This window comes from Natrinema sp. CGMCC1.2065, assembly GCF_051225675.1.
GTDB lineage: Archaea > Halobacteriota > Halobacteria > Halobacteriales > Natrialbaceae > Natrinema > Natrinema thermotolerans.
Genome location: NZ_JBPJSJ010000007.1, coordinates 109859 through 163432, shown reverse-complemented (window position 1 = coordinate 163432; position 53574 = coordinate 109859). Strand labels below are relative to the sequence as shown.

The 53574-nt window shown below is 66.8% G+C and carries 60 protein-coding genes (2 of these 60 only partly in view); 37 read left to right on the top strand and 23 right to left on the bottom strand.

Annotation, left to right across the window (positions count from 1 at the left end; all coding sequences use genetic code 11):
* The 4 genes from ACSBP4_RS09840 to ACSBP4_RS09825 form a co-directional block, all read left to right on the top strand.
* Window positions 1-829, top strand: the 3' portion of a protein-coding gene (locus tag ACSBP4_RS09840) for a hypothetical protein (protein WP_435552103.1). The gene continues 5 nt to the left of window position 1, outside the view; 829 of the gene's 834 nt are visible here — the last part of the coding sequence; the start codon falls outside the window, past its left edge; it ends in the stop codon at window positions 827-829.
* A 143-nt stretch (window positions 830-972) separates the two neighbouring features.
* Window positions 973-1983, top strand: coding sequence for a sodium:calcium antiporter (locus tag ACSBP4_RS09835; protein ID WP_435552113.1), 1011 nt, complete (start codon window positions 973-975; stop codon window positions 1981-1983).
* An 89-nt stretch (window positions 1984-2072) separates the two neighbouring features.
* The gene (locus ACSBP4_RS09830; protein WP_435552102.1) at window positions 2073-3365 is read left to right on the top strand and encodes an O-acetylhomoserine aminocarboxypropyltransferase/cysteine synthase family protein; all 1293 of its coding nucleotides are present in this window, start codon (window positions 2073-2075) and stop codon (window positions 3363-3365) included.
* Window positions 3366-3451: 86 nt separating this feature from the next.
* On the top strand, window positions 3452-3841 hold the full coding sequence (locus tag ACSBP4_RS09825; protein WP_006181313.1) for a DUF7522 family protein: 390 nt from the start codon (window positions 3452-3454) through the stop codon (window positions 3839-3841).
* Here the strand turns inward: ACSBP4_RS09825 and ACSBP4_RS09820 are convergent.
* The gene (locus tag ACSBP4_RS09820; protein ID WP_006650225.1) at window positions 3838-4032 is read right to left on the bottom strand and encodes a hypothetical protein; all 195 of its coding nucleotides are present in this window, start codon (window positions 4030-4032) and stop codon (window positions 3838-3840) included. The two genes, ACSBP4_RS09825 and ACSBP4_RS09820, sit on opposite strands and share 4 nt — an antisense overlap.
* A gap of 183 nt (window positions 4033-4215) precedes the next feature.
* On the opposite strand from ACSBP4_RS09820, the gene ACSBP4_RS09815 reads away from it, so the two are divergent.
* Window positions 4216-4740, top strand: coding sequence for a DUF5813 family protein (locus tag ACSBP4_RS09815; RefSeq protein WP_435552101.1), 525 nt, complete (start codon window positions 4216-4218; stop codon window positions 4738-4740).
* Between the two features lie 520 nt (window positions 4741-5260).
* On the opposite strand, the gene ACSBP4_RS09810 is transcribed toward ACSBP4_RS09815, so the two are convergent.
* The 4 genes from ACSBP4_RS09810 to tmk form a co-directional block, all read right to left on the bottom strand.
* Window positions 5261-5491: an Lrp/AsnC family transcriptional regulator gene (locus ACSBP4_RS09810; protein ID WP_006181316.1), complete on the bottom strand. Its 231-nt coding sequence runs from the start codon at window positions 5489-5491 to the stop codon at window positions 5261-5263.
* Window positions 5491-6237, bottom strand: a complete 747-nt coding sequence (locus tag ACSBP4_RS09805; RefSeq protein ID WP_435552100.1) for a potassium channel family protein — start codon at window positions 6235-6237, stop codon at window positions 5491-5493. Before ACSBP4_RS09805 ends, ACSBP4_RS09810 begins: the two co-directional genes overlap by 1 nt.
* A gap of 140 nt (window positions 6238-6377) precedes the next feature.
* Window positions 6378-6608: an Lrp/AsnC family transcriptional regulator gene (locus ACSBP4_RS09800; protein ID WP_006181318.1), complete on the bottom strand. Its 231-nt coding sequence runs from the start codon at window positions 6606-6608 to the stop codon at window positions 6378-6380.
* 70 nt (window positions 6609-6678) lie between these two features.
* The gene (tmk, locus tag ACSBP4_RS09795) at window positions 6679-7284 is read right to left on the bottom strand and encodes a dTMP kinase (protein ID WP_006650221.1); all 606 of its coding nucleotides are present in this window, start codon (window positions 7282-7284) and stop codon (window positions 6679-6681) included.
* A gap of 98 nt (window positions 7285-7382) precedes the next feature.
* On the opposite strand from tmk, the gene ACSBP4_RS09790 reads away from it, so the two are divergent.
* The 4 genes from ACSBP4_RS09790 to cofG all read left to right on the top strand — a co-directional run bounded on the left by ACSBP4_RS09790 (window position 7383) and on the right by cofG (window position 11777).
* The gene (locus ACSBP4_RS09790; protein WP_435552099.1) at window positions 7383-8303 is read left to right on the top strand and encodes a complex I NDUFA9 subunit family protein; all 921 of its coding nucleotides are present in this window, start codon (window positions 7383-7385) and stop codon (window positions 8301-8303) included.
* Window positions 8304-8538: 235 nt separating this feature from the next.
* Window positions 8539-9717, top strand: coding sequence for a tubulin/FtsZ family protein (locus tag ACSBP4_RS09785; RefSeq protein WP_006181321.1), 1179 nt, complete (start codon window positions 8539-8541; stop codon window positions 9715-9717).
* Window positions 9718-9877: 160 nt separating this feature from the next.
* A complete protein-coding gene (gene cofC, locus ACSBP4_RS09780; RefSeq protein ID WP_435552098.1) occupies window positions 9878-10552 on the top strand; it encodes a 2-phospho-L-lactate guanylyltransferase in 675 nt (224 codons plus the stop codon).
* Window positions 10553-10613: 61 nt separating this feature from the next.
* Window positions 10614-11777, top strand: a complete 1164-nt coding sequence (gene cofG / locus ACSBP4_RS09775; RefSeq protein ID WP_049964877.1) for a 7,8-didemethyl-8-hydroxy-5-deazariboflavin synthase subunit CofG — start codon at window positions 10614-10616, stop codon at window positions 11775-11777.
* Window positions 11778-12272: 495 nt separating this feature from the next.
* Here cofG and ACSBP4_RS09770 read toward each other — a convergent pair whose 3' ends face one another.
* From ACSBP4_RS09770 to ACSBP4_RS09760, 3 genes are all read right to left on the bottom strand, one after another.
* A complete protein-coding gene (locus ACSBP4_RS09770; protein WP_162834885.1) occupies window positions 12273-12422 on the bottom strand; it encodes a hypothetical protein in 150 nt (49 codons plus the stop codon).
* A 533-nt stretch (window positions 12423-12955) separates the two neighbouring features.
* On the bottom strand, window positions 12956-13414 hold the full coding sequence (locus ACSBP4_RS09765; RefSeq protein ID WP_435552097.1) for a nucleoside deaminase: 459 nt from the start codon (window positions 13412-13414) through the stop codon (window positions 12956-12958).
* A gap of 42 nt (window positions 13415-13456) precedes the next feature.
* Entirely contained in the window at window positions 13457-14215 is a 759-nt protein-coding gene (locus tag ACSBP4_RS09760; RefSeq protein WP_049964879.1) for an SDR family NAD(P)-dependent oxidoreductase, read from the bottom strand.
* Window positions 14216-14327: 112 nt separating this feature from the next.
* Here ACSBP4_RS09760 and ACSBP4_RS09755 point away from each other — a divergent pair, with 112 nt between their 5' ends.
* The gene (locus tag ACSBP4_RS09755) at window positions 14328-14969 is read left to right on the top strand and encodes a cyclase family protein (RefSeq protein WP_435552096.1); all 642 of its coding nucleotides are present in this window, start codon (window positions 14328-14330) and stop codon (window positions 14967-14969) included.
* A 31-nt stretch (window positions 14970-15000) separates the two neighbouring features.
* On the opposite strand, the gene ACSBP4_RS09750 is transcribed toward ACSBP4_RS09755, so the two are convergent.
* Both ACSBP4_RS09750 and cofH read right to left on the bottom strand, forming a co-directional pair.
* Complete coding sequence (locus ACSBP4_RS09750) at window positions 15001-15423, bottom strand: hypothetical protein (RefSeq protein ID WP_049964881.1); 423 nt, start codon at window positions 15421-15423, stop codon at window positions 15001-15003.
* A 178-nt stretch (window positions 15424-15601) separates the two neighbouring features.
* The gene (gene cofH, locus ACSBP4_RS09745; protein ID WP_435552095.1) at window positions 15602-16981 is read right to left on the bottom strand and encodes a 7,8-didemethyl-8-hydroxy-5-deazariboflavin synthase subunit CofH; all 1380 of its coding nucleotides are present in this window, start codon (window positions 16979-16981) and stop codon (window positions 15602-15604) included.
* Window positions 16982-17321: 340 nt separating this feature from the next.
* On the opposite strand from cofH, the gene ACSBP4_RS09740 reads away from it, so the two are divergent.
* The 4 genes from ACSBP4_RS09740 to ACSBP4_RS09725 all read left to right on the top strand — a co-directional run bounded on the left by ACSBP4_RS09740 (window position 17322) and on the right by ACSBP4_RS09725 (window position 20858).
* Window positions 17322-18341, top strand: coding sequence for a phosphoribosylaminoimidazolesuccinocarboxamide synthase (locus tag ACSBP4_RS09740; RefSeq protein WP_435552094.1), 1020 nt, complete (start codon window positions 17322-17324; stop codon window positions 18339-18341).
* A gap of 130 nt (window positions 18342-18471) precedes the next feature.
* Entirely contained in the window at window positions 18472-18669 is a 198-nt protein-coding gene (locus ACSBP4_RS09735; protein ID WP_435552093.1) for a hypothetical protein, read from the top strand.
* Window positions 18670-19139: 470 nt separating this feature from the next.
* A complete protein-coding gene (locus tag ACSBP4_RS09730) occupies window positions 19140-20435 on the top strand; it encodes an MFS transporter (RefSeq protein WP_435552092.1) in 1296 nt (431 codons plus the stop codon).
* A gap of 150 nt (window positions 20436-20585) precedes the next feature.
* Window positions 20586-20858: a MoaD/ThiS family protein gene (locus ACSBP4_RS09725; protein WP_006650209.1), complete on the top strand. Its 273-nt coding sequence runs from the start codon at window positions 20586-20588 to the stop codon at window positions 20856-20858.
* 276 nt (window positions 20859-21134) lie between these two features.
* Here ACSBP4_RS09725 and ACSBP4_RS09720 read toward each other — a convergent pair whose 3' ends face one another.
* Window positions 21135-22442 (bottom strand): acetamidase/formamidase family protein, encoded by a 1308-nt coding sequence (locus ACSBP4_RS09720; RefSeq protein WP_049964888.1) that lies wholly within the window; start codon window positions 22440-22442, stop codon window positions 21135-21137.
* A 324-nt stretch (window positions 22443-22766) separates the two neighbouring features.
* Between ACSBP4_RS09720 and ACSBP4_RS09715 the strand changes: the two genes are divergently transcribed.
* Window positions 22767-22937, top strand: coding sequence for a DUF7576 family protein (locus tag ACSBP4_RS09715; protein ID WP_162834886.1), 171 nt, complete (start codon window positions 22767-22769; stop codon window positions 22935-22937).
* A 70-nt stretch (window positions 22938-23007) separates the two neighbouring features.
* Here the strand turns inward: ACSBP4_RS09715 and ACSBP4_RS09710 are convergent, their stop codons facing one another.
* The gene (locus tag ACSBP4_RS09710) at window positions 23008-23967 is read right to left on the bottom strand and encodes a formyltetrahydrofolate deformylase (RefSeq protein ID WP_435552091.1); all 960 of its coding nucleotides are present in this window, start codon (window positions 23965-23967) and stop codon (window positions 23008-23010) included.
* 408 nt (window positions 23968-24375) lie between these two features.
* Here ACSBP4_RS09710 and purS point away from each other — a divergent pair, with 408 nt between their 5' ends.
* The 3 genes from purS to ACSBP4_RS09695 all read left to right on the top strand — a co-directional run bounded on the left by purS (window position 24376) and on the right by ACSBP4_RS09695 (window position 28677).
* The gene (purS, locus tag ACSBP4_RS09705) at window positions 24376-24627 is read left to right on the top strand and encodes a phosphoribosylformylglycinamidine synthase subunit PurS (RefSeq protein WP_006181337.1); all 252 of its coding nucleotides are present in this window, start codon (window positions 24376-24378) and stop codon (window positions 24625-24627) included.
* Between the two features lie 59 nt (window positions 24628-24686).
* Entirely contained in the window at window positions 24687-25364 is a 678-nt protein-coding gene (gene purQ, locus ACSBP4_RS09700) for a phosphoribosylformylglycinamidine synthase I (RefSeq protein ID WP_006181338.1), read from the top strand.
* 130 nt (window positions 25365-25494) lie between these two features.
* Complete coding sequence (locus ACSBP4_RS09695) at window positions 25495-28677, top strand: PAS domain S-box protein (RefSeq protein ID WP_435552090.1); 3183 nt, start codon at window positions 25495-25497, stop codon at window positions 28675-28677.
* A 95-nt stretch (window positions 28678-28772) separates the two neighbouring features.
* Here the strand turns inward: ACSBP4_RS09695 and ACSBP4_RS09690 are convergent, their stop codons facing one another.
* Both ACSBP4_RS09690 and ACSBP4_RS09685 read right to left on the bottom strand, forming a co-directional pair.
* A complete protein-coding gene (locus ACSBP4_RS09690; protein ID WP_435552089.1) occupies window positions 28773-28937 on the bottom strand; it encodes a hypothetical protein in 165 nt (54 codons plus the stop codon).
* Between the two features lie 52 nt (window positions 28938-28989).
* Window positions 28990-30090 (bottom strand): archaeosine biosynthesis radical SAM protein RaSEA, encoded by a 1101-nt coding sequence (locus tag ACSBP4_RS09685; protein WP_435552088.1) that lies wholly within the window; start codon window positions 30088-30090, stop codon window positions 28990-28992.
* A gap of 132 nt (window positions 30091-30222) precedes the next feature.
* On the opposite strand from ACSBP4_RS09685, the gene ACSBP4_RS09680 reads away from it, so the two are divergent.
* The 3 genes from ACSBP4_RS09680 (at window position 30223) to tgtA (ending at window position 32257) form a co-directional block, all read left to right on the top strand.
* Window positions 30223-30420, top strand: coding sequence for a hypothetical protein (locus ACSBP4_RS09680; RefSeq protein ID WP_049964891.1), 198 nt, complete (start codon window positions 30223-30225; stop codon window positions 30418-30420).
* Window positions 30410-30706, top strand: a complete 297-nt coding sequence (locus ACSBP4_RS09675) for a type II toxin-antitoxin system RelE family toxin (protein WP_373631319.1) — start codon at window positions 30410-30412, stop codon at window positions 30704-30706. The genes ACSBP4_RS09680 and ACSBP4_RS09675 overlap by 11 nt, the downstream gene beginning before the upstream one ends.
* A gap of 72 nt (window positions 30707-30778) precedes the next feature.
* Window positions 30779-32257: a tRNA guanosine(15) transglycosylase TgtA gene (gene tgtA / locus ACSBP4_RS09670; protein ID WP_435552087.1), complete on the top strand. Its 1479-nt coding sequence runs from the start codon at window positions 30779-30781 to the stop codon at window positions 32255-32257.
* A gap of 65 nt (window positions 32258-32322) precedes the next feature.
* Here the strand turns inward: tgtA and ACSBP4_RS09665 are convergent, their stop codons facing one another.
* Window positions 32323-32631 (bottom strand): HalOD1 output domain-containing protein, encoded by a 309-nt coding sequence (locus ACSBP4_RS09665; protein WP_435552086.1) that lies wholly within the window; start codon window positions 32629-32631, stop codon window positions 32323-32325.
* A 255-nt stretch (window positions 32632-32886) separates the two neighbouring features.
* Here ACSBP4_RS09665 and ACSBP4_RS09660 point away from each other — a divergent pair, with 255 nt between their 5' ends.
* Window positions 32887-33249 (top strand): TRAM domain-containing protein, encoded by a 363-nt coding sequence (locus tag ACSBP4_RS09660; protein ID WP_006181344.1) that lies wholly within the window; start codon window positions 32887-32889, stop codon window positions 33247-33249.
* Between the two features lie 53 nt (window positions 33250-33302).
* Here the strand turns inward: ACSBP4_RS09660 and ACSBP4_RS09655 are convergent, their stop codons facing one another.
* Entirely contained in the window at window positions 33303-35291 is a 1989-nt protein-coding gene (locus ACSBP4_RS09655; protein ID WP_435552085.1) for a hypothetical protein, read from the bottom strand.
* Between the two features lie 151 nt (window positions 35292-35442).
* Here ACSBP4_RS09655 and arcS point away from each other — a divergent pair, with 151 nt between their 5' ends.
* The 3 genes from arcS (at window position 35443) to ACSBP4_RS09640 (ending at window position 38970) form a co-directional block, all read left to right on the top strand.
* Window positions 35443-37194: an archaeosine synthase subunit alpha gene (gene arcS / locus ACSBP4_RS09650; protein ID WP_435552084.1), complete on the top strand. Its 1752-nt coding sequence runs from the start codon at window positions 35443-35445 to the stop codon at window positions 37192-37194.
* A gap of 487 nt (window positions 37195-37681) precedes the next feature.
* Window positions 37682-38284 carry an HdeD family acid-resistance protein gene (locus ACSBP4_RS09645; RefSeq protein ID WP_435552083.1) on the top strand — a complete coding sequence of 201 codons (603 nt, stop codon included), beginning with the start codon at window positions 37682-37684 and terminating at the stop codon, window positions 38282-38284.
* Between the two features lie 299 nt (window positions 38285-38583).
* Window positions 38584-38970 (top strand): metal-dependent transcriptional regulator, encoded by a 387-nt coding sequence (locus ACSBP4_RS09640; protein WP_435552082.1) that lies wholly within the window; start codon window positions 38584-38586, stop codon window positions 38968-38970.
* Window positions 38971-39051: 81 nt separating this feature from the next.
* On the opposite strand, the gene dpsA is transcribed toward ACSBP4_RS09640, so the two are convergent.
* The 4 genes from dpsA to ACSBP4_RS09620 form a co-directional block, all read right to left on the bottom strand.
* Window positions 39052-39597: a DNA starvation/stationary phase protection protein DpsA gene (gene dpsA / locus ACSBP4_RS09635; protein ID WP_435552081.1), complete on the bottom strand. Its 546-nt coding sequence runs from the start codon at window positions 39595-39597 to the stop codon at window positions 39052-39054.
* Window positions 39598-39746: 149 nt separating this feature from the next.
* Complete coding sequence (locus ACSBP4_RS09630) at window positions 39747-41426, bottom strand: bacterio-opsin activator domain-containing protein (protein ID WP_435552080.1); 1680 nt, start codon at window positions 41424-41426, stop codon at window positions 39747-39749.
* A complete protein-coding gene (locus tag ACSBP4_RS09625; RefSeq protein ID WP_006650194.1) occupies window positions 41423-41887 on the bottom strand; it encodes a response regulator in 465 nt (154 codons plus the stop codon). The genes ACSBP4_RS09630 and ACSBP4_RS09625 overlap by 4 nt, the downstream gene beginning before the upstream one ends.
* Window positions 41888-42553: 666 nt before the next feature.
* The gene (locus tag ACSBP4_RS09620; protein ID WP_435552079.1) at window positions 42554-43510 is read right to left on the bottom strand and encodes a VOC family protein; all 957 of its coding nucleotides are present in this window, start codon (window positions 43508-43510) and stop codon (window positions 42554-42556) included.
* A 1113-nt stretch (window positions 43511-44623) separates the two neighbouring features.
* On the opposite strand from ACSBP4_RS09620, the gene ACSBP4_RS09615 reads away from it, so the two are divergent.
* The 11 genes from ACSBP4_RS09615 (at window position 44624) to ACSBP4_RS09565 (ending at window position 50077) form a co-directional block, all read left to right on the top strand.
* Window positions 44624-45481: a GNAT family N-acetyltransferase gene (locus ACSBP4_RS09615; protein ID WP_049964954.1), complete on the top strand. Its 858-nt coding sequence runs from the start codon at window positions 44624-44626 to the stop codon at window positions 45479-45481.
* A 92-nt stretch (window positions 45482-45573) separates the two neighbouring features.
* A complete protein-coding gene (locus ACSBP4_RS09610) occupies window positions 45574-46137 on the top strand; it encodes a PadR family transcriptional regulator (RefSeq protein ID WP_435552078.1) in 564 nt (187 codons plus the stop codon).
* A gap of 94 nt (window positions 46138-46231) precedes the next feature.
* The gene (locus tag ACSBP4_RS09605) at window positions 46232-46618 is read left to right on the top strand and encodes a hypothetical protein (RefSeq protein ID WP_006650190.1); all 387 of its coding nucleotides are present in this window, start codon (window positions 46232-46234) and stop codon (window positions 46616-46618) included.
* Between the two features lie 67 nt (window positions 46619-46685).
* A complete protein-coding gene (locus tag ACSBP4_RS09600; RefSeq protein ID WP_435552077.1) occupies window positions 46686-47036 on the top strand; it encodes a hypothetical protein in 351 nt (116 codons plus the stop codon).
* Between the two features lie 68 nt (window positions 47037-47104).
* Entirely contained in the window at window positions 47105-47383 is a 279-nt protein-coding gene (locus ACSBP4_RS09595; RefSeq protein ID WP_006181359.1) for a ubiquitin-like small modifier protein 1, read from the top strand.
* Window positions 47384-47452: 69 nt separating this feature from the next.
* Window positions 47453-47662, top strand: coding sequence for a hypothetical protein (locus ACSBP4_RS09590; protein WP_006650188.1), 210 nt, complete (start codon window positions 47453-47455; stop codon window positions 47660-47662).
* Between the two features lie 82 nt (window positions 47663-47744).
* Window positions 47745-48527, top strand: coding sequence for an AzlC family ABC transporter permease (locus ACSBP4_RS09585; RefSeq protein ID WP_049964955.1), 783 nt, complete (start codon window positions 47745-47747; stop codon window positions 48525-48527).
* On the top strand, window positions 48517-48837 hold the full coding sequence (locus ACSBP4_RS09580; protein WP_006181362.1) for an AzlD family protein: 321 nt from the start codon (window positions 48517-48519) through the stop codon (window positions 48835-48837). The genes ACSBP4_RS09585 and ACSBP4_RS09580 overlap by 11 nt, the downstream gene beginning before the upstream one ends.
* Before the next feature lie 50 nt (window positions 48838-48887).
* The gene (locus ACSBP4_RS09575; RefSeq protein WP_006650185.1) at window positions 48888-49148 is read left to right on the top strand and encodes a hypothetical protein; all 261 of its coding nucleotides are present in this window, start codon (window positions 48888-48890) and stop codon (window positions 49146-49148) included.
* Window positions 49149-49520 (top strand): hypothetical protein, encoded by a 372-nt coding sequence (locus ACSBP4_RS09570; protein ID WP_373631338.1) that lies wholly within the window; start codon window positions 49149-49151, stop codon window positions 49518-49520.
* A gap of 104 nt (window positions 49521-49624) precedes the next feature.
* Window positions 49625-50077, top strand: coding sequence for a pyridoxamine 5'-phosphate oxidase family protein (locus ACSBP4_RS09565; RefSeq protein ID WP_006181365.1), 453 nt, complete (start codon window positions 49625-49627; stop codon window positions 50075-50077).
* Window positions 50078-50114: 37 nt separating this feature from the next.
* Here ACSBP4_RS09565 and ACSBP4_RS09560 read toward each other — a convergent pair whose 3' ends face one another.
* Window positions 50115-50264: a DUF7560 family zinc ribbon protein gene (locus ACSBP4_RS09560; RefSeq protein ID WP_006181366.1), complete on the bottom strand. Its 150-nt coding sequence runs from the start codon at window positions 50262-50264 to the stop codon at window positions 50115-50117.
* Window positions 50265-50438: 174 nt separating this feature from the next.
* Window positions 50439-51098 carry a helix-turn-helix domain-containing protein gene (locus ACSBP4_RS09555; RefSeq protein WP_006650183.1) on the bottom strand — a complete coding sequence of 220 codons (660 nt, stop codon included), beginning with the start codon at window positions 51096-51098 and terminating at the stop codon, window positions 50439-50441.
* 142 nt (window positions 51099-51240) lie between these two features.
* Here ACSBP4_RS09555 and ACSBP4_RS09550 point away from each other — a divergent pair, with 142 nt between their 5' ends.
* Window positions 51241-51639 (top strand): helix-turn-helix domain-containing protein, encoded by a 399-nt coding sequence (locus ACSBP4_RS09550; protein ID WP_435552076.1) that lies wholly within the window; start codon window positions 51241-51243, stop codon window positions 51637-51639.
* 201 nt (window positions 51640-51840) lie between these two features.
* Here ACSBP4_RS09550 and ACSBP4_RS09545 read toward each other — a convergent pair whose 3' ends face one another.
* A protein-coding gene (locus ACSBP4_RS09545; protein ID WP_373631339.1) for an aldehyde ferredoxin oxidoreductase family protein crosses the window boundary here: on the bottom strand, window positions 51841-53574 show its 3' portion. It continues 192 nt past the right edge of the window; only the last 1734 of its 1926 coding nucleotides appear in the window; its start codon lies beyond the right edge, outside the window — the gene reads right to left on this strand; its stop codon occupies window positions 51841-51843.

Here is a 53574-nt window from a genome sequence, read left to right as displayed (position 1 = left end):
CGCAGACGACACCGTTGCGACGAGTTCGTCCGACCGGGCCGACACCGCGGCGTCGGCTCCCCGACAACGATGGTGGCGACGGCCCGCCGTCGCCCTCGTCGTCGCCCTCGCGATCGGGGCGGCGTTCGCACCATCGTCGGTAGTTGCGGCGGCCGCGAACGGGGGGACGGCCCCCGCGACGGCGACCGGCGGCCCGTCCGCGTCGACCGGGGATGCCCTCGTCATCACTAACGCGACGGTCGAGCCCGGTGGGACCGCCGTCCACCGCATCGTACTCACCGACGCGCCCGACGGGCTCGCCGGCTTCGAACTCACCCTCGAGCTGTCGGGCGACGCGGCGACAGTCGAGAACGCCGGCTATCCCGACGACTACCGGATGACGACCGACCCCGTCGTGAGCGACGACGGGGAATCGGTGACCGTCGAGGCCGTCGATCTCGACGACGCGGTCACCCCCGGCGCGAGCGACGTCACGCTCGCGACGGTCACGGTCAACGGGACGGAGCCCGGCGCGGCGGCGCTCGAGGTGACCGACGCCCGGCTCGACGCTGACGGCGGCAGCCGGATCGACCCGACACGGGAGCCGGGAACGCTCACCGTTCAGACGGACGCGACGGCGGCCGAATCGACAGGCACGCCGGACGACGGGAGCGACGCGGGCGACGGAGCGGCCTCGAACAAGGAGCCGGCCGGCGGGACCGACGGGTCGGACGACGACTCGGCGTCGAACTCGGAAGCGGTTCCGGGCTTCGCGGGCGGCACTGCGTTGCTCGCGCTCGCTGTCCTCGCGGGCGGCCTGCTCGCACGACGGCAGGATCGGAGCCGCTGACCCGATTCCCCCGCTGATGCAACCCGACGGCGTCCGGCGTTCGTGTGGTTCAGTGGCTGCGATGGCGACCGCGGTTCCGCCGCAGCGACGCGACCGACGACGCGGTCGATCGTTTTATCAATCGGTCGTTTGAACTGACCGTCATGTTCGCGGTCGCGACGCTGCTGGGACTTGCCGCCCTCGGAACGGCGATCGTCTGGAAAGGCAGCAGCTGGCTCGAGGATTCGGCGAACAAACTCGCGATCGCGTACGGACTGCCGGCGGTCGTCCAGGGTGCCGTCATCGCCGCGGTCGGCTCGAGTACGCCGGAACTGGCGAGCGTATTGCTCGCGACGCTGGTACACGGGGAGTTCGAACTCGGAGTCGGATCGATCGTCGGCTCGGCGGTGTTTAACCTCCTCGTGATTCCGGGGCTCGCGGTCGTCGTCGCCGGCGGCGTGGTCGACACGACGCGGGAACTGGTCTACAAGGAGTCGCTGTTTTACATGCTCGCGGTCGCGGCCCTGCTGTTGACGTTCTCGCTGGCGGTCATCTACAACCCCGTCGACGAGGCCGGCGTCCGAATCGGGGGTTCCGTCTCGAGACCGCTCGCCCTGTTCCCGCTCGCGCTGTACGGCCTCTACCTGTTCACGCAGTACTTGGACGCCGCGGAGTCGGAGCAGCAGGCGGACGGCTCGATCGCGCTCGCGCGTACGTGGTTCTGGTTCGTCGTCGGGCTGGCGTTCATCGTCGTCGGCGTGGAAGCGCTCGTTCGGGCGGCGATCGGGCTGGGGGAGGCCTTCGGGACCCCCTCCTTTCTCTGGGGGATGACCGTCGTCGCCGCCGGCTCGAGTCTGCCGGACACGTTCGTCAGCCTGACGGCCGCGCGGGCCGACCGACCGACGGTCACGTTGGCGAACGTCCTGGGCAGCAACACGTTCGACCTGCTCGTGGCCGTGCCCGTCGGCGTCATGGTCGAGGGGGCACTGACGGTCAACTTCGCCAACATCGTCCCGATGATGGGGTTTCTGGTTCTGGCGACGGTCGCGTTCTTCGCGATCTCCCGAACCGGGATGGCCCTGTCCCAGCGCGAGGGGTGGTTGCTCCTGGGGCTGTACGGGGCGTTCGTCTGCTGGCTGCTCATTGAAAGCCTCGGCGTCGTCAGCGTTCTCTGACGCGGCCGGCCGCCCTGCGATCCACAGTGCTTCCCAGCCGAAGCCACACGTCTAGTGGTTTTACTTAGGCCGCCTGCGACGGGGCGGGTATGAGCGACGATTCAGACTCCGAGGGGAACCGATTCGCCACCGACAGCGTCCACGCCGGGCAGGAACCCGATCCGACGACCGGGGCTCGCGCGCCGCCGCTGTATCAGACCACCTCCTACGAGTTCGACGACACCGACCACGCCGCCGCCCTGTTCGGCCTCGAGGAAACCGGAAACATCTACTCGCGGATCATGAACCCGACGAACGCGATGTTAGAGGAACGCATCGCGACGCTCGAGGGGGGCGTCGGTGCGCTCGCGACCGCGTCGGGGATGGCCGCCTTCGATCTGGCGACGTTCATCCTCGCCGACGTCGGCGACAACATCGTCTCCTCGTCGGCGCTGTACGGCGGGACCTACACCTACCTCACCCACACCGTCGCAAAACGCGGCGTCGAGACCAAGTTCGTTGATACCTTAGACTACGAGGCCTACGCCGAGGCCATCGACGACGACACCGCCTTCGTCCACCTCGAGACGATCGGCAATCCCGCGCTTGTGACGCCGGATATCGAACGCATCGCCGATATCGCCCACGATCACGACGTGCCGCTGTTCGTCGACAACACCTTCGCGACGCCGTACCTCTGCCGGCCGCTCGAACACGGCGCGGACCTGGTCTGGAACTCCACCACCAAGTGGATCCACGGCGCGGGCTCGACCGTCGGCGGAATCTTAGTCGACGGCGGCTCCTTCCCCTGGGAGGACGGCGACTACCCCGAGATCACCGAGCCGAACCCGGCCTATCACGGCATCAACTTCCGCGAGGCGTTCGGCGACGCGGCGTTCGCCTTCACCGCTCGCACCCGCGGGCTGCGCGACCTGGGCAACCAGCAGTCGCCGTTCGACGCCTGGGTCACGCTGCAGAAACTCGAGTCGCTGCCGCTGCGCATGGAGAAACACTGCGAGAACGCCATGGCGGTCGCGGAGTACCTCGAGGACCACGAGAAGGTCTCGTGGGTCAACTACCCCGGCCTCGAGAGCCACGAGACTCACGAGAACGCCGAGAAGTACCTCGAGGGCGGCTACGGCGGCATGATCACCTTCGGGCTCGAGGGCGGCTACGACGCCGCCGAAACGGTCTGTAACGAAGTGAACCTCGCGAGCCTGCTGGCAAACGTCGGCGACGCGAAGACGCTGATCATCCACCCCGCGAGTACGACCCATCAGCAGCTCACCGAGGAGGAGAAGCTGGCAAGCGGCGTCACCGACGACCTCGTGCGGCTCTCGGTCGGCATCGAGGACGTCGACGACGTGATCGCGGACCTCGATCGCGCGATCGAACAGGCCTGATCGATCGCCGCCCGCGGCCGGCCGACGTTTTCACTGCGCTGTGACTAGCCCCCGCGGTTAAGGGACCGGCGTTCGACTGGTCGGATATGGCAACCGGGATACTCACGGACGATGCGGCGGAGCAGATCGTCGCGACCTGTCGGACGGCCATCGGCGACAGTCTCCGGTCGGTCACCTACTTCACGCGCGACGACTTCGAGCAGGTCTACCTGCGGGAGGACCTCGAACGCGATGCGGACCTCTCGACGTTCATCGGCCACGAGTGGCGCGGCTTCAAGACGACCCAGACCGCCTACGAGGGGTCGGAACTTGGCGGCTACGACTACACGATCCGGGTCTTCGAAAACGGGTTCCTCATCCGCGTGACGAACGACAGCGAGGGGGTCTTCGCCACCACGGACGGCCTCACGGTCAAGGACTTCGAAGAGGTCGCGACGGCGCTCGATACGTTCCTCAGCGAGCGCGAACTCGACTAATCCGCGCTCGAGTCGTCACTATCGGTATCGTCGGCCTCGGGCGGGTCGTCCGCGTCCGCATCCGCATCGGGGTCGGCATCCGCGCCGTCGCTATCGTCGCCGCCGATCGGCAGGCCGGAACCGCGGTCGCCGTCCGTCCCGAGGAGGCGAGCGAAGCGACGGCGATCGGCGGCGTGTCTATCGAGACTCATGCCGACGACAGATGGGGGAGTCCCTTGTAGTAATAGGGGCCGTTTGCGCTCGAAACGCCGCGCTTCCCGCGTGAAACGATCCCCGCGCTGTCGTGCGGTTTCGTTCGAAACGGTCGCTGACGTGGCGACCGCACCGCATCGAACAACGTAACACCCTTTTCCGCCACGCCCGTTGGTTCCCCAATGACCGACCTGCCCGATCCCGTCGCCACTGCACTCGAGTCCCACGACGCGTTTACGGCCCGCGGGGACACCTACGACCTCGAGACGACCGTCTTCGAGACGACCGTCACGGCCGACGACGCGGAGGGGAAACGCGACGGCCGGTTTTCGATCACCGTCGTCCTGCCGACGCTTGACGCCGCCGTGGCGGGCGAGGTCGTCGCCGACCCAGTCGAGGACGGCTGGTTCGAAACGCTCGAGCGACGGCTCGCGGACGTGTTCACCGTCGCCCACACGAGTACCCACGAGGAGCCGGCCGTCGAACGCGACGCCGACGAAGTTCGAGTCCACCTCGAGTACACTGCCTGGGACGCCGCCGAGGGCGTCGACGACGCCAAGGCCCTCATCGAGTTCGTCGAAGGGACCTTCGCACAGGGGATCATTCCAGGCTACGACTATCGCGGCGAAGCGGCGACGCTGCTCGAGAACGCCCAGAACAGGGGCCAACAGGCGGCTGACGGCGACGGCGGCGGAATGCCGATGTAAACCTAAATTTTGCTCTGCGGGCCGCCGTAGGCGGCCCTCGGCAAAATTTAGTATAAAAGCCTCCTCGCTCCCGGTGGTCGCTCGTCGGCCCGAGCGCACAGCGCTCGGTGAACGGCGTCGCTCGGGTTCTCCGAACCGCTTACTCGCCGATATACTATTCGTGGAACGGTTCAGTGTAGTCTAGGGGCCGGGAGCGGGGCTCGAGCAGACGCGAGAGCCCCGCGACCCTACGGAAGAGCAAGCTCTTCCGAGCGGCGAGGGACCAAAGGTCCCTCGAGCAGTCGGCGCGAAGCGCCGACGACCTCGCGGAAGCGAAGCTTCCGCTCAGCGGGGGAGGGCAGGCCCTTCCCCATACTCACCGCGAGCGACCGAAGGGAGCGAGCGGGCCGACGACTGATGTGAGTGACTGAAAGGAACGAACGGAAGGAGGAGTGCTTTTCATCGAAGCTAAGCGGGAGCTTTGCTTCCGCGAGGTCCGAGAGAGTTCCGCTCTCTCGAACGACAGCGCAAAACTTCGTTTCTAGTCCATCGCGATGTACGTCTGCGTATCCTCGATACCCTCGATGGCCTGGATGTGGGTGGCGGCGATCTCCTTGACCTTCGCGGGCGTCTCGACGCTGGCTTTGGCGATGAGGTCGACGTCGCCGGCGACGATGTGGGCCGACTCCACGCCCGCGACCGATTCGATGCTGTCTCTGAGCCGATCCGCCTCGCCCGTGTTCGCCTTGATCATGACGAATGCTGTAACCATCAGTTGGCACCTCCGTCCGTGTCGCCCTCGAGCAGTTCGGTCGCGGCCGAACTCGTGCCCGTGCCGGCGTTGGCGGTGGCCCGTTCGGCGGTCTCGCCGACCAGCAGTTGACGGACCTCGCTCAACACGTCGAAGTCGGCGAGGACGACGAGCCGGTCGTCGGCCTCGAGCGAGAGGTCCTCGGTGGGGATCTCGAGGGGGCCGTCGCCCTTGCCGAACGCGAGGACGGTCGCGTCGGCGGGCAGGTGCAGTTCGCTGATCGTGTAGCCGTTGACGGGAGCGTCGGCGGTGAGCGTGAGTTCGACCACCTGCAGGTGGGGGGCAACGTCGGCAATGGCGCGGATCGTCCCGCCCAGCAGGGCGTTTTTCGCGCCGATCGCGCCGAGTCGTTCGGGGTAGATCACCTCGTCGACCTGGTCGGCGTACTTCCGGTAGATCCCCTCGCGGTAGGCCTCGTCGATCCGCATCACCGTCCGACAGCCGTGGTGGTTCCCGATCATGCAGGCGGTGAAGTTGACGTTCAGATCGCCGGTCAGCGCGCCGAGGGCGTCGGCGTCGGCGATGCCGGCCGCCTCGAGGACGTCCTCGCGGGAGCCGTCGCCGTCGACGACGGTGAACCCTTGCTCACGGGCGCGTCTGCGCGTCGGCTCGTCGCGCTCGACCATCGTCACCTTGTGGTCCTCGTCGCGCAGGACGCGCGCGGTGCGCAGCCCAACCCGTCCGGCCCCGATAATCACGAACCGCATGCAGGGGGATACGCCGGCCCCGGTCAATAAGCTTGCCCCGGATTACCATGGCATGCGTTCGGCCGGCGGGCGCGAGGACACGATGTGCGGGCGGCGAGAAACGACGACTGGCCCACGAGACGAACGGCGCTCGAGCGACCCTACCCCATCGCGATGTACGTTTTCGTGTCGGTGACGCCGTCGAGGGCCTGCAGGTCCGAGGAGACGGTCTGGAGAACGTCGTAGACCTCCGGCGTATCGACTTCGGCGATGATGTCGTAGTTGCCCGCGACGATGTGGGCATCGGTGATCGACTCGAGATCGCCGATCTCCGCGAGCAGTCGCTCGGACTTCCCGGCGGCGGTCTTCACCATGATGAAGGCGTGGACCATCGGCGGTGTGGTACACTCTGGCACGACTAAAGCCTTTGCCCGAATCCACCGAGACGCGGTCGCGGCCCGGTCAGCGGTCGCTCGACCGCGCGGCCTCGAGCGCGTCGACGACGGTTTCGAGGACCGCAGCGGGCGACTGTGTTGCGTCGACCCGGACGAAGCGTTCGGGGTCGCGCTCGAGCAGGCGCTCGTAGTTCTCCCGGACCGTCTCGAGGTAGGCGGTGCGTTCGAACTTGTTCGTCGTCCCCGCGCGCTCGGCGGCGGTCTCGGGGTCGAGGTCCAGATAGATCGTCAGATCGGGCTCGATCGAGAACGGCCGGTGGAGATCGACGACGTACTCGAGCGGATCCGCAAAGTCGTAGGCCGGAGCGTCCGCGAGGGTCGCGCCCTGATAGGCAAAGCGGGAGTCCGAGTAGCGATCGGAGATCACGAGGTCGCCGGCCTCGAGGGCGGGGCGGATCACTCGCGAGAGGTGGGCCGCGTGGTCGGCGGTGTAGAGAAAGAGTTCCGCCAGGGGGTCGGCGTCGTCGTCCGCGATCGAGCGGTAGACGGCCTCGCCGTACCAGGAGTCGTCAGTGGGTTCACGCGTGACCGTCGCGTCCGGATAGCGCTCGCGTAAGGCCTCCCGGACCGTCGTCTTGCCGCTGCCGTCTAACCCCTCGAGCGTGACGAGCATGCCCGGACCTGGGCGTGACGGCTACTACAATCTGTCGAGACGGACGACCTCACTACGTAGCCGCCTAGCTATTTATCGTTGCGCCGGCACGTTCGTGTATGAAGATCCTCGTCGCCGGCGGCACCGGCTTCATCGGGACGAACCTGTGTGCGGAACTGGCCGAGCGCGGCCACGAGGTGACGGCGCTGTCGCGCTCGCCCGACGGCGGCGGCCTGCCCGACGGCGTCGAGGTCGCGATAGGCGACGTCAGCGCCTACGACTCGATCGTCGACACCGTCGCAGGCCACGACGCGGTCGTCAATCTCGTCGCGCTCTCGCCGCTGTTCAAGCCCCGCGGTGGGAAGAGCCACGAGACGGTCCACCTCGGCGGCACCGAGAACCTCGTGCGAGCCGCCGAGGCCGGTGACATCGACCGGTTCCTCCAGTTGAGCGCGCTCGGAGCGGACCCCGACGGCGCGACCGCTTACATCCGCACGAAAGGCAAGGCCGAAGCGGTCGTCCGGTCGTCCGCCCTCGAGTGGACGATCGTCCGCCCCTCCGTGGTCTTCGGGGACGGCGGCGAGTTCGTCGACTTCACGAAGGCGCTGACCACGCCGTACGTGACCGGACTCCCCGGCGGCGGGAAGACGCGGTTCCAGCCGATCTGGGTCGGCGACCTCGTCCCGATGCTCGCCGACGCGCTCGAGGACGAGGCCCACACCGGCGAGACCTACGACCTCGCGGGGCCGGAGGTCCTGACCCTCGCGGACGTGACCGAGCTGGCCTACGCGGCCGAAGGCAAAGACATCACGATCGTCCCGATCCCGATGGGACTGGCCAAGGTCGGCCTCTCGGCGATCGGCCCGGTCCCGTTCCTGCCCTTCGGCCCGGATCAGGCACGCTCGCTGGCGTTCGACAATACCGTTACCGACAACGACGTGACCGCGTTCGATCGCGACCCGGCCGACCTGACGACGCTCGCCTCGTATCTCGGCCTCGCGGGACCCGGTCGCCGAGGACGGCCGGCGGGAACTGCCTGATCGAGCGCCAGCCGGGGCGGTCACCGTTCCGATCACCGGCGCTCAGGTACGAAACGTAATATAAAAACACTATGGGCGAGGGTAAAAAGATATTTACTACTCGCGATATTGGGCGCTTCATTGTCTCTACGCGGCGCTCTCGAGCAATACTCTATTAATCGAGAAATTCAGATTAGCACAAGACTTATATCCTCTATCCCACTGTTACCAATCCAACGGAGCCCCCTGATAAACAATGAAGCTGGCGATGATCGGATTCGGACAGGCCGGTGGCAAAATCGTCGATCGGTTCCTCGATTACGACGATCGGACGGGAAGCGGAATCGTCCGGGCAGCGATCGCTGTCAACTCCGCGAAAGCGGACCTCATGGGCCTGGAGAATATTCCACAGGAGAATCGCGTACTCATCGGCCAGGCCCGCGTGAAGGGCCACGGCGTGGGTGCTGACAACGAACTCGGCGCGGAAGTCGCCGAGGAAGACATCGACGAGGTGCAAAACGCGATCGACGCGATCCCGACCCACGAGGTCGACGCCTTCCTCATCGTTGCCGGGATGGGCGGTGGCACCGGCTCGGGTGGCGCGCCGGTCCTCGCGAAACACCTCCAGCGGATCTACACGATCCCGGTCTACGGCCTCGGCGTCCTGCCGGGCACCGACGAAGGCGGAATCTACACGCTCAACGCGGCACGATCCTTCCAGACGTTCGTCCGCGAGGTCGACAACCTGCTCGTCTTCGACAACGACTCCTGGCGACAGACCGGCGAGTCCGTCGAGGGCGGCTACGACCAGATCAACGAGGAGATCGTCCGCCGCTTTGGCATCCTCTTTGGTGCCGGCGAGGTCGGCGACGGACAGGAGGTCGCCGAGAGCGTCGTCGACTCCTCGGAGATCATCAACACGCTTTCGGGCGGCGGCGTCTCGACCGTCGGCTTCGCGAGCGAGGAAGTCGAGATGAACACCGGCGGTGGCCTCCTCTCTCGCTTTACCGGCGAAGGCGGCAGCGAGGACGACTTAGACGCCGCAAACACGACCAACCGTATCACGAGCCTCGTCCGCAAGGCCGCGCTCGGCCGACTCACGCTCCCCTGTGAGATCGAGGGTACCGAGCGCGCGCTGCTCGTCCTCTCCGGTCCCTCCGAGTACCTCAATCGGAAAGGCATCGAACGCGGCCGCAAGTGGCTCGAGGAGGAAACGGGCAGCATGGAAGTCCGCGGTGGCGACTTCCCGCGAGAGGAGCCCGAGGTGGCCGCTGCCATCCTGCTTTCCGGCGTGACCAACGTCCCCCGGATCAAGCGACTGCAGCAGGTCGCCATCGAGGCACAGGACAACATCGACGACATCCAGCAGGAAAGCGAAGAGAACCTCGAGGAACTCGTCGAGGACGACGAGGACGAACTCGAGCCGCTGTTCTAGGCCGCCGCTCTTTCGACGATCGACGGGGCGAGCGCCGCGCTCGCCGGGAGGGGGCAGTCGATCGCCAGCGTTCTCGAGCGCCGATGGCCACCGTCGGCCGCCCTCGATCTTCGCTCCGACGTGTTTTTGAGGCCGCCCCGGCTACCGCAACTAGATTCACATGCGCGTCGTGGTTCCGTTCGCCGCCGAGACGCCGAAGACGCGGCTCGAGTCCGTCCTCTCCCCGGCCGAGCGCTCGCAGTTCGCCCGGGCCATGCTCGCGGACGTGCTTCGCGCGATCGTCCGCGCGGGCCACGAGCCCGCCGTCGTCTCGACCGCGCCGCTGGACCTCGCGGCGCTCGAGATGCCGGGCGAGGTCGCCGCGGCGACGTCGCTGACGGTCGACGACCGCCCGCTGACCGAGGCGGTCAACGCGCGGCTGCCGGCCGACGCCGGTGACGATCCCGTCGCCGTCGTCATGGCCGATCTCGCGCTCGCGACGCCCGACGCGCTCGAGGAGCTTCTGACCGCGGGGGCCGACGTCGCGATCGCGCCCGGCCGCGGCGGCGGCACCAACGCCCTCGTCGTCGATCAGCCGGACTTCCGCGTCGACTACCACGGCCTCTCCTATCTCGACCACCGCGGGATCGCCCGCGAGGTCGGCGCGACCCTCGAGACGGTCGACTCCTTCCGGCTGGGGACCGACATCGACGAGCCCGCGGACCTCGTCGAGGTCCTCGTCCACGGCCGCGAGAGCGACCGCGCGCCGGCCATTCTCCGCGAGTTCGGCTTCGAACTCGAGCGTCGCGACGGCCGGGTCGCCGCGGTCCGCGACGGCGGCCCGACGGCCGAGTGACGGCCCCGACGATCGCCACGAAGTGAAGGCCTTATGTGCCGAGCCACGACAATGGGAGGTAATGTTTCCCGGGGCCAGCGAGTACGGCGTCGACGTCGCGGTCGAGGAGGGGGCCGTCGACGACCTCCTCCAAGTCAGCCCGAGCGACGTCGACGCGCCGCCGGCGCTTACGTTCTCGCGGAACGTCTTCGTGCCGCTGACGACCGCGTGTCGCTACACCTGTACCTACTGCACCTACTTCGACCCGCCGGGTCAGGCCGAACTGCTCTCGCTCGAGGAGGTCCGCGAGATCTGTCGGCGCGGGGCCGACGCCGGCTGTACGGAGGCGCTGTTTACCTTCGGCGACGACCCCGACGACCGCTACACCGAGATCCACGCGCAACTCGAGGCGTGGGGCCACGACTCGATTCATACCTATCTGCGCGAGGCCTGTGAAGTGGCGCTCGAGGAAGGACTGCTCCCGCACGCGAACCCGGGCGACCAGACCCGCGAGCAGCTGGCCGAAGTCGCCGACGTCAACGCCAGCATGGGCGTGATGCTCGAGACGACCGCCGAGGTCGGGGCCCACGCCGGCCCGCGGCGCAAGGTGCCCGGCCAGCGCCTGCGCACCCTCGAGAACGCGGGCGAACTCGACGTGGCCTTTACGACCGGAATCCTGGTGGGGATCGGCGAAGACTGGCGCGACCGCGCCGAGAGCCTGCTGGCCATCCGGGAGCTCCACGAACGCTACGACCACATCCAGGAGGTGATCGTCCAGCCCGTCGTCGAGAACGAGCGCTGGTCCGGCGGCTCGCCCGATCTCGCGACGATGCGGCAGGTGACGGCGATGGCCCGCGCCGCCCTGCCCGAGGAGATTTCGGTGCAGGTCCCGCCAAATCTCGCCCCCGCCAAGGACCTGATCGACTGCGGCGTCGACGACCTCGGCGGCGTCTCGCCGGTCACCGACGACCACATCAACCCCGAATACAAGTGGCCCGCGCTCAGGGAACTCGAGGAGATCGCCGCGAGCGCGGGCGTGCCGCTTGGCGAGCGACTACCGGTCTACGAGCGGTTCCTGCCGGCCGAACTGCGGACCGACGGCTTCGACGGTCGGCTGGCCGACGGCGCGGACGGCGACCGGGAGTGGATCTCGGCAGCGATTCGGGCGGCGCTCGAGGCCGACGACGCGGCAGGTGGGCGGTACCGGTCGGTGCTTCGGGACGGAGAGACGGCCGCGTCACACTGAGATTGGCCAGCGGGACGCTACCAACGGTTGCAAGTGTGACTGGACGTGAATTATCCTGCCGCTCTTTCCCTTCTCTAGACGGTGAGCGACTGACTCTGATTATAATTCAGAGAGTGATCCCGAGAGGACCAGGTTATCTCAGAACGGAAAATAGACGCTCCATTACAACAGTACTACAGACGATACTGATCGTGAGGAACAGATAGGCAACAGGGACGCCGACCGCAAACCAGACGATGAAATCTCCGATCGAGGAAACGTTCCTGCTCGTTCCGTGAAATTCGACATAGTTCATTATTGCCGACAGAATCACTACCGATACCGCAATTACCGCCCGTCTAAAGCGAAGCATCTCGCTTGTCTCTATAGTGTCTCGGCTTCAATTATCAATCCTTTGATGATGGTCGGAATCGCGTACAATTCAGCGGTTCGTCAGGCGGGTCGCCGACAGTGTCGACGGCGACAACCGGGACTGAATCTTGAGCCCCGAGCTGGCTACTCCCGCTCGAGGCGGTCCGGCACGACGGAACAGCCACAGGGTGAGGCGGTCCCGTCGCGGGGTCCGCTGACGGTCACCACCCAGACGGGGCGGCCGCAATGGGGACAGTCGGGGAGCGACGACTCGAACGGGTCATTGTCAGGCATCGCGATCACCGGTTCTCGAGGACCGCAGCGGGGCCTCAAGGGCCGTCGCTGATCGTCGGGGTTGATTCCACCGTCGTGCGGGACGTTTATATCCCGATAGTACGAAGCGAAGCATGGCTTCAAGCAGGTCGCTTGGAAGCCAGGTCTCGGGTGTCTCCGCACCCGGGGCGTTTCGATGCAGCCCCCTTGCTCCGTTCGGAGACCGGCTTCCAGTTGAATGTACTCCCATTATAACTTATAACTACTGGATGGTGTAGTGAGAACTAGTCGCTGTGACTCGAGCATCGGTAATTCACGGATTTGTGATCGAAAACAGGAGATTCGGCTACGGCGGTACTGACGGCGACGAGCGTCCTGCTATCGTGGCAACACGGAGTTGCCACGCCCTCCCCAGCCGATTCGCTCACTTCGTTCGCTCATCCCTCGCACGGCGTCGCGCCGCGGTTCACCGGCGGTTCACCGCGGCACAGCGCGCGCCACCGCACGGTGGATGGCGGGTCAGTTTCGGACTGCGAGGAAAGTCCGTCGCGGCGTCACTCGGAAAAATAGTCCTCGTGGAGCGCCAGCCCCTCGTCCTCGAGGACCGGCCCGTCGACGCTGGTGTCGGCATTGGCTCGCTCGACGACTTCGTCACAGGGAATCTCGATCACGCCGTCGTCCCGGATCCCGGCAAGCGAGTCGACGGGAACGCTGTAGACGACTCGGTCCAGCCCCGCATAGACGATCGCGCTCGCACACATCGGGCAGGGCTCGGTGCTGGTGTACATCGTACAGGCCGCGCGCTCGCTCGGCTCGAGTTCGCGCGCGGCCCACCGAGCGAGCTTGAACTCGGGGTGGGCCGACACGTCGTCGTCAGTTAGGGTGGTGTTCTCCGCGGTCCGGACGACCGCGTCGTCGACGACGAGCAGGGAACCGAAGGGGGTGTTACCGTTCTCGACCGCCGATTCCGCGAGGTCGATCGCCTGCCGCACGTACGAGTCGTCAGTGGCCATAGCGGCCGTTCGGTCGCCGGTTCCGAAACGCTTCGCCTCGAGCTACGTACAGGAGAAGCCGCCGTCGACGACCAGCGCCTGCCCGGTAATCCAGTCGGCCTCGTCGCTGGCCAGAAACAGCATGGCGTTGGCGATGTCTTCCGGCTCGCCCAGCCGTTTGAGCGGGTAGTGTCGCGACATCTCCTCCTTGGTCGCTTCCCACTCCTCCTCGGTGCGGTTCTGCCGGGGCATCGCCGTGTCGGTGACGCCCGGACAGACCGCGTTCGCCCGGACGCCGGCCGGGCCGACCTCCGCCGCGACGGTCCGCGTGAAGTTGACGACCGCTCCCTTCGACAGCGAGTAGGCACCCAGTTGGGGCGCGCCGATGACGCCCGCCAGCGACGCCGTGTTGACGATCGCGCCCGACCCCTGCTCCTTGAAGTGGGGGATCACGGCATGGCAGCCGTTCCAGACGCCCTTCACGTTGACGTCCATGACCCGATCGCGCTCGCCTTCGTCGATCTCCTCGATCTTCGAGCGCTCGTGGCTCACGCCCGCGTTGTTCAGCATGATATCGAGGCCGAACTCCGAGACCGCCTCGTCGACGGCCGCGTGGACCGCGTCGGCGTCCCGGACGTCCAACTCGAGCGCGGTGCCGTCCCGCCCCGCGTCTTCGACGCGAGCGACCGTCTCCGCGGCGCTCTCGTGATCGATGTCGGCCGCGACGATCGTCGCGCCCTCCTCGGCGAACAGCTGCGCTGCTTCCCGCCCGAGACCTGAGCCCGCGCCCGTGATAAACGCTGTCTTGCCTTCGAGTCGCATACCCACACGTTATCGGGATACCGTATAATGATTGTCACCGGTTCTGAAAATCGACCATCGATCGGCTCGAGGTCCGGACAGCGTTATGCCCCGTCGCCGACAGCTATCCCGCATGCAGATCGATCTCACCCAGCCGATCGAAACGGGGATGCAGACCTACCCCGGCGACCCCCCGGTCGCCGTCCACCCCCACGCGACCCACGCGGACGACGGCGCTCGCGTCTCGAGCCTCGAGTGTGGCAGCCACACCGGAACCCACGTCGACGCGCCCGCCCACACCGAGCCCGACGGCCGAACGCTCGCTGCCTATCCGCTCGAGCGGTTCGTCTTCGACGCCGTCCGGGTCGACTGTCGCGACCTCGAGGCCCGCGAGCCGATCCCCGCGTCGCGAGTGCCCGACGGCGACGCCGACCTCGCCGCGTTCTGGACCGGCTGGGACGCCCACTGGGGGACCGACCGCTACCTCGAGCATCCCTATCTCTCGCCGGCCGCGGCCGAAACCTGCGCCGATCGGGGACTCGATGTGGCCGTCGACGCGCTCAACCCCGATCCGACGCCGACCGAGGGTGCTGGCGCGGACGAGCCCGACGGCGTCCCGGCCCACCACGCACTGCTCGGCGACGACCGGCTGATCCTCGAGAATCTGACCGGGCTCGAGGCGGTCGGCGAGCGGTTCGAACTCCGGGCGTATCCGCTCGCGCTCGCTGGCGATGGCGCACCGGTGCGGGCCGTCGGCGTCCGCGGTGGGGACTAGGCCTCACGACCGCGAGTAATTACTGCGACCGCTAGTTCCGCTTGATCGTTATCGTGATAGCGTCGACGGTCGCACCGGTGTCCGATCGGACGACGACGAGTCTGTACGTCCGCTCGTCGCCGCGGTCCTGCGGCGGTGCCAGATCGTTCTTGTACGTCGGTTCGTGCCCCGTCAGCGAGGATATCTTGACGATTTCGTCCGTTCCGTTCGTCCGTTCGTACGTCTTGAGGGAGTAATTGGTCTCGTCGTCGAGACGATGGTCGAGTTCGTATCGCGCCCCGTCTAGCTCGTTGACGTCGTAGACGGAGACGTTCCGTATGACCGTCCCATTGGTCGGTTCGCCGACCGAGGTCGAGTAGTCCGCTTGGGTCAGACAGCCGCCGAGCGCTACCGTACTTACGATGAGAACGAGTCCCAGTACCAGTCGCCCGTTCCCGTGAAACGAAGCCGTCATTATCGGGACAAAACACCGATGGCAGGAGTACGTTCAAGAGGTCTGTCACGAGACACGATCGTGAGTGGGACCGGGCCGCAGTTAAGTATTCATCTCACTGAAACAGGGACTGTAGTCACCGGGAGCGGTGGCAGTGTGCCGCCACCGCGGAACGACGGATGGAGACGGCCGGCACCGATCAGTCGTCGGCCGGCACCGCCCGCTCTTCCCGTTCCGCTCGAGTCAGCAGCGGCGTCCCGTCGGCCTTCGGCCCGAGTCGGGGGCCAAAGGGCGGGTCGTCGGGGTCGATGACCCGGCGCTGCTTGTAGTCGGTCGAGCGCTCGACGGGCACGCGGCCGATCGAGGAGATCATCTCGACGTAGTCCTCGAACGAGCGGAACTCGCCGAAGCCGCCGCCGGCGCGTTTGGTGATCTCCTCCGAAAGGATCGTCCCCATGTAGTCGTCGGCCCCACACGAGAGCATCTTCAGCCCCTGCTCGTCGCCGTACTTGACCCACGAGGCCTGGATGTGATCGATGTTATCGAGGAACAGCCGCGAGACGGCGATCAGCAGTTCGTCCTCGTCGATGCTGGCCCCGCCAGAGACCACGTCGTGTTCGTACAGCGGCGTGTTCTGGTGGATGAAAGAGAGGGGGACGAACTCGGTGATGTTGCCGGTCCGATCCTGTAAGTCACGAATCCGTTTTAAGTGCATCGCGCGGTGGGCCTCGTTCTCGACGTGACCGTACATGATCGTCGCCGTCATCCCGAGGCCGACGTTCGCGGCGGCCTCCATGGCCTCGAGCCACCCCTCGGTACTGATCTTGCCGGGGCAGATGACCTCGCGGACCTCCTCGACGAGGATCTCCGCTGCGGTGCCGGGAACGGTATCCAGCCCGGCCTCCTGCAGTCGGCGGTAGACCTCCTCGTAGGACCAGTCGGTGCCCCGCCGGGCGTGGTAGGCCTCTTCGGGCGTCATCGAGTGGACGTGGACGCCGTCGACGCTCATCGCCGAGAGCTGGTCCGTGTAGGTACCGGGACTGGTGTCGTAGACCGCCGGCGGCTTGTAGTTGACTTCCTTGGGGTTGGGATGGGCGTCGAGGATCTCCCGATGCTCGTCGTCGAGCGCGAACGCGGGGTGCAGTCCCGAGACGGACGTGACTTCGTAGATGCCCCGTTCGACGGCGTCGGCGACGATCTCGCGGGACTCGGCGGGCGTCTTCGTGAACCCCGCCGTCTCGATCTCCGTCTCGCTCTCGAAGGTGTGAGCTGCATCTTTGAAATTGCAGAACAGACAGCCCACGTTACAGGCCGTCGTGACGTTGTTGTTCAGGTTCGCGATGAAGGTGACCTCCTCGCCGACCTGCTCGGCGCGCCGGCGGTCGGCCGCCTCGAGGACGCGTTCCTTGCGCCGGCGATCGATGCCGTCGCTGTCGGTCCCAGTCGTGAGTAACTCGATGGCGTCGTCGACATCGAGTCGGTCGCCATCGCGCGCTTTCGCCAGTGCGTTCTCGAACGACTGGTCGGTCTCGGGAACGTGTTCGAACGCCAGGTCGGCCTCGGTCACCGGTCGCTCCATCGACGTAACGATGCTCGCACAGCGAGAAAAGGGTGATGGATCCGGACCCCGCCCAGTCAGAATCGGCCGCGTCGAGAGTTGCCGCTACCGATGACGCGAGGCAAGGCGGATCGCGGCCGCCACCGGCCGTCGAACCGAACCGGTGGTGGCGATCGTCACTCCGCGTCTGGCTCCGGCGCTCCGGCTCCCGACTACCGACCGAATATTGAAACCTTCTTACGCTCCGGCCACGGCAACTGGGATATGAGCGACGGGGGCGAACACGTCCTGAGGTGTCTCGCGTGACTGCACGCACAGCGCAACCGTTCGACCGGTCCAGGATCCACGCGAGGTGGAGCCGATGACCAGCGTCAAGGAGTTCCGCATCGAGGAGGACGCGACCGACGACGATCTCGGCCGCGGCTCGTTCGTCTTTACCGACGACTACTCGGTGTTCGACTGGGGGAAGATGCCCGACCAGATCCCCCAGAAGGGCGCGAGCCTCTGTACCATGGGCGCGTTCAACTTCGAACTGCTCGAGTCCGAGGGCGTCCCCACCCATTACCGCGGCGTTGTCGAAAACGGCGATGTCGTCGACCTCGCGGACGCGTCCCACCCGCCCTGGGAGATGGCCATCGATCTGACGCAGGTGCCCGACCTCCCCCACGAGGGACGGGCGTACGACTACGACAGCTACCACGAGGCGGCCGGCGAGAACTACCTGATCCCGCTGGAGATCGTCTTCCGCAACCGGGTCCCGGTCGGCTCGAGCCTGCGCAGCCGAACCGACCCCGCGGACCACGGGCTCGCGTTCGACGAGTGGCCCGACGAGGCCGTCGACCTCGCGGAGCCGATCGTCGAGTTCTCCACGAAGTACGAGGAAGGCGACCGCTATCTCGAGCGGGCGGAGGCTGACGCCATCGCCGGCAAGGCGTCGATCGACGACCTCGAGTCACTGGCCCGTGAGGTCAACCGGATCGTTACCGAGCAGGCCGACGCCGCCGGGTTGACCCACGAGGACGGCAAGATCGAGTGTCTCTACTATCAGGGCGAGATCCGGGTCGGCGACGTCGTCGGCACCTTCGACGAGAACCGCTTTAGCTACGAGGGGACCCAACTCTCGAAGGAGGTCCTGCGCCAGTACCACAAGCGCACTCAGCCCGACTGGGTCCGGGCCGTCGACGACGCCAAGGCCGAGGCCAAAGCCGAGGACGTCGCCGACTGGAAATCGCTCTGCGAGGAAGCGCCCGAGCCCCTCGAGGAGTCGGTTCTCGAGACCGCGAGCGAACTGTATCGCAGCGGTGCGAACGCCTACACCGACCGCGAATTCTTCGACGCGCCGCCGCTCTCGAGCGCGATCGGCGCAGTCCGGCGGCTCTGACGACGGCGAGTCCGGGCGGGAACGAGCGCCGCTACCGGCTCGATCACGCGTCCATTGCTGTCATTTCGCACTCGGCACCGGACAAAGTAACCCTCATATGGCGGGAGTGGCGACGGTCGAACGAACACGAATGAGTCTCATAGCCAGCACAGCGGGTATCGTCCTGTTCAGCTTCACGTCCGGTATCGCGATGGTCGCGACCGTCATGCTGAGCGTCTTCATGTTGGCCATCCTGTTTCTGACGTTCGCGCCGCTTCGCTCGAGCGATTGGGCGGGCCGGGAGGACGCGACTGCGACGGCCGCGAACGCCGAACTGAGCGACGACTGAACCCCCGTCCGTCGCCCGTTCCGCTCGCAACGTCTCGCTCGCCGCTCGAGCCATCGGTTCGTCTCGAGCGACGACTCCAGCGGATGCGGCTGCCTGCGGTTTCGCCTGCCTGTACTCACCGCCGAACGTGACGGGGTTCCGGACAGTACGGAATCAGTACATTTTTGATGGATCGTGCGTATCTTCCCGGTGATTCGTTCTATGACCCGCCGGATCTCGGTTCGTCCGGTGTTCGACCCCCTCTCGCCCCCCGCCGCGTGACGGGCCCGATAGCCGCAGCACTCGGGTTCGTTTCGCTACCGCCGCGGTAGCCGCACTTTCTCTCGACCGAACACGCACATGCCGACATCCACCGAGCCACCGGTCACCGGCCGGGGCTCGCACGACCGCGTATCGATATTCGAATCACCGCCGCCCCGCTCGCTCGAACCGCCCGGAGCCGTGTCGCCGCTCCGCAGGGGTGGTCCGCGATGATCGCCGCCGGGCGCTTGCTGGGGCGAAACCGGGACTTTCGCCGCTTCGTCGCCGGTCAGTTCGCGACGAACGCCGGGGACAGTCTCTACACGGTCGCCGTACTCTGGCTCGCCTTCGAACTGACCGGGTCGACCCTCGTCACCGGCACATTGAACGCGATACTGCTGCTCCCGTGGCTGCTGCAGGTGTTCGCCGGCCCGCTCGTCGACCGGCTACCGCTCAGATCCGTCCTCGTCGGCTCACAGGTGGTCCAGGGCGTCGTCGTACTCGTCCTGCCGCTCGCAGCGGTGACCGGACGGCTCCGCGTCGGTCTCCTGTTCGTCGTCGCCCCAGTGCTGATGCTCGCGACGCTGGTGATGGGGCCGATGGAGACCGCGCTGCTCCCCCGGATCGTCGACGAGGACCGACTCTCCGAGGCCAACTCCGCGCTGGCGACGGTGACGCTCGGGCTGGACATGGTGTTCGACGCGATCGGAGGCGGGGTCATCGCCGTCTTCGGCGCGACGACGTTGTTCCTCGCCGACTCGCTCACGTTCACCGTCGCAGCGGTACTCTTCGCCGGAATCACGATCGGAACGCCCGCGAATCCGAACGAAAGCGGTGGGGCCGACGAGTCCGCACCGTCCGTCGGATCGGTACTCCGGTCGTACGGTTCGGACCTCCGAGTGGGTATCGAAGTCCTCCGCGGGACCCTCTTCGTCGAACTGATTCTGCTGACTGCGGTGGCGAACTTCGCGACCGGGGTCGCGCTGGCGATTCTGCCGGCGTTCGGCGACGGACTGGGCGGCCCCGCGATCTACGGCCTGCTGCTGGGGGCCCTTGGCATCGGTCGGCTCGTCGGATCGATCCTCGGTCCGTACGTGGCCGGCGTCCCATACGGGACGGTACTGCTCTCGCACGGGCTCGGTGCGGGGTGTTGGGTCGCGGCGGTCGTCGCGCCGTCGCCGGCGCTTACGGTCGCACTGTTCGGCCTCGCGTGGGTGCCGATCGGCGCATCGGGCGTACTCACGGCGACGCTGAACCAGCGACTGTTTCCGGCCGACCTACTGGGCCGGGTCTCGGCAACGAAGGGGACCGCTTCGGGGGCGACGCTCCCGCTTGGCTCGCTCGTCGGCGGGGTCGTCGCCGATACGCTGGGAACGACGACCACCATGGCGCTGGCCGCGGGCGGCTTCGGCTTCACAGCCGCCTACGTCCTCCTGCGGCCGCGGCTCCGCCGCCTCCCCGCGGCCGAGGCCGCGACTCCGGACGACTTCGATCTCCGGTTCGGGACGGAGCGGCCCGAACCGTAACGGGCTCGCTTCGATCCCTACCGCGCGGAGTCGACCCTACAGCCCGTACTGGTCCCCACCAGACGGGCGACGGCGCGACGTCCTCGAAGCCGGCGCCCTCGAGCAACGGGCGGCGGTCGGTATATGTCGCCGGTCGTCCCAGTAGTCGGTATGGAGACCGAAGTCACGGTGTACGGCCCGCTCCGGAGCGCGACCGGCAACAAGACGGTGGTCCTCGAGTGGGCGGGCGGGACCGTCGCCGACGCGCTCGCGGCGCTCGTCGACGCCTATCCGCGCGCGGCGTCGCACCTCTACGACGGCGACGCGGTGCGTGCGAGCGTCAGGGTCTCGCTCGAGGGCGATCGGGCCGGGCTCGACGAGTCAGTACCCGAGGGCGCGGCGCTGGCGGTAGTGCCGGCCGTGCAGGGCGGATCTCGTCACTGAGTGATGGACGGAGTCGAAGGAAACGGGAAAACGAACGAGTTCGCAGCTATCGTGGCTGCAGTGAGGACCACGCCCTCCCCAACCGATTTCTACTCACGGGCACGAAGTGCCCGTTCGTATGGTTCGCGGAACCGTCGGTTCCGCGCTAACGCTCGGTCACTCCGTTCGCTCGCTCATCCCTCGCGCGAGATCGTGCCACGGCTCACCAGTGGTTCGCCGTGTCTCAGCGCGCGCCACCGCAGGGGGAAAGCGGAGGGGGCTACGGCACGGGGCCGGCTACAGTCCGTACTGCTCGCGCACGAGGTGGTCCATCCCGCGGTCCTCGAGGATGTCCATCGGAGCCAGCATGTCCAGTTGGACGACGCCGGGGAGCCGGCCGATCTGGACGCCGCCGGTGAACGTACACCGCGAGCGGACCTCGCCCTCGCTCATGTCGAGCAGTTTCCCGGCGCGGTCGAAGGCGTTCTGCGTGGCGTCGTTGACCGTCGCACCGGAGCCGACGACCTGAATCGGGCCCATGTCCGTCTCGACGTCGACGTCGTGTTCCGCGCCGAGGTCGCGGCCCGCCTCGCGCTCCTCGTCGCTGTAGGGTTTACTGATGAACGGCAGGTCCTCCTCCGGCGGGAGCAAGACGGGGCCGTCGATCTCGAGGTCGTCGATGACCTCGACGTCCATTCGGACGGTGCCGCTGACGTCGGTCGTGTGCAGGGAGAGTTCGCCATCGCCCTGGTTGGCGTGGAGGTCGCCGACGTAGACCCCGCCGCCGTCGACCTTGACGGGACAGATCAGTGTCGCGCCCTCACGGACCTGCGGGATGTCCATGTGGCCGTCAGTGCGGGCCTCGAGGTCGGCCTCGCTGTCGACGCCGTAGTCGTGGTCGGCCCCGATGAGGAACTGGCCGAAGTCGCCGGCGTTGTGCGAGTCGGGCATCGTGACCGGCGGCGTCGTCCCGACGTTGCCGATGAACGGGCGCAGCCGACCCAGCGTTCCGGGCATCTCGCCGGGTTCGTACAGCAGGATCGGGTGCTGTCGGGAGTTGGCGGGGATGTCCATTACTTCCGCGGCGTCCTCGGCGAGTTCGTGGGCCGCGGCCTCGTCGAGGGTGATCCCGACGGTCCCGTCGTCGTCGAAAGCGACGGTGTAGCCGTACTCGAAGCCGAACGAAGAGGCGTTCGCGCCGCACTCGGCGCACTTGATCGCGTCCTCGCCGGTCCCTTCGACGATCGAGTCGGGCCACTTCGTGCCACACTCCGGACAGCGGTGGTCGACGAACGGGTCGTCGCCGAAGGCGTCCTCGCGCTCGGCCATCGAGCCCGTACTCGTCGCCATGCTCGTGACCTCGATATCGCGGATGTGTAAGGCGATCGCGTCGCCGACCTCGGCCCCCGCGACGCGGATCGGCCGGGTCACCTCGTGGCCGCCGTGGAACTCCGGCGTTACCATCGGCCCCCAACAGCCCGGCGGGGTGTAGGTCTCGATCGTCCCGCCGTCCGCGACGGTCCCCGCCCACTCCTGATCGGGGCCGACGAGCCCGAGCGTGTACTGGTCGACGTGCAGCTCCCGGCGGATATCTTGTTGTGCCATACCAATCCATAGTTGGTCGCTGACGTCGATAAGGGTGCCGCTCACGGAACTGACGGTGAGCGCTCGTCCGCCCTCGGATGAACGGACGACGGGGCGAAACTATGTCGAGCGACGCCGATTCGACTCCCCGATCCGGTTTCGGCGGCGACCGGCGCTGGTTGCGGCTGCGTTCCCGACATCCACGACGACCACGCTCCGCTGTTCGAACGGGTCGCGATCGACCGGGAGAACGCCTGCCGGGGTCGGACGAACTCGTTCGGCTGGCCGTGGCCGAATCCGCCGCAATAGGTTCGTTCAAGTGGCTCTCGTGTCTTCTGTCAAGCGATGACTGACTCGACGGATGCGGATTCGCCCGAGTGTCGACAGTGTGGGAGCCCAGTGGGACCGTCTTCCGAACAGCGCGTGGTCACGACCGTCGAGGACGGCACCGCCGTCCACCGGCATTTCTGCAGCGACGACTGCCGCAATCAGTGGGAGTCGTCGGACTCGGCCTGAGTATCGGGCTCGAGACGGGTCGCTACGGTCCTCAAACGGAAGATAGCGGGAGAGACGAACGCCGCCGCGGCTATTGGTCCTTGGCGACCGCGCTGCCGATCCCGTCGACCGGCCGATCAGGCGTGAACTCGTCGATTTCGTCGGGGAGCCCGAGCTGGTATTTGGTGCCGTTTTCCCGGACCGAGGTCCGACCGCGGTGGACCGAAACGTCGCCGTTTAAGTGGAGCTGGACGGCCTCGAGCAAGGCGTCTGCCTCCAGCGGCTGGCCGCGGTGTTTCATGTCGTCTATATCGGCGTCGTCGGGGACGTCGAACGCGCGCTGGGTAATGATCGGCCCCTGATCGAGGTCGGTCGTGACGTAGTGGGCGGTGACGCCCGCGACGCGGACGCCTTCCTCGACGGCCTGCCGGTAGGCCTCCGCGCCGGGGAAGGCCGGCAGCAGGGAGGGGTGGACGTTGATGATGCGGTCCTCGTAGCGAAAGACCACGTTCGGCGAGAGGATTCGCATGTACCGCGCGAGGACGATCAGGTCGACGTCGTACTCCGCGAGGAGTTCGAGCAGTTCGTCCTCGTTTTGCTGGCCGCCCTCGTCGCCGATGTCGTGGAACGGGACGTCGTAGTGTTCGGCCAGCGGCTGTAAGTCGTCGTGATTGCCGATGACGACCCCGATGTCGGCGCCGAGTTCGTCGTTGGCCCAGGCCTCGAACAGCGCCTTGAGGCAGTGGCTCTCCTTGGTGACGAGGACGGCGATCTGCTGGCTCTCGCGATCGGACGGGAACCGGACCTGGACGTCGAGTCCGAGGTCGTCGCCGAGGTCGTGGAGGTCCTCGCGGAGCGTCGACTCGGTACAGACCATCTCCGAGGTGTCGACGGCGAGATACATCCGGAAGACGCCGTCACGAACCGCCTGATCGAGGTCCTCGATGTTGATTCCGCGCTCGAACAGGAGGCTGGTTACGTTCGCGATCAGTCCCGTGTCGTCCTCTCCGATCACCGTGATCTCGGTTACGTCGGTCGTCAACGCTGCCACCTCCGCTCGAGCGATTCGCGATTCATCACGACGGATCCCAGTCCACGAGCGGCTAAAAGTCCTGCTTTCCGGCAGAGTGCGTGAGAATCGCCCGCATTCCGTTTCGGAGCGGTCCGTCGGGGCGAACCATGCCCTTCCGATGGCAGTGGCGTTCCTGCCGTGCCAGCAGCGAGACGGCTCCCTCGAGCGGATTCGCCGGACACGAGACGCTGTTTGCCCCACGGGTGACGGATCGGACCGCCGGACAGGTGCCGTTCCAGTCGGACGCCGATGCGGTGACCGTCCACGCCACCGGCGACTGGGGTGGCGGGACACGGGGCGATCCCCCGACTCGTATCGATATCCACGAACATGTATTACGGAGCCAAGGCGAAAGCGTTTTTGAGCACGGTTGCGGGGTATCAGGTGATGACCGCCTACACCGCGACGGTGACGGTTCGACTCAAACGTGGCGTCTTAGATCCGGAGGCCGAGACGACCGCACAGGCCTTGGAGCGGCTGGGCTTCGAACTCGAGGAGTTGCGCTCGGCCGACCGCTTCGAGGTCGACCTCGAGGCCGAAAGCGCCGAGGCTGCGCGCGAGCGCGCAGACGAGATGGCCGAACGGCTGCTGGCGAACCCGACCATCCACGACTACGACGTGGAGGTCGCCGAACGGTAGATGACGGTTTCTCTCACACCGATCGAAACCGTCGATCGCAACACCGCGGGGTGGCGACTGTGACGGTTTCGATCGTCCGCTTCGGCGGCTCGAACTGCGACCGCGACGCCGAGCGCGCCCTCGAGTACCTCGGCATCGACGCCGAGATCGTCTGGCACGAGGACGGACTTCCCGCGGACACGACGGGGATCGTCCTCCCCGGCGGGTTCTCCTACGGCGACTACCTGCGGGCCGGCGCGATGGCGGCCCGGTCGCCGATCATGGCCGAGGTCCGCGAGGCCGCCGCGGACGGCGTCCCCGTCCTCGGGGTCTGTAACGGCGCGCAGGTCGGCTGCGAAGCCGGACTTACGGAGGGTGCCTTTACCACCAACGAGAGCGCGCGCTTCCAGTGTGAACACGTCCATCTGCGTGTCGAGCGAGCGGACACCCCCTGGACCGCCGCCTACGAGGAAGGCGAGGTCATCGAGGTGCCGATCGCCCACGGCGAGGGCCGCTACGAGATCGCCGACGACCGACTGGCCGACCTCGAGGACGAGGGGCGGGTCCTCTTCCGGTACTGCGATGCGGACGGCGAGACGAGCCCCGAGGCCAACCCCAACGGCTCGAAACACGCCGTCGCGGGCGTCCTCGGCGAACGCGACACCGTCGCGGTGTTGATGCCCCACCCCGAGCGCGCGACCCTCCCCGACATCGGCCCGACCGACGGGCAGGGTGTGTTGTGCGGGTTCGAACAGTAATTCACAGCGTCACTGCCGCTCGGTCCATTTTACCCTCCTTTCGAAACGATAAGAACTACGACGCAGTTCGTGAACTGAGTGAAACAGTAATAGGGGACTGGTTCGTTGAACACGACCGGACTACCGAGGCATGGATAGGATCATCGGTCCGGACACGCGAGCCGTCGTCATCGGTACCGACACCGGCGACGCCGAACGCGCCCTCGAGGAGCGCGGCGTCTCGGTCGCGTCGACTCGGTCGGTCGCCGAGTGTCTCGACCGACTCGGGACGGCCGACTGCATCGTGATCGCCGGCTCGGGTTCGGCCGTGAACCCGGTCGCGTGTTGTCGGCGACTCCGCGACCGGCGGGCCGACGTGCCGATCGTCGTCTTCCCCGATGACGGCAGCGAACGGCTCGCAGGCGATGTCGTCGCGGCGGGGGCAGACGGCTACGTCCCCCGATCACAGGGAACGGAACCGCTCCTCGAGCGGCTTCGGAAACTGCTTGCGGACCGAGCGAACGGAAACGAGGAGCCGTCGGACACCGAACACAAGCGTCCGTTCGAGGCCGTTCCGTCATCGACGGCCGATCCCTCGAGCCGACTCGAACTGCTCGTCGAACAGTCGCCGCTCGCGATCATCGAGTGGAACCTCGAGTTCGGGGTCCGAAACTGGAACCCGGCGGCGACGGAACTGTTCGGCTACACCGCCAACGAGGCGATGGGCCAGGTCGCGCCCGACTTCCTCGTTCCCGAGGGGGACCGCGAAGCGGTCCGGGAGTACTGGGAGCGACTCGTCGACGGCGACCCGGATGAGTTGCCCTCGCGACAGGTCAACCGCAACCGGTGCAAGGACGGGACGACGATAACCTGCGAGTGGTTCAACACGCCGATCGTCGAGGACGGCGAGATCGTCAGCGTCCTCTCGTTCGGGCAGGACATCACCGCGGACGTCAAGCGCGCGACCGCGCTCGAGGCGCTGCAGGAGACGACCCGTGAGCTGCTCCGGGCGGAATCGACCGACGAGATCGCCGACATCGTCATGGCGGCGACCGAGGACGTGATCGACCGGCCGCTGGGCTCGATCAGGTACTACGACGAGGAAACCGACCGCCTCGAACTCGCCGGCATCACGTCCGAACTCGACCGTCGTACCGGCGATATTTCGTCGGTCGGCGGCGAGTATACGAGCCTCTGGAACGCCTACACCGAGGGGGAATCGACCGTCGTCGAGGAGCCATCAACCGACCGGGTCCCCTACGATGTCACGATCGGCATGGGGAACGCGGTCCTCCAGCCGCTCGGCGATCACGGCATACTCTCGGTGGCGTCCCCCGCGACGAGCGAACTCGACGAGGCCGAACGTAATCTCCTCAACGTCCTCGCGACGACGGCCGAGGCGGCGCTCGATCGGGCCGCTCGGGAACGCGAACTCGAGCGAACGAAGACGGTCGTCGAGACGGTCGGCGACTGCGTCTATCAACTCGACCACGAGGGCCGGTTCGTGACCGTCAACGATACGATGGCGACGACGACGGGCTACGATCGCGACGACCTCCTCGGCGAACACGTCTCGACGATACTCACCGACGAAAGCGTCGCGCGCGGGCAACGCTACGTCGAGGAGTTGCTGGCCGACGACGACCGACGCGTCGCGACCTACGAGATCACGCTGACGAATACGGACGGGACGGAAACGCCCGCCGAGGTCAACATGGCGCTGTTGACGACCGACGGGGAACTCGAGGGAACGGTCGGCATCGCCCGCGACATCAGCGACCGCAAGCGCATGGAGCGACAGCTGGTCGATCGAAAGGCGAAGATTCAGGGGCTCCACGGCGTCGCCTCCCGGCTCGACGGCTGTGAGAGCCGCGCGGAGATCTACGACGTGGCCATCGAAGCCGCGGAGGATGTCCTTGACTTCGACGGCTGTGTCATCGACATGGTCAGCGGGGACGAACTCGTCACGGAAGCCGCGTCGTCGGCTCTCACGGCCGACCCCGAAGACAGGACCCCGATCGACGGCTGTCTCGCCGGCCGAACCTATCGCACCGGCCAGTTGTTCCGACTGGACGACGTGACGGGCGCTCGAACGCCACGGATCGAGGGCTGCCGGTCGGTCCTGACGGCTCCGATCGGCGATCGAGCCGTGTTCCAGGCCGTCTCGCAGGACCCGTCGGCGTTTACGCCGACCGACGAGGAGTTGACGGAGCTGTTGCTCTCTCACGTCGCTGACGCACTCGACCGGATCGCGTTCGAAGAGCGGCTACGAACCGAGCGCGACCGGTTCGCCGCCCTGTTCGAGAACGTCCCCGACGGCGTCGTCAGCGTCAGTAACCTCTCGGACGGGCCGATCGTCGAGGCCGTCAACCCGGCGTTCGAGCGGCTCTTCGGCTACGAGGAGTCGACCCTCGTCGGCGAGTCGCTCGACGAGTTCGTCGTGCCGACCGACAGGACGGACGAGGCCGAGACGCTCAACCGACGCGGCAGCAGGGGCAAGGTCGGCGAGGCCGAGGTCAAACGCCGGACCGTGAACGGCCTTCGCGATTTCCGGCTCCGGGTCGTCCCGATCGAGATGGACGGCTCGTCGGACCGCGCCTTCGGCCTGTACACCGACATCACCGAGCGGAAACAGCGCCAGAAACGCCTCGAGATCCTCAACCGCGTGCTGCGACACGACCTGCGAAACGGGATGAACATCATCGAGGGCTGTGCCGAGATGCTCGCCGACGCCGTCGGCGAGGACGAGTACGTCGAAACCATTCGGAACCGGACGAACGAACTCGTCGGGCTCGCGGAGAAGACCCGCGCCGTCGAACGCGTCCTCGACTGCGATCAGGCACCGACCGGCCCGCTCGACATCTCGGCGGCGATCGACCGCGCGATCGACCGCCTCGAGGACGCTGCGCCGGCGGTCGAGGTCACCCGAACGCTGCCGGACGGTGTCCAGGCGCGCGCCGACGAATACCTCGAGACGGCGATCTACCAGGTCCTCGAGAACGCCGTCGAACACAGCGATCGGGACCGGCCGGCCATCGACGTGACCCTTCGGGACTGCCCGGACGACGAACTGCTGACGCTCTCGATCGCCGACGACGGCCCCGGCATCCCCAACGAGGAGCGCGAACTGCTCGAGGGCGAACGGGAGATCACCCAACTGCGCCACGGCAGCGGACTCGGCCTCTGGCTCGTCAACTGGGTCGTCACCCAGACCGGCGGGCAACTCTCCTTCGCCGACAACGACCCCCGCGGGACCGTCGTCACGCTCGAGATCCCGCGCGCGGACGCGGAGCCGATCCGCTCGGCCTCGGACGAGCCGGCTACCGGCGACTGAGACGGGTTGTTGTCACTGTATACCGGTGTCCCCGCAGGACCGTCGCAGGTACACCGGTGGTGACCGACAGTGAACCGTATGAGGCGGCGGCCGCGCTACCGACCCCATTCGTAGAACCACCAGCCAAGCCCCAGCAATAGCAGTCCCGCGCCGAACGCGGAGGTGGCGGGCTCGGGAAAGACGACGAGGAGAATACCGATGAGCATCAGGACGGTCGGCTCGAGTTCGTTGACGTATCGGGATGGGACGGGAAGCGCCATATCCGCCCGACCCGCGCCAGTGCCAAAACGGTTCGTCCTGCGACTGCCGCCGTTATCGGGTCAGCGGCTGGTTGAAGCTCCGCTCGCGCTCGATGACCGTCTCCCAGGTCAGTTCGCACTCACAGGAAACCTGCTCGAAGACCGATGGGTCCTGCCGCAGATCGAAGTCCTTGATCGCCTTCTGAACGCGGTCGTCACACTCCCCGCAGTTGTGCGGGCCGCGGTCGGAGCCGTGGCCGACCGGGTCCGAGACGACGATCGCGTCGGCGTCCGCGGTCTCCTCGAGGACGTGAGCCACCGACCAGAGCCACGGCGGCCGGTAGCCGTCCTCGAAGTAGAGGTCGTCGACCATCGTGTAGCGCTGGACGTTACAGGGGTTCATCGAGACGGTATGGCAGCCGTCGACGTCGGCACAGCGCTCGACGGAGGAGATCATGTCCTCGGCGGCTTCGGACTCGGTGAGGAAAGGCGGCTTCATCAGCAGGTAGGCCTTGATGCCGGCCTCGACGTCGCCGTCCGCCTCAGCGTCAGCAGCGGCGGCCTCGGCGCAGGCGTCCTCGAAGTCCGCGAAGTCGAAGTACTTGTTCACGCAGTCGTGACGGACGCGGTCGGTCGCCGTCTCGAGGCCGATCGCGACGTCCGTATCGAGTCCGTGCTGGGTGAAGTCGCCGATCTTCTCGCGGTCGACGAAGTCGGGCAGCGACTCGACGACGATCCGGTCGCGGTCCGCGAAGGTGTCGGCGATCGCCCGGCGACTCTCCGCGCCGACCTCGCGCTCGTCGAGGAACGAGCCGGAGGTGTAGATCTTGATGAGGTCGGCCTGCTCGTCAGCATTGTCCGCCTCGTGGGCCAGACAGACGTCGATCTGGTCCATCAGAGCGTCGTGGGAGACCGACCCACCGTCGACGCTTTCGGCGACGTAGCCACACATCGTACAGCCACCGGCGCGGGCCCACCGGCAGCCGCCGGTGTTGAGAATGATCGTCAGGCTCGTCTTGACGCCGTCTGGCGTGTTGTCCTCGTCGAGCCAGACGCGGGTCGGCTCGTGGGGATCGTAGCTTGCCTCCTTGCGCGAGCGGATCTCCCGCATCGCCTGATTGTGGGCGTCCATGCCCTTGCCCTGCTCGTAGACCTCGGGGCTCGGTTTGCTCATTAGGAGACGCAAGCGGCCCGGAGCGTAAAGCGCCTTCGTCTATGCCGTTCCGAACGCCATCCCGTCGAGACATCGGTAGCCGGCGAAGGAGTTACGTTGTAAGGACTGTAAATATCACACGTAGCCGAACCCATGTCTAACGCAAGCAAGCGGATTCCGGTGACAGAAGAGCGATGGGAGGAACTGAACGAACTCAAGGGGGCCGGCGAAACGTACGACGATCTCCTCGCGGAGTTGATTCGGGAACACAAGCGGCGGGAACTTGCCGAACGGACGCGGGAGGTCCGGGATACCGATAGCGAGGCGTTGACGGCACTCGATGAGTTATAGGGTTCTGCTCGCGGACCAGCCACGCGAGTACGTCGCCGCTCTCGATGAAAAGAGTACGCGGATCGTCAGGGAAAACCTGCGGAAACTCGAGTCCGACCCGTATCCGCGACCCGATTCCGGGAGCGGTGATAAGGAGAAGCTTATCGTCGACGGCGAAGAACTCTATCGACTGCATATCGGCCGGACCCACACGGCGTTCTACGACGTCCTCGAGGACGAGCGAGAAGTTCGCGTCGTCGAGTTGCTGGATATCGATGACGCGCACAAACGCTATGGGTTCGACTGATCGAGAGAGGTCCCGTCGATCCGTCGCTCGAAAACCGTCACGACTTACGTCCGACGGGCCAACCCGAAGCCAATGCGCGAGTCCTTCGAGATCCGGGACACCGACGCCGGCGGCCGTATCGGGGAGCTAACGGTTCCCCGCGCCGGGACGACCGTCGAGACCCCGGCCCTGTTACCGGTCATCAACCCGAACTTAGACACGATCAGCCCCCGTCGGCTCGCCGACGAGTTCGGCGCCGAGATCCTCATCACGAACTCCTACATTATCCACGGCGACGACACGCTCCACGAGCGGGCCCTCGAGGAGGGGCTCCACGACCTGCTCGATTTTCCGGGCGCGATCATGACCGACTCCGGTTCGTTCCAGCTCTCGGAGTACGGCGAAATCGACGTCACCACCGAGGAGATCCTCGACTTCCAGCGTGAGATCGGCTCCGACATCGCCACGCCGGTCGACATCCCGACCCCGCCGGACGTCTCCCACGACCGGGCCGCGAGCGACCTCGAGACGACACAGGAACGCCTCGAGATCGCCGAGGACGTTGATACGGGCGAGATGCTCGTCAGCGCGCCGGTCCAAGGCTCGACCTACCCCGATCTTCGTGAGCAGGCCGGCCGCCACGCCACGGGCACCGACCTCGACGTCTTTCCGGTCGGCGCGGTCGTCCCGCTGATGAACGACTACCGGTACGACGACATGATCGAGGTCGTCGCCGCCGCCAAGCGGGGACTGGGAGCCGACGCGCCGGTCCACCTCTTCGGGGCCGGCCATCCCATGATGTTCGCGCTGGCCGTCGCCGCGGGCTGTGACCTGTTCGACTCGGCGGCCTACGCGCTGTACGCCCGCGACGACCGCTACCTGACGGTGCGTGGCACCAGACATCTCGCGGATCTGGACTACCTCCCCTGTTCGTGTGCCGTCTGTACCGACCACTCGCCGGCCGAACTGCGCGCGTTGCCCGACGCCGAGCGCGAATCCGAACTGGCCGCCCACAACCTCCACGTCACCTTCGCGGAGATCCGCCGGATCAAGCAGGCGATCCGCTCCGGAAACCTGCTCGAACTCGTCGAGCAACGCGCCCGCTCGCATCCGGCGATGCTCGACGGCTACCGCACGCTGCTCGATCACGCCGCCCAGCTCGAGCGATCCGATCCCGTCTCGAAGGGGTCGTTCTTCTACACCTCCCACGAGAGCGCCCGCCGGCCCGAAGTCGTCCGGCATCACCGACGGCTCGAGCGGCTCTCGGTGCCGGATTCGCTGTTGCTCACCGTCGACCGATCCGCGCCCGACGCGGGGTACGACGACGTCTGGCGGGTCCAACCCCCGTTCGGTCCCTTCCCGCGGGCGCTCTCGAAGACGTATCCGCTCACCGCCGAGACCCCCGAGCGGACCGATCGGGCCGCCCTCGAGGCCGCCGCCGACGGCGTCGCTCGCCTCGTCGAAACGAGCCCGGAGACCAGCGTCACGCTGGCCCATCGGGACTGGCCCGCCGACGTCCTCGAGCGACTCCCCGACGGGGTGGCCCTCGTCGATCTCGCTGACGAGGCGTGAGCCGGGGCGACTCAAGCGAACAAACGAAGAATCGGACCGGCGTCCGGGTTCCGACGGGAGCGAGGTTACGCGTTGGACTGGCGGCCAGAGATCGACGGGGCGGCCGACGCACCGTCGATCGAGATCTCGACGTCGTCGGTACAGTCGACCGCGACCCGCTGCCCGTCGTAGTCGAACTCGAGGCGACCGTGCCGAGGGCCGCCGGTCCGCGTCGGCTCGAAGAGGGCGTCGATCGCGTCCGGATCGATCCACTCGTAGAGGGGTGGGAGATCGACCGGATCGACGTTCCGGTGGGTCGCGATCACGTTGACGACCGCGCTACTGACCGTCTCGTGGACTGCGTCGCCGCCGGTGCCGGTGGAGGAGTTTGTCACGACGTACTCAAGCGGCGTTGCGTATAAAACGATGACGGCGATTGCCTCGGATAGAGCGCTATTTGTACGTCGAAACCAACCGCCTCACGTTCGCTGTGCCGCAATTCGGTTCCCACACTGTTCGGAACGGCTGGCTGCCCTCGCGCGTCGCGGCGACCGGTCACTCGTCCGCACCGACGGAACGTTTCCGACCGACCGCAGCGGTGGGCTATCCGGATCGGAACACCGAAACCCTCGGCGCTTCCCGTTCCCGGTATGTTCGGACCAGCCGTACTCGGCGGCGGGCTGCTCGTTGCGTTCGTGATCGGAACGTGGCTGTTCAGACGGATTCGTGGCCGCGGGCGGTCGGCGGCCGCGCAGCGCTCCCGAAAGCGCCACGAGGAGGCACAGGATCGCGACCCGCCGGTCGATATCGGCGACGTCGAGACCGTCGCAATTCGGGAGTTCACCGATCACCACTCCGGTGAGCGACGGGCCGTCGGCAAGGTCGAAGGGTTCGTCGTCTTCGTCGAGGACGTCCCCGCCGACTGCGAGCCGACCGACGCGATCCGCATCAAGATCCTCTCGTTCAACCGCGGCCACACCTCCGCGACGGCGACGTATCTCGAACGCGCCTGAGCGCCGCGTCGCTACCGGTCGAACGGCCGAAAAAAAAAAAAAAAGCGATCGTCTCAGTTCCGCTGGCGGAGCAGCAGTGCCGTCAGCAGTCCCGCGACCGACGCGAGCGCGATCCCCGGACCGAAGCCGGGGATGCTGTCGTCTTCGTCGTCGCCGTCGTCGGTCTCGTTACTCGTCTCGGCGCTTTCGGTGCTGAGATACTCGCTCATCGTGTCGGTGGGGACCGCGGGGAACTCCTTGTCCCACTCACCGGCCTCGTGGACGGTCGTCTCGTCGCCGACGACCTCGAGGTGATCGATATCGGCCTTCGTGGCCGATGCGGTGTCGACGTCGCCCATGTCCTCGACGTGGACGTACATCGACGCGGTGTCACCGGACGCCGTGCTGGAGACGCCGCTGACGGCCATCGTCCCCGTGACGGTGTCGGTCAGTTCGCTCATGTCCTCGAACTTCGCACCGCCCTCGAGGCGCACCGTCCCGTCGCTCATGTCGGCGTCGACGCGAGCGACCTGCAGGTTGGCGTCGGACAGCGCCTGCATGAACTGGGTTGCCTCGGGCGACGTCGTGCCGGTCGGACCGGTCTGGGCCGACTGGGCCATGGCGTCGATCGCCTGCTGGGACAGCTCCTGGCCCTCGAGTTCGAACATGCCCTCGAGCGAGAGTTGCTCGCCGTCGGTGTCGGCCGACAGTTCGAATTTGACGTCGTTCATGGAGTCGATACCTCGGGACTCGAGTTCGTCGACGTAGTCGGCCCAGTTCGCGGTGTCACTGGAGGCCTGAACGTCGAACTGCAGCTCCTCTCCGGTGGTCTGCTCGAGCGATGCGTCCCACTCCATGTTCGTCTCGAGGTTCGTGGCCTGCTGTGCCTCGATGGCCGTCCGGGCGTCCTCGATGTTCATCTGCTCGAGGTCTTCCTCCGAGGCGGCCGATTCGGCCGCATCGAGCATCGCCATCGTGAGTTCGTCGTAGTTCGAGAGCTTGACGTCCCACTCGGCGTTCATCGAGTCACCGCGGTTTTCGACCCGCACGTCGACGGTTTCGATCTCGAGGTCGGTGACGCCGGTCGCGACCGCCTGGGCCTCTTCCTGGCTCAGCCCGGCGGTGTCGTCGTTCATCAGCATGACCGGGAGCATCTGTTCGATCCCGCTGTCGATGCCGGTGTACTCGATCGTGAACTCGAGTTCGAGCCGGTTGGTTCCCTCGTCGAAGTTGTAGTTCTCGATCGTGACGTCGGCGTCCCCGCCGAGCTGCATGGCGAAGCTGGCGTACTGCTCGGTGAGCGTCTGCTTGGCCTGCTCTCGCGTCTCCCAGTCGGACGCGGCGTAGCTGGAGACGGCCCGTTCATCGGTCACATCGAGAGTGTAGCCGTTCGAGGTCTCCTCGAGGAAGACGTCGAGGGTCTGGCCGTCGCTCGTCGCGCCCATCGAACTCTCGGTCGTGACGGTCGCGGAGCCGCTCGTCTCGAAGCGGTCGGCGCTCATCGTGAGCTGGCCGTTGGACTCGACCGTCGTCGGGGTCGAGTCCTCGCCGGCGAACGCGCCGGTCGCACTCGCCTCGAACGCGTTGGTCTCGTCGGTGACCTCACCGGAGACGTCGAGGTCGAGGCGTTCGAGGTCCTCGGGCTGTTCCATGACGAACGAGCCGTTCCCGGTGAAGCCGTCCTGATCGAGGACTGCCGAGACGGAGCCGCTCTCGAACTCGTCGGTCTCCTCGTAGTCGCCCTCGACCAGCATGTAGGCCAGCCCTTCGCTGACGTCCATGCCGACCTCGAACTCGTCGAGGTCCTCCATGTCGTCCTCGTATGCGAGGACGGCGCTGCCGTTCTCGCCGAGGTAGACCTCGTCGGCCGCGCCGAGTTCGGAGCCGGCTTGGGAGGCGGTCTGATACGATTCCACGGTCGGTTCCGCTGCAACAGCAGTCGTCGTCGACCCGCCGTAGACGACCGGTAGGCCGATGGTCGCGAGTCCGACTGCCGCGACTACGAGCAGGATCAGGAACGCCCTGAACCCGTCCGTAGAGCGGAGGTTCGATTTCGATTCCATACGAGTGACATCCGACCGAGTGATCATAAAGGTTGATTTTCACACGTTTCTACCAATCGACGACCGGGACGGTCCTCGCCGTGGCCGACGACGGGTCGAACCGACCGCTCGCTATCGACACCCTCTTTCGCTCGCCGCGGCCATATCGGGTATGACCGAATACTTCGAAGTTCACGAGCGCGATGGGGCCGCGCGCGTGGGCGAACTCCGCCTCTCCTCGCCCCGAACGACGCCAGCACTCGTCGACGACGTCCTCGAGGACGCGGGGTCGCTCTGGAGCGCGGACCGCGATCTCCCCGACGGCGACGAGTCCCGGCTTACCGTGTTGCCCCACCGGGCGTTCCCCGGCGGCACCCCCGAGGAGGTCCAGGAATCGTTCGCCGTCGACGCCCCCGACGTCGACTACCCAAGCGTCGCGGTCGTCTCGAGCGAGGACGTCGAGTCGCAGGGAACGGACGCCTACGCGCTGTCGGACGTCCAGTCGGTGATGGGCCACGGGGCGGCGCTGGTCGAAGCGGTCGTCGACGTCCGCGAGGCGATCCCGGCCGACACCGCCCTGCTGTTCTCCGGCGTCGCGACGCCCCGGAACGTGGCCCTACTCGCCTACGCCGGCGTCGACCTGTTCGACGCGACCGCGGCGGTCGTGAAAGGCACCGAGGGACGCTATCTGACGACCGACGAAGCCTACTTCCTCGAGGACCTCGATGAACTCCCCTGCTCGTGTCCCGCCTGTCAGGGGCCGCGCGAGGAGTTCACTCGCGAGGATTGTGCCGACCACAACCGACACGCCCTCGAATCCGAACTGGCGATCGTCCGTCGGCGGATCCGCGACGGGCGCCTGCGGGACTACCTCGAGGGGCAGGCCCGCCACGACCAGTGGCTCACCGCGGCCATGCGCGAACTCGACGACCAGTGGGGCTACCTCGAGGAACGGACGCCGATCCTCCGGGACGCACGGATCGACGCCGCGACCGGCGACACCCTCCGCCGGGTCGAGATCCAGCGCTTTGCCGACCGAGTGACCACGCGCTATCGCAACCGGTTCGACAACCCGCTGGTGCTGGTGCCCTGTTCGGCCGCCAAGCCCTACAGCGAGTCACAGAGCCACCGCCAGTTCCACGACGCCATCCAGTGGCGCGGCCACCTGGTCTCGATGACCTCGCCGATCGGCGTCGTACCCCAGGAACTCGAGACGACCTACCCGGCCCAGCACTACGACACCGTCGTGACCGGCCGCTGGACAGAAGACGAGAAGGAGTTCGTCAGCGAGGTGCTACAGCGGTACCTCGAGCGCAACGAGTACCCAAAGATCGTCGCCCACGTCCCCGACGAGGGTTACCGCGACATCGTCGAACGCGTCGAGGAACGGCTCGACCTCGATATTACCTATACGGTCGCCGACCACCCGACCGACGACGAGTCGCTCGCGAACCTCTCGGAGGCGCTGTCGGGCGAGTTGAAGTACTCCAAGCGCGAGCGCGAACACAACACCGTCCGCGCGCTCGCCGACTACCTGCTCGGCGACGGGGCCGGCGACGACCTCTTCGCGGACATCCAAACGACGAGCCGCTACCCCAAAATTCAGGTGCGCGACGACGAGGACACCCAGCTCGCGACGATGGTCCCCCAGTACGGCACCCTCTCCTTTACGCTCGAGGGAGCGAAGCGGTGGCTCGAGAGCGCGGCACCGACCAAACGCGTCGAGATCGACGGCTTCGTCCCCCACGGGAGCGTCCTCGCGCCGGGAGTCGTCGACGCCGACGACGACATTCGCGTCGGCGACGAGGTGATCGTCGAGGGACCCCAGGCCTTCGCCGTCGGCCGTGCCGAGATGTTCGGCCGTGAGATGGCCGAGAGTACGCGCGGGATCGCCTGCGAGATCCGCCACGTCGAAGAGAAGTAATCACGTCGCGTCGGAATCACAGTCACGGCCCTCCGAGCCGTCCACCCGGCAGGACGGGCACTGACGGCCGTTTACGAATCGGTTGACGGATCGACCACACGCCGGACACTCCCAGAGACTCGCGTCGAACGCCCCCATCACTGTGTCTCCCTGATTCCGACGACTCCCATAGGCGTTTCCCTCCCTCTCGCCCCGGGAAAACGACGGACGGTGACGCCGCTACCGGCCCGGACACTCCTTGAGTAGATGTTCGCGATAGACGGCCGCGGGCACCGATTCCCCACAGAGGTCACACTCGCGATCGTCACGGTCGTCGGTCACGCTTCGAGGTGGCACCCGAACGACAATGTCTGTTTCGCCGGACCGATTCCGACAGCGGCTCGAGCGGCCCCGAAACCCGTTCGGACCGGTCCGAAGCCGGGACAGACCGTCAAACCGTGAACTCGTTTTATCTCCAGACGCGACGTAGAAAAATGCGGTGAACGAGATGAACAGTATCACAGCACCCACTGGACACGGCGAGGGCATCGACCTCGAGAACGACTGGCGGCGGCTCGCGATCGCGGGCGGAATCGTCGGGCTACTCGGACTGCTTGCGATGGCCGCGCCGGTCGTGACCGGGATCTCGGTCACGCTCGCGCTGGGACTGCTCCTGATCGCGGGCGGGATCGTCCACGCGGGCCACGCGTTCGCGGTGCGGGGCTGGCGCGGCTCGGCCTGGCAGACTGCGCTGGCAGTCGTTTCGATCGTCGCCGGAGCGGCGGTACTCGCGGCTCCGGCCATCGCGCTCGTTACCCTGACGATCGCGCTCGTAGCGTACCTGGCCGTCGAGGGAATCACGGAACTCGTGGCGGCGATGCGGCTGCCTGCCTCCCGCGGCCGGACCTCGATCGCCGTCAGCGGCGTCGCCGCGCTCGTCCTCGCCGGCCTCCTCTGGGCCGGCTTCCCGGCGACCGCGGCGTGGGCGATCGGCCTGCTCGTCGGCGCGAACCTCCTCGTGACCGGGCTCGCGATGGTGGCCGTCGCCGCGACCGCTCGACGCCCGCTCGAGGACGCGACGCCGTCCGCGACCGGACCGCGCGGGGCGTAATCCCGGTCGGACCCCGGGACGGCCCGGCTCCGGCGGTCGCCGCGAAAGTCGCTGCATACTTGCTCGCCCGACGACAGCCGCGATCGGCGTGGCACTCGTTTCAGTGGCGACGACGGCGACCGACGGAACGTCTGAGCCGCAACTACTTTATTGTTTTAGGCAAGCCTAAATAATATGGACGGCGATCCACGCGGGGATCGCGGGCCGACGCGGCAGTCCGTCGCGTCACCCGAGACCCGCCCCGACGCTGCTCGTGAGGCCCGCCAGCGACTCGGCCGTAATCGGTCCGCACGGCATGGATGACGGACGCATCCCAGTACCTGCTCGTGTGCTATCTGGGCGCACAGGAGACCGGGGAGCCGGTGTCGCCGGGCTACGTCGCGGACGAACTCGAGCGGTCGCCATCGGTCACGACGGAGACGCTCCAGCGTCTCGAGCGGCGGGGCTATCTGCGCTACGAACCGTACGAGGGAGCGACGCTAACCGAACAGGGACGCGAGGCGGCCGCCGACCTCCACGAGCGCTACGTCGTCCTGTCGACGTTCTTCCGAGAAGTCCTCGACCTCGCGGAGCCCGACCGCGAGGCGATGACACTGGCGGGCAGCGTCAGTCCGCTCGTGACCGAACGCGTCGCCGAAACGCTGCTCGAGGCCGAAGACGTCGAAGCGATCGACGTGACGGTCTGAGACGGCGATCGAGAAATAACAAGAGCCGGGTCGAGAGAGCGGTTCGAGCCGCGGCGGGGGATCGCCCCGCACGAGCGGCCGTCAGTTCGTCGCCGACTCGAGGACCAGCGTGTCGTCCTCGAGGTAGTGTTCGATATGGTGGGTGTGTTCCTCGATGGGCACGAGCTGTTCGCGGAGGAGTTCGGCGGTCGCGTGATCGCCGAGGTTCTCGGCGAGTTCGATGTGCTGGCGCGTACTCTCGATGATGTCACCCATCATCTCGAGGTCGTTGGCAAGCGACGTCCGGATGTCGTAGACGTCCTCGTCTTCGGGTTCGACGGTCGCCTTCTCGGCCAGCGTCGTCATGTTCGCGTGTGGAACGCCGCCAAGCGCCTGCAGTCGCTCGGCGATCTCGTCGGCGGCGTCCTCGACGTCCTCGTAGACCTCCTGCAGGAACACGTGAATGTCGAGGAACTCCGCGCCCTCGACGTTCCAGTGGTGCTTGTGGAGCTGGTGATAGAGGACGTACGCGTCCGCCAGATCGCGGTTGAGCGCCTCGACGATCTGCTCGGCCTTCTCGGGCTCGAGCCTGAGCGAATTCTCCTCGACGGTACCGGCTTCCTGTTGGACGGTCTGCTGCGTGTTCATCACAGTAGTCTATAGGGCACCCACACTCATATAACTTATCTTATATTTTTTCGTGTGGCCTAAAAATCGGGCGGCGGGCACACGGTGGTTCAGGGGCCGAGAACGGAACTGCTAGAGACCGGCTGGCACCGAGATAGCATTCGGTCGTGCTACTCGCCGAATACCGACTCGAAGAACTTCCGCTCGGACGTCCGCAGATGCTGGTTGAAGGTCGCGGGCGCGATACCGAGGCGTTCGGCGATCTCCTCGCCCGTACTGCCCCGCGGCCAGTCGAAGTAGCCCGCGAAGTAGGCCGTCTCGAGGGCCGCCCGCTGTTTGTCGGTCAGTTCGTCTTCGAGGACCGACGACGGGCCGGCGTCGCTGCGGTCGCTCCGCTCGGTCGTCCGCTGGGCGAGGTAGGTCGCGTCGGCGCGCTGGTCCTGAATGAGTTCGATCATCCGGCGCGTGTCCCGGCCCCGCGGCAGTTCGACGACGAACCGGAACTCGCCGTCGGCGATCGTTGCCGACGCGACGCGGCCGCCGTGGGTCGCGATCGTCTCGAACAGCGACACCGCCGCCGGAGCGACGAGTTCGAACTCGAGTTCGTCGCGCCTGACCGAGAGGAACCGAACGTTGCCGACCCCGTCGGTGTCGTCGATGCTGTCTTCGAACGCTTCCTGCGAGACGCCGCGTGCCGTGCCGTAGGCCAACAGCGCCTCGTCGCCGCCGACTAGCTGTTCGAACTCGATCGTACACGACTCCGCCGCCGAGAGTTCGACCAGTTCCTCCGCCATGTCCTCGACGCGGAACTCGAGTTCGACGACGGCGTCGCTGACGAGGGCGTCCTTGCGTTCGATCGCCGTGATCGCGTGGGCGATGACGTCGCCGGTCCGGGCGAGGACCTCGGTCTCGGCCCCCATGAACGCCCGCGGCGACGACGAGTAGACGTTCAACACGCCGTAGACGAGATCTTCGTGGACGATCGGGACCGCGGCCGACGACCGGTAACCGCGGGAGCGTGCGGCCTCCCGCCACGGTCCGAACCCTGGATCCGCCTGCGCGTCGTTCATGACCTGCACCTCGCCGGTCCGGACGGCCGTTCCGGCCGGCCCCCGTCCGGTCTCGTCGTCCTCGGTGACGGAGACGTCGATCTCGTCGAGGTAACCGTCCTCGACGCCGGCGGCTGCCTTCGGGACGATGCGGTCGCTGCCCGGGTTGACACCGCCGATCCACGCGAACCGGTAGGCGTCCTCCGCGGCGAGCCGGTCACAGACCTGCTGTTCGAGTTCCGTGCGCGTCTCGGTCGTGATCACCGCGTGACTGATGTCGTGGCCGATCCGGTTGAGGCGGTTCAGCGCCTCGAGTTGCTCGCGTTGCTGGCGGCGCTTTCGTTCCTGATGGGCACGCTCGATCGCGTGGTGGATCGTCCGCACCAGCAGTTCGCTGGTCACCTCGTCCTTGACGAGGAAGTCCTGTGCGCCCCGCTGGATCGCCTTGACCCCGACCTGCTGGTCGCGAACCCCCGTCAGTACGACGATCGGCGTCTCGCCGGTCTCCTCGTGGACCGTCTCGAGGGTCGTGAGCCCCTCGCTGTCGGGGAGGTTCAGATCGAGCAGGACGATGTCGGTCGGTTCGGTTTCGGCGGTCGCGAGCCCGTCCTCGAGGCGGGTTTCGCGGACGATTTCCGGTGCCCCACCGGCCGCATCGCCGGGGCTGACCCGCTGGGCCAGTTCCTCGGTATCCCGGAGCATCTCCTGGATCAGCCTGGCGTCGCCGGGGTTGTCCTCGATCAGGAGGACCCGAAGGGCGTCGGCCGCGTCGCCCGCCGCTCTGGTGTCGGTCTCGCTCATTTGGGATCGACCTCCGGTGGCAGCCGAACGACCGAGAACCAGAACTTCTCGAAGGCCCGAACGGTCTCGATGAACTCGTCCGGATCGACCGGCTTCGTGAGGTAGGCGTTCGCGTGGAGTTCGTAGGACCGGGCGATGTCCTCTTCCGCCCGAGAACTGGTCAGCACGATCACCGGGATCGATTGCAGTTTCGGATCGGCCTTGAGGTCCTCGAGGACGTCCTCGCCGTCCTTGCCGGGGAGGTTGAGATCCAGCAGGATCAGGTCCGGACGGGGGGCATCGGCGTACTCGCCGTGCTTGGAAAGGAACTCCAACGCCTCGGTCCCGTCGGAGACGACGTACAGGTCGTTCTCGATGCGACCCTGTTTGAACGCCTCCTTGGTCAGGCGAACGTCGCCGGGATTGTCCTCGACGAGCAGGATTCGGGCCGGCTCGGGCTGGGTGTGTGCTGTCTCAGTCATCGCTCAAGTCGTGGTTCGGTGTGGTGGGTAACGCGACGGAGACCGCTGCTCCCCCGCCCGTCTCCGAGTCGACGGTGATCGCGCCATCGTGGCGCTCGGCGATGCGCCGACAGGGCGCGAGCCCCCGCCGGTGCCGACGTACTCCTCGCGGCCGTGGAGCCGATCGAACACCCGGAAGAGACGATCCGTCTCCCTCGGATCGATTCCGATCCCCGATCGCAGACTGAAACCTTCCATCTCGGACCATCGTACTCGGCGAATACGGATATACGTGGGGTTCGTTCGCCCGAATAGGTAATCGCGGAATCCGGCAGGTTCTGGAACAGCTTCCGAAGCTGGTCGGGGTCGCCATCGACACGAAGACGTGGGACCGGTCTCGATCCCGGCGTCGGTCTCCTCGGTCCGCACCTCGAGGTCGGCCGACTCGAGCGCCCGCTGGCCGAGTGTCGCGACGGCCACCCGATACCGCAATCGAGCGGCGAGCGCGTCCGACGAGGGATCGACAGCAGCCATACTACCGTTCGAAAGACCCGCGAGAAGGGTAAACCTAGCGCCGGACCCTCTCGAGAGAGACTCTCCGTCCGTATTACCCATCATGGGAGTGACCGAACGGTCGGCGAGGATCGGCCGTCGCTTACGGTGGCACTCGAGTGCCCCACCAGCCAGTTATAATAACAACTGAAACGAGTCACACACCGATCGCACAGCCGTCGTGCGATCGGGTGTGCATTGACTGTCAGTGGCTACTATCGGTCCCGGTCGGAGTCGAACCGCGGTCCCGTCAGGATCGACGACCTCGAACCCGTCCCCACGATCAGTGATCGAAACGTCGGCCTCGAGGAGTCGCTCCCGGACTGCCTCGAGGGCCCCCTCACCGGGGACGAGCAGTTCGAACCACGCCAGTCCCCGCCCGCCGGCCGGCTCCGACCGGCGGTTCCACGTATTCGTCCCGACGTGGTGGTGATAGTCCCCGGCAGCGAAAAACAGCGCGCCGGGCACGCCCGTCATCGTCACGTCGAAACCCAGCCGGTCGGCGTAGAACGACCGCGCCGCCTCGAGCGAGGACACCTCGAGATGGACGTGGCCGATCGTCGTTCCGTCGGGGACCAGTTGCGGCCCCGCGGGAGCCGGCCCGGCATCGCCGGCGGCCGCGAGGGCATCGAGGTCGAGCGGCGCGCCGTCGGCCCGGATGGTGCCGTCGTCGGCCCGCGGCCACGCCGCTCGGGGCCGGTCGCGGTAGATCTCGACTCCGTTGCCCGCGGGATCCGTACAGTACAGCGCCTCGCTGATGCCGTGATCGGAGGCCCCCTCGAGCGTCCAGCCATCCCGGAGTCGCTCGAGGGCGGCGGCAAGCGCTGCCCGCGAGGGGACCCGGAAGGCGGTGTGATAGAGACCGGCCGCCCGCTCGTCGCGCGACGCGACGGTCGAGTCCTCGCCGACGACCAGCAGTGCCGTCCCCTCGGTTCCGAGGGTCGTCGTTCGATCGGCCCGCTCTACCACACGGAGGCCGACGGTGTCGCGGTAGAAGTCGACGGTCGCAGTGCGGTCGGCGACCACCAGTGCGGCCCGGCCGAGCCGGGTGCCGTCCGGAAGCGTCGGGGATGGATCCGAAGACGCAGTCATACGTTTCCTACGGGCTCGAGGCCCCTAAGTGGCTCTTTCGGCCAAATGCCGACGACGGACGTCGATCGGCTCGTTGACACCACCATCGCCCGGGACCGGGCTCCGAACCGCGTTTCTGTATCGCCATATGTGATTTATACCTGGGGAGCAGGGGGGAGTACCGACCGAGCGTGAACGGACCGCGATCGCTCGAGCGAGCCGACCGGCGAACATACCGGACTCGTGCCGATAGCGACGCGTCCCAGCCCGGTCGCGGTCCGCGCGGGCTTCGATACTCAGGGACTGAGCGGACGGCCACCGGGGGACATCGTCGCCGCCCGCAAGTAGCGACGAGCCGAAACGGCCCCGGAAACGGCGTCCGCAGTCGACGGGGAAGGTTCGAACCGACGGCCGATCACCGTAGTCGACCACCCCGGGCACGACCCTGACGACGGCCGGCAACTCACCCGTTCGGCCGATCGCGGGCGACTCATCGACAGCGATCGGCGACGACCGGACTTCCCGTGGCCACCCGGCTCGCTCGAGTCCGATCGGAATCCGCTCTCGTCCGACGGTCGGGAACCGTCGTCACCGGCCTCAAACCCCTGGGTCACGACCCGAAAACCGGCCGCTCCGAACGGGCCGACACCGACTCGAGCCACCCGGTGGTATCGTGGAACTCGATCGCCGACGGACGACGAATTCGACTGCGGCGTTGCAGCAGACCGTCGCGGCACGGGATCCCCAGTCGTGACTGACGCCGTGCCGTCGGCCGGTATAATCGTGTGAGATGGAAACAAGGGCCGGGCGCTGGGGGAGGCGAACCGATCGTCGGCCCAGTTGCCGGTCGGAACGATCGGTCGAATCGAGTCGGGCATGTCGCTTGCTCCGGGGTCGGAACGGGAACGTCCGTTCGAACAGTATCTTATAAACCATATGCTGCTATAGCAATTCCAGTACTGGGCTGGACGGACATCGACTGCGTCGGAGCGGCCCTAATCGGAGATTGGCCGGACGGAACGGGGTGATCGACGGGCCGAAACGGAATCGAACTCGCGGTGTCGCCGCGAGCGGTCCCACGGGGCGGACGATACGGATCGCATACTAATGGCGGCGGTCGGCGCGGGCGTAGATATGATACCGGACCCGACGGGATCGTTCACGACCGACCTCCAGCGGCGCGTCTACGAGTACGTCGAGCGTAACGGAGCCGTCACTCGCGACGAGCTGGCCCGCACGATCACGGTCGACGACGGCCGGGCCACCTCCAAACCCGCGCGGTCGGGGACCTACACCGAGTCGGTGCCGCCGACGCCGGACGAACTCCGGACGTGTCTCGAGGCACTGCAGGCGGAGGGACATCTGACCGAGACCGACGGCAAGCTTCGGGTCGCGCTCGCGGCGACGACGACGGACCTCGACTGCGAGGACGGGCGCGTCACCATCCGGCCGGCACGCGGGCGGGACCGGGCGGGGATCATCGAGACGATGCGGACGGTCGCCGCCGACGGGCCGTACGTCGTCGCCGACCACGTCGCGACCGACCTCGAGCGCGATCGGGCGCTCGTACGGGCCAACGAGGACCGGGCGCGGGTCGTCTTCACCGCGATCCTCGAGCCGGCGTCCGATGACGAAGGCGAGTCGGAAGCGGATTCCGGCGGAAACGCGGACGCGTCGACGGACGGCGACGTCGTCGGCTGGCTCCACGTCGATGCACCCGAACGCCGGGCGCTCCGTCATACCGCCGAGGTGACCGTCGGCGTCGATCCCAACCACCGCCGGGAGGGGATCGGCACAGAACTGCTCGAATACGGCCTCGAGTGGGCGATCGACGCGGGCTACGAGAAGTGCTACCAGCACGTCCCCGCGACCAACGACGGGGCGATCGCCTTCCTCGAGGAGAACGGCTGGGAGCGGGAGGGAACCCACGAAGGGCAGTACTGTCTCGACGGCGAGTACGTCGACGAAGTCATGCTGGCGGTCTGGCCGTAGCACACCGGAGAGCGAGTCGATCGGACGCATCGGCCTCGACGAATACGCTGTTTGGCGGTAGCACTATACATAGCCACAGTGGACTCGGACGCATGGAACCGAATCAGTTCGCCGAACTCGGCGTATTGGGAGTACTCGCGGAGGTGCCCGCCGACACGGAAACCGTCCGCGAGCGGCTCCGGCACAACTTCAGTCGATACTGGACAGCAGGGTACGGGGCGCTCGAGCCGACCGTCGAGCGGCTCCGGGAGGCGGGTCACGTCACGGCGGTCACGTCGGTCACGGCGGCGGGCCACCGGGAAACCGAGTACGCGATCACGGACGACGGTCGCGAGCGACTTCGGACGCTGTTGAACGAGCCGATTCCCGACGACGAGATTCCGATGGGCGGCCCGCGACTCGTTCTGACAATCGGCTTTCTCCATCACCTCCCGACCGACGAACGGCGCGACCGGCTCGCTGCGTTGATCGATCGGTTCGAACGGGCCCGCAGCCGATGGCACGACGTCAAAGCGACTCACGAAGAGACGCTGGCGGAGCCGACCGGGTACCGGCGGGATCTGCAGGATCTCGCGATCCGGCTCATCGACACGTACCGTCTGTGGCTGACCGACCTGCGGGACGAATTGGAGGCCGAGCCACAGCGTCGGTCGTGACCCCATCCCGTCGGTACTCGCGGAGCGCCGGACGCCGACACCACCGCGAGGACGGAGGACCATCTTCTTGCCAGTCGATCCCATATCACGCCGCATGGAGGAAATTTCCCTTGGCGTACCGGAGCCGATCCTCGAGCGACTGCCGGACGACGACGAGAGCGCGGCGGCGGACATGCACAAGGCCGTCGCGGGCTGGGAGGACCAACTCAACCGCGTCCGCGAGGAGGCCGCGGACGACCGCGAGGCCGCCGGACGGATACTCGAGGCCATCGAACGGTTCGAGGAGCGCTACGAGACCTACGACGCGTTCGTCCCCGAACTCCGAGCGTGGGGCCAGTCGCCGATCTACGCGATCGCGTGGCGGACGCTGTACGCCGACGTGATCGCCCAGCTGTACGATCACGACGACCTCGCCGACCACCTCGACCGGGAACGAAACGCGCGACTTGTCGAGGACGGCATTCGGCTGCAGGACCTGTAGCGACAGCGATCCGTTTCGAACCGTCTTCCCCCAAGCGTTGAAACTTCAGGACGGCGTAGGAAACGGTATGGCATTCGCCGTCTCCCGCGCCGGAACGACGCATCTCACCCTCCATGGGGGATCCGATACCACCGCCTGCAACGAGGCCGAGGCCGACCTCGCCGAGACCCTCGAGGCGCTCGTTGCGGAGGGCCAGCTGACCGATTGGGAGATCGCCGACGCCGAGGTGTACGAACACCCGACCGCGCCGTTCGATCCCTACACGATCGCGCTCGCGGTCGAGGTGACGGTGACCGTCGACGCCGACGATGCCGACGCGGCGGCCGAGGCAGGAATGGCCGCGATCGAGGCGGCGCTCGCCGGGACCGACGCCGAGCCCAACGACGACGCGTCGTCGCCGACGGTCGAGCCGATCTGAGGACGGCCGCCGCGTCCCGGTACCGCGTTACCGGACGGACTTATGTCGCTGGACGGCGAGTACGTGGTATGGACATCGATCTCCGATTCTTCGCCACGTTCCGGGAAGCCGTCGGCGAGAAGGAGCGAACGCGAACCGTGGCGGACGACGCCACCGTCGGCGACGTCCTCGCGAGCCTCGAGGCCGAGTACGAGGGCCTCGAGGGGCAGCTACTCGCCGATGGCGAGGTTCGGCCGCAACTGAGCGTGTTGAAAAACGGCCGCAACGTGGTCCACATGGAGGGCGTCGACACGACGCTCGAAGCGGGCGACGTGGTGTCGGTGTTCCCGCCGGTCGCCGGCGGGTAGGGTGAAAATCGGACGGTGATCCGGGGCGTTTCCCCGACGCTTTTGTTGGTCGATCGAAACGATCAGCGTATGCTCGATGAAGCCGCCGAACTCGTCCTCGAGCTGGGAGTCGACTGGCTCATCGATCGCGACGGGACGCGATCACGGCTCGAGCAGGCGTCACTGTTTCTCGGTCTCGTCGCCGCCGTAACCGCGGCCGCGCTGGCGGTCCTCGTCGGGCCGCTGTACGGGCTCGCTGTGGGCGTCGTCGCGCTGGTATTGCTCCTCTATGGTGCGTGACTGACAGCCGTGGGAACCGCCGACACCGCGCTCCGCGAGCGCTTCCGAGAACGCTTTAGGCCTCGTGATACTCGAGTCGAACGTGACGGAAACCGACAGCAGTGACGCGGATCGCGGTGCCGCCGGCGAGACGCCACCGGACTCGATCGGCGGGAGCCGACCCGCCGAGGTCGAGGCCGAGTCGGTCACGTTCGATCGCGAGGGGATCCGCGCCGGCTTCCTGACCTGTCTCCCGATCGCCGTCGGCGTCGGCGGCTACGGGATCGCCTTCGGGATGCTCGCGCGCCAGGCGGGCCTGAGCGTCGCCGAGGCGGCACTGATGAGTGCGACGGTACTCGCCGGCGCGGCCCAGATCGTCGCCGTCGAGCTTTGGACCGAGCCGATCCCCATTGCGACCGTCCTCCTCGCGACGCTGGCGATCAACCTCCGGTACTCGCTGATGGGCGCGGCGCTTCGCCCGTGGCTCGAGCGACTCACCCCGCTTCGGAGCTACGGTAGCCTCCTACTGATGGCCGACGAGAACTGGGCACTGACGATGCGCGAACTCAAAGACGGAGGCAGCCGGGGCGCGTTCCTGCTGGGGACCGGGATCGTGATGTGGCTCTTCTGGGTCGCGGCGACGGTCGTCGGCGCGGCCGCCGGCGGCGTGATCGGCGACCCGGCCCGGTACGGCCTCGACTTCGTCCTCGCGGCGGTCTTCGTCGCGCTCGCGCTCGAACTCTGGGAGGGGCGGGCGACGCTGGTGCCGTGGCTCGTCGCGCTCGCAACCGCCGTCGTCGCCGACGCCCTACTGTCCGGCCAGTGGTACATCCTCCTGGGCGGGTTCGCGGCCGCCGCCGTCGAGGTGGTCCGCTATGATGAGTGAGGGACCGCTCGCGCTCGATCCGCTCGTCGTCGGCGTCGTCCTCGCGATGGCGATCGTGACCGCCCTCACGAAAATCGGCGGCTTCTGGCTGCTCTCCCGACTCGAGGTGAGCGATCGAGTCGAGGCCGGCCTCTCGGTCCTGCCGGGCGCGATCGTGATCGCGATCCTCGGGCCGGAGCTGGCGGCGGGCGGGCCCGCGGAGTGGGGCGCAGCCGGCGTCGTGGTGGCGATCATGTGGCGCACCGAGAACATCCTGGTGTCGCTGTGTGGCGGAATCGGCGCCGTCATCGCGTTCCGCGCACTCCTGTAACCCGTTACCGCTGAACGCGAATTTATCCGTCCGGCCGTCGAACCGGGAGTATGGTAACCAGTCTCGAACGGTCCTTTCGCGGCATCTCCGAGCGGCTCGTCGTCCGCTACCTGACGAACTTAGGCGGCGAGCAGGTCGCCGACGACACCGTCGAGGGCGAGGACTGGACGGCGACGTTCTCGTCGGAACGGGTCGGCGTCGGCCCGTCGCTGCAACTGACCGAGGTGACGATCGTCTTCGAGGGCGACGAGGAGACCCTCGAGCCGCTGGTCGAGCAGTTCGCACAGAAGGCGATGCGCGCGGGCGGATAGATGGCGGGCGAACCGATCGAAGGGCAGGTCCTCCTGCTGACGGCCGCGAAGGCGAGCGTCCCGGCGACCCGACTGCCGGATCTCATCGAGCGGGCGCAGGCGAGGGTGGGCCCCGACCGCGAGCGGTACCGCCGGGAGTTCGAGCGATGCTACGCCGACGACGATCTCGAGGCCTTCCTGGTCGGTTGGGGCCACTGGGAGGGGATCGGCGAGGAGATCGGACTAACCGATCGCGAACTGTCGGCCGTTCGTCGCGCACACGAGGAGCAACTCCTGCGGATCGGCCGACGAACCGACCGCGAGGCGGAGTTCGAGACGGCCCTCGAGATCCGCGAGCCGGTGGTCATCGCCACGCCGGAAGACGACGAGTAGCGGCGGTCAGCGTCCCCTCGAGGGCGTCGCGGTCGCGCCGCGGCCGCTCGCGGTCGATGGCAACTATAAAGATCGTGTTTCACCTTTGAAGAACCACCCAGACGATGGCTATCGACCAGGAAACCGAGATGACCGACGCGGAGATCGACGACTTCCTCAGTCGTCACGAGACGGGGGTGTTGTCGCTCGCGCGGACGGACGACCCGTACGCGATTCCGATCTCGTACGGCTACGACGACGACGCCCGGGAGTTCTACATGCGGATGGTATCGACGCCCGACAGCGAGAAGCGGCAGTTCCTCGAATCTACGCCCGCAGGGCGACTCGTCGTCTACGACGAAGCCGGTTCGACCTACCGGAGCGTCATCGCGACCGGCGAACTACAAAGCATCGAGCCCGCGGAGCTGACGCCGGACCAGATCGCCCAGTACGGCGACGCGAAGCGGCCGCTGTTCGAAATCTGGGCCGAAGGGAAGGACGCACTCGACATCGAACTCTACCGCCTCGTGCCCGCAACGCTGGCGGGACGGCGAACCGAAGTCGATCGAGAGGAGTAAGAGCGGGCGATCGGGCCAGTGCCGACTCGGAGCGAGTCTAGTTCGTCTGCTGTTCTGCGACGAAGTCCGCCGACGAGACCGACGCCCCACAGACCGGACAGCCGTGTGTGAGCGTGGCCTCGCGCATCGATTCGTTGACCTCGATCTCCTGCCCGCACTCGGGGCACGTGAACTCGTATCTACTCATGTCGGGGGAAACTCGCGTGAACCGTCGGTTGTCTACCGTATAGCTGTACGTCCAGTATATATAGGGTTGCGGTTCGGTGCCACCGGCCTGTAGGTCCCGTTACGTTCATACGGTTCGAGTCAGCAGCCGCCGTCCTCGTCCCGTTGTCCCGACCGACGACCGACGCGTCGTCGGTCACTCATGGTCGAGGATCGCATCGAGGAGTTTCGTCTGGGCCGCCGCGAGGTGTTCGGTAAACGTCGTACTGGTAATCCCGAGTTCCGTGGCGACCTCGCCGGCGTTGGCCCGCTTTGGGTGTTCGAAGTAGCCCATCCGGTGAGCCGTCTCCAACACCTCGGTCTGGCGGTCGGTCAGCGTACTCCGGTCGACGAAGACGAGGTGTCGCTCGTCGTGGTCCTGCTGGGACTGGAGCAGTCGCTGGACGTCGAGCCCCGAATACCGCTCGCGCAGGTCGCCGATGACCGCCTGCAGGACGTGCATGTCCGGGGTGTGGAACGTGAGATACAACGCGCTGCCGTGTGCCCGGACGTCGACGACCGGACAGTCGTGGCCCTCGATACACTCGCAGGGACAGCCCTGGCCCAGCTCGCGCTCGAACCGGTAGACCTCGCTCGAGCCGTAGGAGAAGATCGACTCGATCTCGGCGTCGACGTCGAACTCCTCGGGGTAGTCGTCGGCCTCGAGCATGAACTCCTCGGTCACGCGCTCTGGCGCGGACGGGCTGGTGCTTTTGGAAACCGAGTGGACCCGCCCACTGGTCGCCGCGGCGGCCTGCGCGACGACGCAGTCCGGCGGGTCGTCGATCTTTATCTCCGCGCGAATCCCCGAAGCCATCGCCCGGTATTCGGGGGGCCGGCCCCCTAAACCCTGTGTCCGCGCTGTGACCCCGCCGACCGTATCCGACCCGATATAAAGGGCCCTGTATTTATTGGGACTCGTTTGGAGGGGGCTCGGTGGATACGATGAGGTGTAACAGATGTCCGCTACGAACTCCGACGCCCGGAAGCGAGGCTGGCACCGCGACGAACCCGTCGACACGCAGGCCGTATTGGCCGCCCTCGACGACGACGCCTGTCGAGCCATCCTCGAGGCGACGACCGAGGAGGCACTGACCGCGACGGAGCTCTCCGACCGCTGTGACATCCCGATGTCGACCGCCTACCGAAAGGTCGAACTGCTGACCGACGCCGACCTGGTCGAGGAGCAGGTCCGGATCAACACCACCGGCAAGCACGCGACCGAGTACGCCAAGAACTTCGACGACGTCCGCGTCTCCGTCGGCGACGACGGGTTCGAGATCGAACTGACCAAGCCCGATGCCGACCCGGACGCCCAGTCGAGCTACGGGTCGACGCCAGCGGTCGCCGATGACTGAGCCGGACGTCCGTACCGCGCTCGCCGTCTCACCCGCAGCCGTAGTGGATCTCGCTCGAGTCGACACCGTTCGTCGATAGATTCCTTCTCGTCGCATCGCTGCCGTCGTCTACTGCTCGGATCGGACGACAGCGGTCGGTAGGGCGACCGACAACCTTCCGGACACGCCGTCTCGAGCGCGAAAACGATCCGACGGTCCCGCTCAGTCGTCGCTCGAGACCGCCGCACCGCCCTCGCCGCTGACGCCGGTGCCGGGGCCGAGGTCGATGCCGAGTTCGTCGAGTTTCTCGTCGGGGACGACCCCGTCGACCCAGCCGCGGTGGTCGTAGTACTCTTCTTTCATCTCCTCGAGTTCGCAGTACTCGCCCTCGCTTGCACCCTGCCCGCGGATGCCGTCCTCGAGGAAGCGCGCGGGTAGGGAGTCGTCGGAGCCGTCGAAGCCGTTGAGGTTGTTGTAGTAGCGCTCTAAGTTGTAGATGCGCTCGCCGGCCTCGAGCAGTTCCTCCTCGCCGACGTCGCGGCCGGTCATCCCGTTGTACTGCAGGACGTACTCCTCGATGCCCTCCGCGAAGGCGTTGAACTTGCAGATGTCGAAGGAGTCACTGATGGCGTGGAGGTCCTGGAACTGGGCAGTGAGTTCGCCCTTGCCCTCGTACTCGTAGGGGTCGACCTTCTCGGGGATCCCGAGGATTTCGGCTGCGGGGGTGTACCCGCGCAGATGGCAGGCCCCGCGGTTCGAGGTGGCGTAGCCGATGCCCATCCCCTTCATGCAGCGCGGGTCGTAGGCCGCGATGGTCTGGCCTTTGACCGCCAGCGAGTTGTCGTGGGCGTCTTTCGCCTCGGCGACGCGGCGCGGTCCCTCCGCGAGCAGGTCGCCGAAGTCGTCCTCGCGGTGGGCGATGCGCTCGATCATGTCGATCATCGTCTCGGTGTCGCCCCACTCGAGTTCGCCGACGCCCTCGAGTTTGCCCTCCTCGGTCATCTCCATGGCCATCGCCATCATGTTGCCCGCGTCGATGGTGTCGATGCCCATGTCGTTACAGCGCTCGAGCATGAGCGCGATCTTGTCGCGGTCGGTGTGGCCGGAGTTCGGGCCGAGCGCGTAGGCCGACTCGTACTCGTAGGACTCGGTGCGGACGTTCATCTCCTCGCCCTTGTGCATCGTCGTCACCTCGACTTCCTTCTTGCAGGCGACGGGACAGGAGTGACACGTCGGCTCGTCGACGAGGATGTTCTCGCGGACGTTCTCGCCGGAGACCCGTTCGGCGTCGATGTCGACGCCTTCGGCCTCGCGCATGCTCTTGGTCGAGGTGTATTTCCCGTTTTTGGTCGGGAGGCCGTCCATCTCCTCGCCGATGTTCATCAGGACGTTGGTGCCGTACATCGAGAGGCCGCCCTCGTTGGGCGCGGTGACCTCCGATTCCTGGATGGCCTGCATGGCCTGTTGGTGGCCCTCCTTGAACGTCTCCGGGTCGGCCGGCTTCGGCATCTTCGTCGAGGACTTGACGACGACTGCCTTGAGGTTCTTCGACCCCATGACACAGCCGGTGCCGCCGCGGCCGGAGGCCCGGTCGTCCTCGTTCATAATGGAGGCGTACTTGACGCCGTTCTCGCCGCCGGGGCCGATCCCCATGATCGAGAGGTTCTTGCCGTAGGACCCCTCGACTTCCTCCTCGATGGCATCGCGCGTGTCGTGGAAGCCCTCGCCCCAGAGGTGGGAGGCGTCGCGCAGTTCGACTTCGCCGTCCTCGACGAAGGCGTAGACCGGTTCGTCGGCCTCACCTTCGAAACACAGGCCGTCGAAGCCGGACCACTTGAGCCGAGCGCCGGACCAGCCGCCGTGGTGGCTGTCGGTAACTGTACCGGTCAGCGGCGATTTGGTACAGATAGCGATCCGGCCGCTCATCGTTACCTGCGTGCCCGATAGCGGCCCGTT

Excerpts from the sequence above, each read along its gene's own strand:
- ACSBP4_RS09835 (WP_435552113.1), top strand. The coding sequence starts at position 973 with ATGTTCGCGGTCGCGACGCTGCTGGGACTTGCCGCCCTCGGAACGGCG.
- ACSBP4_RS09830 (WP_435552102.1), top strand. The coding sequence starts at position 2,073 with ATGAGCGACGATTCAGACTCCGAGGGGAACCGATTCGCCACCGACAGC.
- ACSBP4_RS09825 (WP_006181313.1), top strand. The coding sequence starts at position 3,452 with ATGGCAACCGGGATACTCACGGACGATGCGGCGGAGCAGATCGTCGCG.
- ACSBP4_RS09820 (WP_006650225.1), bottom strand. The coding sequence starts at position 4,032 with ATGAGTCTCGATAGACACGCCGCCGATCGCCGTCGCTTCGCTCGCCTC.
- ACSBP4_RS09815 (WP_435552101.1), top strand. The coding sequence starts at position 4,216 with ATGACCGACCTGCCCGATCCCGTCGCCACTGCACTCGAGTCCCACGAC.
- ACSBP4_RS09810 (WP_006181316.1), bottom strand. The coding sequence starts at position 5,491 with ATGGTTACAGCATTCGTCATGATCAAGGCGAACACGGGCGAGGCGGAT.
- ACSBP4_RS09805 (WP_435552100.1), bottom strand. The coding sequence starts at position 6,237 with ATGCGGTTCGTGATTATCGGGGCCGGACGGGTTGGGCTGCGCACCGCG.
- ACSBP4_RS09800 (WP_006181318.1), bottom strand. The coding sequence starts at position 6,608 with ATGGTCCACGCCTTCATCATGGTGAAGACCGCCGCCGGGAAGTCCGAG.
- tmk (WP_006650221.1), bottom strand. The coding sequence starts at position 7,284 with ATGCTCGTCACGCTCGAGGGGTTAGACGGCAGCGGCAAGACGACGGTC.
- ACSBP4_RS09790 (WP_435552099.1), top strand. The coding sequence starts at position 7,383 with ATGAAGATCCTCGTCGCCGGCGGCACCGGCTTCATCGGGACGAACCTG.
- ACSBP4_RS09785 (WP_006181321.1), top strand. The coding sequence starts at position 8,539 with ATGAAGCTGGCGATGATCGGATTCGGACAGGCCGGTGGCAAAATCGTC.
- cofC (WP_435552098.1), top strand. The coding sequence starts at position 9,878 with ATGCGCGTCGTGGTTCCGTTCGCCGCCGAGACGCCGAAGACGCGGCTC.
- cofG (WP_049964877.1), top strand. The coding sequence starts at position 10,614 with ATGTTTCCCGGGGCCAGCGAGTACGGCGTCGACGTCGCGGTCGAGGAG.
- ACSBP4_RS09770 (WP_162834885.1), bottom strand. The coding sequence starts at position 12,422 with ATGCCTGACAATGACCCGTTCGAGTCGTCGCTCCCCGACTGTCCCCAT.
- ACSBP4_RS09765 (WP_435552097.1), bottom strand. The coding sequence starts at position 13,414 with ATGGCCACTGACGACTCGTACGTGCGGCAGGCGATCGACCTCGCGGAA.
- ACSBP4_RS09760 (WP_049964879.1), bottom strand. The coding sequence starts at position 14,215 with ATGCGACTCGAAGGCAAGACAGCGTTTATCACGGGCGCGGGCTCAGGT.
- ACSBP4_RS09755 (WP_435552096.1), top strand. The coding sequence starts at position 14,328 with ATGCAGATCGATCTCACCCAGCCGATCGAAACGGGGATGCAGACCTAC.
- ACSBP4_RS09750 (WP_049964881.1), bottom strand. The coding sequence starts at position 15,423 with ATGACGGCTTCGTTTCACGGGAACGGGCGACTGGTACTGGGACTCGTT.
- cofH (WP_435552095.1), bottom strand. The coding sequence starts at position 16,981 with ATGGAGCGACCGGTGACCGAGGCCGACCTGGCGTTCGAACACGTTCCC.
- ACSBP4_RS09740 (WP_435552094.1), top strand. The coding sequence starts at position 17,322 with ATGACCAGCGTCAAGGAGTTCCGCATCGAGGAGGACGCGACCGACGAC.
- ACSBP4_RS09735 (WP_435552093.1), top strand. The coding sequence starts at position 18,472 with ATGAGTCTCATAGCCAGCACAGCGGGTATCGTCCTGTTCAGCTTCACG.
- ACSBP4_RS09730 (WP_435552092.1), top strand. The coding sequence starts at position 19,140 with ATGATCGCCGCCGGGCGCTTGCTGGGGCGAAACCGGGACTTTCGCCGC.
- ACSBP4_RS09725 (WP_006650209.1), top strand. The coding sequence starts at position 20,586 with ATGGAGACCGAAGTCACGGTGTACGGCCCGCTCCGGAGCGCGACCGGC.
- ACSBP4_RS09720 (WP_049964888.1), bottom strand. The coding sequence starts at position 22,442 with ATGGCACAACAAGATATCCGCCGGGAGCTGCACGTCGACCAGTACACG.
- ACSBP4_RS09715 (WP_162834886.1), top strand. The coding sequence starts at position 22,767 with ATGACTGACTCGACGGATGCGGATTCGCCCGAGTGTCGACAGTGTGGG.
- purS (WP_006181337.1), top strand. The coding sequence starts at position 24,376 with ATGACCGCCTACACCGCGACGGTGACGGTTCGACTCAAACGTGGCGTC.
- ACSBP4_RS09695 (WP_435552090.1), top strand. The coding sequence starts at position 25,495 with ATGGATAGGATCATCGGTCCGGACACGCGAGCCGTCGTCATCGGTACC.
- ACSBP4_RS09690 (WP_435552089.1), bottom strand. The coding sequence starts at position 28,937 with ATGGCGCTTCCCGTCCCATCCCGATACGTCAACGAACTCGAGCCGACC.
- ACSBP4_RS09685 (WP_435552088.1), bottom strand. The coding sequence starts at position 30,090 with ATGAGCAAACCGAGCCCCGAGGTCTACGAGCAGGGCAAGGGCATGGAC.
- ACSBP4_RS09680 (WP_049964891.1), top strand. The coding sequence starts at position 30,223 with ATGTCTAACGCAAGCAAGCGGATTCCGGTGACAGAAGAGCGATGGGAG.
- ACSBP4_RS09675 (WP_373631319.1), top strand. The coding sequence starts at position 30,410 with ATGAGTTATAGGGTTCTGCTCGCGGACCAGCCACGCGAGTACGTCGCC.
- tgtA (WP_435552087.1), top strand. The coding sequence starts at position 30,779 with ATGCGCGAGTCCTTCGAGATCCGGGACACCGACGCCGGCGGCCGTATC.
- ACSBP4_RS09660 (WP_006181344.1), top strand. The coding sequence starts at position 32,887 with ATGTTCGGACCAGCCGTACTCGGCGGCGGGCTGCTCGTTGCGTTCGTG.
- ACSBP4_RS09655 (WP_435552085.1), bottom strand. The coding sequence starts at position 35,291 with ATGGAATCGAAATCGAACCTCCGCTCTACGGACGGGTTCAGGGCGTTC.
- arcS (WP_435552084.1), top strand. The coding sequence starts at position 35,443 with ATGACCGAATACTTCGAAGTTCACGAGCGCGATGGGGCCGCGCGCGTG.
- ACSBP4_RS09645 (WP_435552083.1), top strand. The coding sequence starts at position 37,682 with ATGAACAGTATCACAGCACCCACTGGACACGGCGAGGGCATCGACCTC.
- ACSBP4_RS09640 (WP_435552082.1), top strand. The coding sequence starts at position 38,584 with ATGACGGACGCATCCCAGTACCTGCTCGTGTGCTATCTGGGCGCACAG.
- dpsA (WP_435552081.1), bottom strand. The coding sequence starts at position 39,597 with ATGAACACGCAGCAGACCGTCCAACAGGAAGCCGGTACCGTCGAGGAG.
- ACSBP4_RS09630 (WP_435552080.1), bottom strand. The coding sequence starts at position 41,426 with ATGAGCGAGACCGACACCAGAGCGGCGGGCGACGCGGCCGACGCCCTT.
- ACSBP4_RS09625 (WP_006650194.1), bottom strand. The coding sequence starts at position 41,887 with ATGACTGAGACAGCACACACCCAGCCCGAGCCGGCCCGAATCCTGCTC.
- ACSBP4_RS09620 (WP_435552079.1), bottom strand. The coding sequence starts at position 43,510 with ATGACTGCGTCTTCGGATCCATCCCCGACGCTTCCGGACGGCACCCGG.
- ACSBP4_RS09615 (WP_049964954.1), top strand. The coding sequence starts at position 44,624 with ATGATACCGGACCCGACGGGATCGTTCACGACCGACCTCCAGCGGCGC.
- ACSBP4_RS09610 (WP_435552078.1), top strand. The coding sequence starts at position 45,574 with ATGGAACCGAATCAGTTCGCCGAACTCGGCGTATTGGGAGTACTCGCG.
- ACSBP4_RS09605 (WP_006650190.1), top strand. The coding sequence starts at position 46,232 with ATGGAGGAAATTTCCCTTGGCGTACCGGAGCCGATCCTCGAGCGACTG.
- ACSBP4_RS09600 (WP_435552077.1), top strand. The coding sequence starts at position 46,686 with ATGGCATTCGCCGTCTCCCGCGCCGGAACGACGCATCTCACCCTCCAT.
- ACSBP4_RS09595 (WP_006181359.1), top strand. The coding sequence starts at position 47,105 with ATGGACATCGATCTCCGATTCTTCGCCACGTTCCGGGAAGCCGTCGGC.
- ACSBP4_RS09590 (WP_006650188.1), top strand. The coding sequence starts at position 47,453 with ATGCTCGATGAAGCCGCCGAACTCGTCCTCGAGCTGGGAGTCGACTGG.
- ACSBP4_RS09580 (WP_006181362.1), top strand. The coding sequence starts at position 48,517 with ATGATGAGTGAGGGACCGCTCGCGCTCGATCCGCTCGTCGTCGGCGTC.
- ACSBP4_RS09575 (WP_006650185.1), top strand. The coding sequence starts at position 48,888 with ATGGTAACCAGTCTCGAACGGTCCTTTCGCGGCATCTCCGAGCGGCTC.
- ACSBP4_RS09570 (WP_373631338.1), top strand. The coding sequence starts at position 49,149 with ATGGCGGGCGAACCGATCGAAGGGCAGGTCCTCCTGCTGACGGCCGCG.
- ACSBP4_RS09565 (WP_006181365.1), top strand. The coding sequence starts at position 49,625 with ATGGCTATCGACCAGGAAACCGAGATGACCGACGCGGAGATCGACGAC.
- ACSBP4_RS09560 (WP_006181366.1), bottom strand. The coding sequence starts at position 50,264 with ATGAGTAGATACGAGTTCACGTGCCCCGAGTGCGGGCAGGAGATCGAG.
- ACSBP4_RS09555 (WP_006650183.1), bottom strand. The coding sequence starts at position 51,098 with ATGGCTTCGGGGATTCGCGCGGAGATAAAGATCGACGACCCGCCGGAC.
- ACSBP4_RS09550 (WP_435552076.1), top strand. The coding sequence starts at position 51,241 with ATGTCCGCTACGAACTCCGACGCCCGGAAGCGAGGCTGGCACCGCGAC.